The 57,671-nt window shown below is 44.4% G+C and carries 51 protein-coding genes (2 of these 51 only partly in view); 29 read left to right on the top strand and 22 right to left on the bottom strand.

The window, feature by feature from the left end:
• The 9 genes in view from IX95_RS08705 to IX95_RS25830 are tightly spaced (at most 20 nt apart) and all read left to right on the top strand, a layout consistent with a single transcriptional unit that may run on beyond the window.
• Positions 1-2,274 carry the 3' portion of an MFS transporter gene (locus IX95_RS08705; RefSeq protein WP_235202603.1) on the top strand. 261 nt of this gene lie to the left of the window's left edge, so only the last 2,274 of its 2,535 coding nucleotides appear in the window; its start codon lies off the left edge, out of view; its stop codon occupies positions 2,272-2,274.
• A complete protein-coding gene (locus IX95_RS08700; RefSeq protein ID WP_038158796.1) occupies positions 2,271-3,272 on the top strand; it encodes an ABC transporter substrate-binding protein in 1,002 nt (333 codons plus the stop codon). The genes IX95_RS08705 and IX95_RS08700 overlap by 4 nt, the downstream gene beginning before the upstream one ends.
• Positions 3,269-3,982 carry a substrate-binding periplasmic protein gene (locus IX95_RS08695; protein ID WP_038158866.1) on the top strand — a complete coding sequence of 238 codons (714 nt, stop codon included), beginning with the start codon at positions 3,269-3,271 and terminating at the stop codon, positions 3,980-3,982. The genes IX95_RS08700 and IX95_RS08695 overlap by 4 nt, the downstream gene beginning before the upstream one ends.
• A 3-nt stretch (positions 3,983-3,985) precedes the next feature.
• The gene (locus IX95_RS08690; protein ID WP_038158793.1) at positions 3,986-4,930 is read left to right on the top strand and encodes an FHA domain-containing protein; all 945 of its coding nucleotides are present in this window, start codon (positions 3,986-3,988) and stop codon (positions 4,928-4,930) included.
• A complete protein-coding gene (gene tssJ, locus IX95_RS08685) occupies positions 4,930-5,412 on the top strand; it encodes a type VI secretion system lipoprotein TssJ (RefSeq protein WP_006962078.1) in 483 nt (160 codons plus the stop codon). The genes IX95_RS08690 and tssJ overlap by 1 nt, the downstream gene beginning before the upstream one ends.
• Positions 5,413-5,432: 20 nt before the next feature.
• Entirely contained in the window at positions 5,433-6,764 is a 1,332-nt protein-coding gene (gene tssK / locus IX95_RS08680) for a type VI secretion system baseplate subunit TssK (RefSeq protein WP_006962077.1), read from the top strand.
• Between the two features lie 5 nt (positions 6,765-6,769).
• Positions 6,770-7,975 carry a type IVB secretion system protein IcmH/DotU gene (gene icmH / locus IX95_RS08675; RefSeq protein WP_006962076.1) on the top strand — a complete coding sequence of 402 codons (1,206 nt, stop codon included), beginning with the start codon at positions 6,770-6,772 and terminating at the stop codon, positions 7,973-7,975.
• A 2-nt stretch (positions 7,976-7,977) separates the two neighbouring features.
• Positions 7,978-11,361 (top strand): type VI secretion system membrane subunit TssM, encoded by a 3,384-nt coding sequence (gene tssM, locus IX95_RS08670; protein WP_038158790.1) that lies wholly within the window; start codon positions 7,978-7,980, stop codon positions 11,359-11,361.
• A gap of 2 nt (positions 11,362-11,363) precedes the next feature.
• Positions 11,364-12,110, top strand: coding sequence for a protein kinase domain-containing protein (locus IX95_RS25830; RefSeq protein WP_160174997.1), 747 nt, complete (start codon positions 11,364-11,366; stop codon positions 12,108-12,110).
• Here IX95_RS25830 and IX95_RS08655 read toward each other — a convergent pair.
• Complete coding sequence (locus IX95_RS08655; RefSeq protein ID WP_038158782.1) at positions 12,076-15,174, bottom strand: HD domain-containing phosphohydrolase; 3,099 nt, start codon at positions 15,172-15,174, stop codon at positions 12,076-12,078. The two genes, IX95_RS25830 and IX95_RS08655, sit on opposite strands and share 35 nt — an antisense overlap.
• 375 nt (positions 15,175-15,549) lie before the next feature.
• Here IX95_RS08655 and IX95_RS08650 point away from each other — a divergent pair, with 375 nt between their 5' ends.
• The 8 genes from IX95_RS08650 (at position 15,550) to IX95_RS08615 (ending at position 25,278) form a co-directional block, all read left to right on the top strand.
• Positions 15,550-16,521: a tripartite tricarboxylate transporter substrate binding protein gene (locus tag IX95_RS08650; RefSeq protein ID WP_038158779.1), complete on the top strand. Its 972-nt coding sequence runs from the start codon at positions 15,550-15,552 to the stop codon at positions 16,519-16,521.
• Between the two features lie 200 nt (positions 16,522-16,721).
• Positions 16,722-17,240: a tripartite tricarboxylate transporter TctB family protein gene (locus tag IX95_RS08645; RefSeq protein WP_038158777.1), complete on the top strand. Its 519-nt coding sequence runs from the start codon at positions 16,722-16,724 to the stop codon at positions 17,238-17,240.
• Between the two features lie 17 nt (positions 17,241-17,257).
• Positions 17,258-18,784, top strand: a complete 1,527-nt coding sequence (locus IX95_RS08640; RefSeq protein ID WP_019275836.1) for a tripartite tricarboxylate transporter permease — start codon at positions 17,258-17,260, stop codon at positions 18,782-18,784.
• Positions 18,785-18,886: 102 nt separating this feature from the next.
• The gene (locus IX95_RS08635; protein WP_038158774.1) at positions 18,887-20,314 is read left to right on the top strand and encodes a TolC family protein; all 1,428 of its coding nucleotides are present in this window, start codon (positions 18,887-18,889) and stop codon (positions 20,312-20,314) included.
• 9 nt (positions 20,315-20,323) lie between these two features.
• Entirely contained in the window at positions 20,324-21,298 is a 975-nt protein-coding gene (locus IX95_RS08630) for an HlyD family secretion protein (protein ID WP_038158771.1), read from the top strand.
• Between the two features lies 1 nt (position 21,299).
• Positions 21,300-22,460 (top strand): ABC transporter permease, encoded by a 1,161-nt coding sequence (locus tag IX95_RS08625; protein ID WP_038158769.1) that lies wholly within the window; start codon positions 21,300-21,302, stop codon positions 22,458-22,460.
• Positions 22,457-23,593: an ABC transporter permease gene (locus IX95_RS08620; protein WP_038158765.1), complete on the top strand. Its 1,137-nt coding sequence runs from the start codon at positions 22,457-22,459 to the stop codon at positions 23,591-23,593. Before IX95_RS08625 ends, IX95_RS08620 begins: the two co-directional genes overlap by 4 nt.
• Positions 23,594-23,790: 197 nt before the next feature.
• Positions 23,791-25,278, top strand: coding sequence for an EAL domain-containing protein (locus tag IX95_RS08615; protein ID WP_235202602.1), 1,488 nt, complete (start codon positions 23,791-23,793; stop codon positions 25,276-25,278).
• Between the two features lie 32 nt (positions 25,279-25,310).
• On the opposite strand, the gene IX95_RS08610 is transcribed toward IX95_RS08615, so the two are convergent.
• Together IX95_RS08610 and IX95_RS08605 are read right to left on the bottom strand one after the other, a co-directional pair.
• Complete coding sequence (locus tag IX95_RS08610; RefSeq protein ID WP_038158760.1) at positions 25,311-25,748, bottom strand: DUF3859 domain-containing protein; 438 nt, start codon at positions 25,746-25,748, stop codon at positions 25,311-25,313.
• The gene (locus tag IX95_RS08605) at positions 25,727-26,119 is read right to left on the bottom strand and encodes an ATP-binding protein (protein ID WP_029236110.1); all 393 of its coding nucleotides are present in this window, start codon (positions 26,117-26,119) and stop codon (positions 25,727-25,729) included. Before IX95_RS08605 ends, IX95_RS08610 begins: the two co-directional genes overlap by 22 nt.
• A gap of 132 nt (positions 26,120-26,251) precedes the next feature.
• Between IX95_RS08605 and metA the strand changes: the two genes are divergently transcribed.
• Positions 26,252-27,193: a homoserine O-acetyltransferase MetA gene (metA, locus tag IX95_RS08600; RefSeq protein WP_006962063.1), complete on the top strand. Its 942-nt coding sequence runs from the start codon at positions 26,252-26,254 to the stop codon at positions 27,191-27,193.
• Here the strand turns inward: metA and IX95_RS08595 are convergent.
• The gene (locus tag IX95_RS08595; protein ID WP_038158757.1) at positions 27,180-27,992 is read right to left on the bottom strand and encodes an alpha/beta fold hydrolase; all 813 of its coding nucleotides are present in this window, start codon (positions 27,990-27,992) and stop codon (positions 27,180-27,182) included. The two genes, metA and IX95_RS08595, sit on opposite strands and share 14 nt — an antisense overlap.
• A 316-nt stretch (positions 27,993-28,308) precedes the next feature.
• On the opposite strand from IX95_RS08595, the gene pilW reads away from it, so the two are divergent.
• Complete coding sequence (gene pilW / locus IX95_RS26815) at positions 28,309-28,773, top strand: type IV pilus biogenesis/stability protein PilW (protein WP_235202601.1); 465 nt, start codon at positions 28,309-28,311, stop codon at positions 28,771-28,773.
• Between the two features lie 13 nt (positions 28,774-28,786).
• Here the strand turns inward: pilW and IX95_RS08585 are convergent, their stop codons facing one another.
• Genes IX95_RS08585 through IX95_RS08575 form a run of 3 tightly spaced genes read right to left on the bottom strand, consistent with a single transcriptional unit; the run spans position 28,787 to position 30,554 of the window.
• A complete protein-coding gene (locus IX95_RS08585) occupies positions 28,787-28,981 on the bottom strand; it encodes a hypothetical protein (protein WP_038158755.1) in 195 nt (64 codons plus the stop codon).
• 16 nt (positions 28,982-28,997) lie between these two features.
• The gene (gene rlmF, locus IX95_RS08580) at positions 28,998-30,041 is read right to left on the bottom strand and encodes a 23S rRNA (adenine(1618)-N(6))-methyltransferase RlmF (protein WP_038158753.1); all 1,044 of its coding nucleotides are present in this window, start codon (positions 30,039-30,041) and stop codon (positions 28,998-29,000) included.
• A gap of 3 nt (positions 30,042-30,044) precedes the next feature.
• Positions 30,045-30,554 carry a M48 metallopeptidase family protein gene (locus tag IX95_RS08575; RefSeq protein ID WP_038158751.1) on the bottom strand — a complete coding sequence of 170 codons (510 nt, stop codon included), beginning with the start codon at positions 30,552-30,554 and terminating at the stop codon, positions 30,045-30,047.
• Positions 30,555-30,666: 112 nt separating this feature from the next.
• Between IX95_RS08575 and IX95_RS08570 the strand changes: the two genes are divergently transcribed.
• The gene (locus tag IX95_RS08570) at positions 30,667-30,897 is read left to right on the top strand and encodes a glutaredoxin family protein (RefSeq protein WP_006962058.1); all 231 of its coding nucleotides are present in this window, start codon (positions 30,667-30,669) and stop codon (positions 30,895-30,897) included.
• On the opposite strand, the gene IX95_RS08565 is transcribed toward IX95_RS08570, so the two are convergent.
• The 4 genes from IX95_RS08565 to IX95_RS08550 all read right to left on the bottom strand — a co-directional run bounded on the left by IX95_RS08565 (position 30,898) and on the right by IX95_RS08550 (position 37,137).
• Positions 30,898-33,336, bottom strand: a complete 2,439-nt coding sequence (locus tag IX95_RS08565) for a PAS domain-containing hybrid sensor histidine kinase/response regulator (protein WP_051912510.1) — start codon at positions 33,334-33,336, stop codon at positions 30,898-30,900.
• A 22-nt stretch (positions 33,337-33,358) separates the two neighbouring features.
• Positions 33,359-34,573: an ABC transporter substrate-binding protein gene (locus tag IX95_RS08560; RefSeq protein ID WP_038158748.1), complete on the bottom strand. Its 1,215-nt coding sequence runs from the start codon at positions 34,571-34,573 to the stop codon at positions 33,359-33,361.
• 152 nt (positions 34,574-34,725) lie between these two features.
• Positions 34,726-36,180 carry a molybdate ABC transporter ATP-binding protein ModF gene (modF, locus tag IX95_RS08555; RefSeq protein WP_038158745.1) on the bottom strand — a complete coding sequence of 485 codons (1,455 nt, stop codon included), beginning with the start codon at positions 36,178-36,180 and terminating at the stop codon, positions 34,726-34,728.
• An 87-nt stretch (positions 36,181-36,267) separates the two neighbouring features.
• Positions 36,268-37,137, bottom strand: coding sequence for a LysR family transcriptional regulator (locus IX95_RS08550; RefSeq protein ID WP_038158742.1), 870 nt, complete (start codon positions 37,135-37,137; stop codon positions 36,268-36,270).
• 116 nt (positions 37,138-37,253) lie between these two features.
• On the opposite strand from IX95_RS08550, the gene IX95_RS08545 reads away from it, so the two are divergent.
• Together IX95_RS08545 and IX95_RS08540 are read left to right on the top strand one after the other, a co-directional pair.
• Entirely contained in the window at positions 37,254-38,501 is a 1,248-nt protein-coding gene (locus tag IX95_RS08545; protein ID WP_038158738.1) for an MFS transporter, read from the top strand.
• A 71-nt stretch (positions 38,502-38,572) separates the two neighbouring features.
• Entirely contained in the window at positions 38,573-39,133 is a 561-nt protein-coding gene (locus IX95_RS08540; RefSeq protein WP_038158735.1) for a DUF1415 domain-containing protein, read from the top strand.
• Positions 39,134-39,154: 21 nt separating this feature from the next.
• Here IX95_RS08540 and IX95_RS08535 read toward each other — a convergent pair whose 3' ends face one another.
• Positions 39,155-40,240: a sensor domain-containing diguanylate cyclase gene (locus IX95_RS08535; RefSeq protein ID WP_038158732.1), complete on the bottom strand. Its 1,086-nt coding sequence runs from the start codon at positions 40,238-40,240 to the stop codon at positions 39,155-39,157.
• Positions 40,241-40,425: 185 nt separating this feature from the next.
• On the opposite strand from IX95_RS08535, the gene IX95_RS08530 reads away from it, so the two are divergent.
• Positions 40,426-41,001: a nucleoside triphosphate pyrophosphohydrolase family protein gene (locus tag IX95_RS08530; protein ID WP_006962050.1), complete on the top strand. Its 576-nt coding sequence runs from the start codon at positions 40,426-40,428 to the stop codon at positions 40,999-41,001.
• Positions 41,002-41,297: 296 nt separating this feature from the next.
• Here IX95_RS08530 and btuD read toward each other — a convergent pair whose 3' ends face one another.
• The 9 genes from btuD to IX95_RS08480 all read right to left on the bottom strand — a co-directional run bounded on the left by btuD (position 41,298) and on the right by IX95_RS08480 (position 49,777).
• Positions 41,298-42,053: a vitamin B12 ABC transporter ATP-binding protein BtuD gene (btuD, locus tag IX95_RS08520; RefSeq protein ID WP_038158730.1), complete on the bottom strand. Its 756-nt coding sequence runs from the start codon at positions 42,051-42,053 to the stop codon at positions 41,298-41,300.
• Positions 42,040-43,035 carry a vitamin B12 ABC transporter permease BtuC gene (gene btuC, locus IX95_RS08515; protein WP_038158726.1) on the bottom strand — a complete coding sequence of 332 codons (996 nt, stop codon included), beginning with the start codon at positions 43,033-43,035 and terminating at the stop codon, positions 42,040-42,042. The genes btuD and btuC overlap by 14 nt, the downstream gene beginning before the upstream one ends.
• 117 nt (positions 43,036-43,152) lie before the next feature.
• Positions 43,153-44,181 (bottom strand): succinylglutamate desuccinylase, encoded by a 1,029-nt coding sequence (locus IX95_RS08510; RefSeq protein ID WP_038158723.1) that lies wholly within the window; start codon positions 44,179-44,181, stop codon positions 43,153-43,155.
• A 225-nt stretch (positions 44,182-44,406) separates the two neighbouring features.
• Complete coding sequence (locus tag IX95_RS08505) at positions 44,407-46,197, bottom strand: M3 family oligoendopeptidase (protein ID WP_038158721.1); 1,791 nt, start codon at positions 46,195-46,197, stop codon at positions 44,407-44,409.
• Positions 46,198-46,200: 3 nt separating this feature from the next.
• Positions 46,201-46,821 (bottom strand): histidine phosphatase family protein, encoded by a 621-nt coding sequence (locus IX95_RS08500; RefSeq protein ID WP_038158719.1) that lies wholly within the window; start codon positions 46,819-46,821, stop codon positions 46,201-46,203.
• On the bottom strand, positions 46,808-47,356 hold the full coding sequence (cobU, locus tag IX95_RS08495; RefSeq protein WP_038158718.1) for a bifunctional adenosylcobinamide kinase/adenosylcobinamide-phosphate guanylyltransferase: 549 nt from the start codon (positions 47,354-47,356) through the stop codon (positions 46,808-46,810). The genes IX95_RS08500 and cobU overlap by 14 nt, the downstream gene beginning before the upstream one ends.
• A 4-nt stretch (positions 47,357-47,360) precedes the next feature.
• Positions 47,361-48,134 (bottom strand): adenosylcobinamide-GDP ribazoletransferase, encoded by a 774-nt coding sequence (locus IX95_RS08490; RefSeq protein WP_171354705.1) that lies wholly within the window; start codon positions 48,132-48,134, stop codon positions 47,361-47,363.
• Positions 48,131-49,159 carry a nicotinate-nucleotide--dimethylbenzimidazole phosphoribosyltransferase gene (gene cobT / locus IX95_RS08485; RefSeq protein ID WP_038158716.1) on the bottom strand — a complete coding sequence of 343 codons (1,029 nt, stop codon included), beginning with the start codon at positions 49,157-49,159 and terminating at the stop codon, positions 48,131-48,133. Before cobT ends, IX95_RS08490 begins: the two co-directional genes overlap by 4 nt.
• Positions 49,160-49,165: 6 nt before the next feature.
• Complete coding sequence (locus tag IX95_RS08480) at positions 49,166-49,777, bottom strand: flavin reductase family protein (RefSeq protein WP_038158714.1); 612 nt, start codon at positions 49,775-49,777, stop codon at positions 49,166-49,168.
• A 524-nt stretch (positions 49,778-50,301) separates the two neighbouring features.
• Here IX95_RS08480 and IX95_RS08475 point away from each other — a divergent pair.
• The 6 genes from IX95_RS08475 to cdd all read left to right on the top strand — a co-directional run bounded on the left by IX95_RS08475 (position 50,302) and on the right by cdd (position 56,446).
• The gene (locus IX95_RS08475) at positions 50,302-50,988 is read left to right on the top strand and encodes an NAD(P)H-binding protein (protein WP_081885418.1); all 687 of its coding nucleotides are present in this window, start codon (positions 50,302-50,304) and stop codon (positions 50,986-50,988) included.
• Positions 50,989-51,179: 191 nt separating this feature from the next.
• Positions 51,180-52,553, top strand: coding sequence for an L-cystine transporter (locus IX95_RS08470; RefSeq protein ID WP_038158712.1), 1,374 nt, complete (start codon positions 51,180-51,182; stop codon positions 52,551-52,553).
• Positions 52,554-52,692: 139 nt separating this feature from the next.
• Positions 52,693-54,117, top strand: coding sequence for an exodeoxyribonuclease I (gene sbcB, locus IX95_RS08465; protein ID WP_038158709.1), 1,425 nt, complete (start codon positions 52,693-52,695; stop codon positions 54,115-54,117).
• Between the two features lie 145 nt (positions 54,118-54,262).
• On the top strand, positions 54,263-54,628 hold the full coding sequence (locus tag IX95_RS08460; RefSeq protein WP_006962035.1) for a CidA/LrgA family protein: 366 nt from the start codon (positions 54,263-54,265) through the stop codon (positions 54,626-54,628).
• Positions 54,628-55,305 (top strand): CidB/LrgB family autolysis modulator, encoded by a 678-nt coding sequence (locus IX95_RS08455; RefSeq protein WP_038158706.1) that lies wholly within the window; start codon positions 54,628-54,630, stop codon positions 55,303-55,305. The genes IX95_RS08460 and IX95_RS08455 overlap by 1 nt, the downstream gene beginning before the upstream one ends.
• 253 nt (positions 55,306-55,558) lie before the next feature.
• Complete coding sequence (gene cdd / locus IX95_RS08450) at positions 55,559-56,446, top strand: cytidine deaminase (RefSeq protein ID WP_038158703.1); 888 nt, start codon at positions 55,559-55,561, stop codon at positions 56,444-56,446.
• A gap of 54 nt (positions 56,447-56,500) precedes the next feature.
• On the opposite strand, the gene IX95_RS08445 is transcribed toward cdd, so the two are convergent.
• On the bottom strand, positions 56,501-57,671 hold the 3' portion of the coding sequence (locus IX95_RS08445; RefSeq protein ID WP_038158701.1) for an HD-GYP domain-containing protein. The gene runs 32 nt beyond the window's last position; only the last 1,171 of its 1,203 coding nucleotides appear in the window; the start codon falls outside the window, past its right edge; its stop codon occupies positions 56,501-56,503.

Here is a 57,671-nt window from a genome sequence, read left to right as displayed (position 1 = left end):
GATGGCATCAGCAAAATTCAAGTTGTAAACAGCGCAGATGAAGTCCTGTTTACGACTGGGGTAGCTAAGTTTGACACCGATCGGCTGCTCACCACCGATATCGTCAATACTTTTGATGTAAAAGAGGGTGAGCTGAGGCTCTATTACTCCCCACTCTATCTAGACCAAATTAAACAAGACCTACTGTCGCAGCAAATAATGGACACCTTCCTATGGGTGATGATCGCTGCAGTCATTGGTTATTTGGCATTAAACTCTCTGATCGACTTTCTGCTTAAGAAAGTCAAATCCGCGACAAATGCAATCGATACTCAAGGGCTACCTGACAATCAACTTCTGGCCGCTGCAAAAACACACATTATTGCAGACCGAAGTGGATCAAAGTGGGATAAGATTCGAGCGCGATATTTCCCGCTTTTGATCATTCTATTAGCGATCGTTCTGACCGTAACATCAAATTTAGGTAGCTCTTATCAGTCGTTAAGCAAATTCTCTGTCGTTTATGAAAATCAACTTGAGCAAAAGTCGAATCTGATTGGCGATACTCTTTCGCACATGATTGGCCGCTTAATTGTCGAAGGAGTACCGCTAGATCGTCTCGCTGGCTTAGAAGAAGAGTTTTCAGCTTACATTGAGCATCATCCCGAATTATTGTCGATACGCCTCGAACGCGATACCGCTGCTATTTATCAACATCCCAAGTTTTTTCCGGATTATGTTGAAGCTAGTGAACTTTCTATCCCAATCGACGATACAGGTATTATCAAGCTACAGATGATGGCGGATACCAATATCATTCCGCAGATGATCAAAGACAGCATTATGGACATGATAACTGTCTTAGTCGCCTCTGGATTGTTTGTTATTGAGATAATTTTATTTATTTGCAACTTTATGATCATCAAACCATGGAAGCAAATAAAGCAACTGATCGCCATGGGCGACCACAAACAAGTGCCCTACTTAGTCAATGTTCAATCCAATGACGAGTTCGGTACATTAATTGGAAAACTCAATAAGTTGGTGAAAGGCTCATTTGCCCATAAGGGTTTGCCAACTCGAAATATTCAGGACTATCGCTTTGTTCGACTCCCTCTATTTATCCTGATCTTTTCAGAAGCAGCATCCCTTGCCTTTTTCCCGAATTTTGTGGCTAGCCTGCCAAGCACTCACAACTTAATTCCGGCAGACCTTGTCACCAGTTTGCCAATTTCTCTATTCATGCTGTGCTGGGCAATTTCTCTGCCGTTTGCTGGCTACTGGTCAGATAAAGTCGGACGTAGAAAATCTCTGATAGCTGGTGGGCTACTCACCTCTGTAGGTTTGGTCGCAACCGCATTAAGCCCTAGCCTGGAACTCCTGCTCTTTGCACGAGCTGTTACTGCCGTTGGTTACGGTATTGTGTTTATCTCAGCTCAGGGTTATGTCACAGACACTACGAACTCTCATAACAGAACCAAAGGTATGTCGACATTCTTGTCTGCATTTTTCTCTGGTTCCTTATGTGGTGCAGCAATCGGAGGTGTTTTAGCAGATAAGCTGGGCTATTCTGTGACATTCTTGCTAGCCGCCGCATTTGCCATTGTGGGGGTCATGCTCGTTATTAGTTTCTTTGACCGGGGCGAAGCCAACAGTGAAAGTAAGCCAGTAAGACTCTCAGACTTTAAGGTTCTACTGAGCAACAAATATTTCGCGCTCATCACTTTCTTCAGTGCCGTTCCCGCAAAAATCGTACTAACGGGCTTTCTGTACTACATCTGCCCCGTTTATTTGCAATCTCTTGGCGAAAGCAGTGCAGTTTCCGGTAGAGTAATGATGACCTATGGCCTAGCAATCATTGTCATTTCGCCGCTTGCAGCTATATTGGTTGATAAATGGAACAACAAGATCGCCTTTATATTTATCGGCGGTATCTTGTCTGCAGGTGCATTGATTAATATCATGATGCTTCCTGGCACATTTGGGTTGCTATTAATAGTAATACTTGTTGGTATTGCACACGGTATTTGCGTTTCACCTCAGGTCCCTCTTATTATCGATCTCTTGTCAGACTCTGGATTAGATAAAGGAAAAACTATAGGTATATTCAGATTGACTGAGAGAATTGGTAATATCGCCGGCCCTTTAGTCGCAGGTCTTGCTCTCAGTGTTTTAGGGTTCCAAGACACCATTATGTTATTCGGTGTGGCTCTTCTTATTAGTTCAATCATGTTACTAAGCTTCTATAGCTTATTTACTCGTCGTGATAAAAACCAAATGGAGGTGGTTAAATGAGAGTTCTACTTTTATGTCTCCTGACTATCCTGCCGTTTGTGTCTTTGGCTGATACATCGGAATCAGAGAAACATGTTGTCATGGTATTGTGGCGAGGTGTGACTGATGCAGAACGCGGATTTATGGATTACTTATCCAACAAAATGAAAGTGCGTTATACCGTACTTGATGCAAAGCGTGATAAAGAAGCCTTAAAACAACACTTAGCGAGTGTCGAGGAAAGAAATCCCGACTTGATCTACACATTTGGCACAACCATCACTTTGAACCTACTCGGTACAGAACGCAATCCAAGTCACTTTAGAGAAAACAGTAGTACACCCGTTGTGTTTAGTATTGTTACCGACCCTGTCGGTTCTAAAATCGTAGACTCTCTTGATGAAAAGGGGCGCAACTTCACAGGCGTAAGTCACATTGTTCCACACAATGTTCAGTTTAACGCTATTAGTCAATTGAGCGGAATAAAGACAATTGGGATCATTTTTAATCCACTAGAAAACAATGCGGTTGTAACAGCTCGCAGTATACAAACACTTTCGGCCAAGTATCAAAAGGATGTTTATCTTTATCCACTAAGAACATTGAATGACAAACCAGACTCTAGCTCTGTTGGAAAGGTTGTAGACCTAATGATTGAAGATGGAGTTCAGTTAGCTTATCTTCCACCGGATTCCTATATCATCAGTCAAGGGAAAGATATTGTTGATAACTTACACCAACAAGGCATCGCAACGTTTTCAGCAACTGAGTCGCCTATACGCAAACATGATGCTCTATTTGGTATTGTGAGCCGCTACTACAACGTGGGTCAATTTGCTGGTCATAAAGCAGAGCAAATATTAAGTGGTAAGTATCAGCCGAGTGACGTTCCAATCGAACCTTTAACCCAATATTCATATATAGTCAACGTCGGCGCTGCAAGAACACTAGACTATTATCCACCTGTTTCTATTTTAAAAATTTCCGAGCTTATTGGAGGAAATGAATGGTCAGAATGATGCCGTATTTTACTTTCTGCCTAACTATTTTGATTGGCTTATTCACCGTAGCCAACGCATCAGCACAATCAACATTTGGGCCTGCTCGTCTGCATTTGACGACTCAAGACTGGCCGCCCTATCAAGACTATAAGCATGGGCAGATGCAAGGTCTTGCTTTAGACAAAGTAAAATGCGCACTTAGCCATATGGGTCAACCCTACCAAATAACCATGACGGTCTGGTCAGATGCTCAGCTCAGAGTTCAAAGTGGTACTCAACACGGCTTCTTTGTAGCCACACAAACGGCAGAGCGAGACGAATACGCAACGCTGTCAGAACCTATCGCTCAGCAAGAGCTTCGTTGGTACTTTGGTCCGGGTGTAGAGCCTAAGATGGACGAGCTAACCAAAGTTAACCTCAAATTTTCTGCAAAATTTGGGTCCAACAAGTGGTTTTGGCTAAAGCGCAACGGATTCAACGTAGTCAAACAGCCGCGAGATGCTAAAGTATTACTAAAGCTTTTAAAACAAAGGGAAATTGACGTAGCACTGGAAGATGAAAAAGTGTTCAGCGGAGAGTTAAAAGAGGCATCTTTACCACATGACTTTTTCCAGTCTCAGTTAATGGACACCAAACCGATGGGCGTCTATTTCTCAAAACGTTTCCTTAAGAAGTACTCTGGTTTTTTATCTGCATTCAATGCAGCGATTTTAAAGTGTGAGGGATAACAAGTGACAATTAGTATTCATTTGATTTCTGTACCCTCTGATGAAGTCGTTACTTCTAGGGTTGTGTACTTACCTAAAACAGGTGGTGAATTTGGGCGGGCAACTTCTTGTGACATCTCTTTACCTGACCAAAGTAAACGTATCTCAAGAGTACACGGCAGTATCCGCCTTACTGATAGCGGATATTGTGTAAAGAGCACAGGCCAAAATAACGCAGTGCTTAACGATAAAACGATGGCAAAGGGGAAAGAATACCCACTCAATGACGGTGATATTCTCAAGGTCGAAAACTACACCATGTTGGTATCAACATTGGTCACATCAGAACAGGCATCTGCAGAGGAAAAAGACGACGATTTGTTTTCTGAACCTTTTTCACTCCAACTTGAGAATGACGAAATCGACTTTTTGGAGGAAGATAAAGCTCCCGTGGAAAGTAAAAAAAGTAACCATTTCTCTCAAGACAACATTCTAAGTGATGACCCGTTTGCAGCAGATCCATTCGAAGATTTAGATGCAGATACAATTGCGAAACACGTTGAAGTGGATGATATCAACGCAAATGCAAAAGTGGTCCAAGATCCGGAAGATTCGGAGTTTCTACCTGTGCAATCAAAAGCGGATACCCCGATTGAGTCATCTCTGGAAAAACTGCTTTCGATGACAGAGAAAAACCAAAAGTACTTGAGAAACCCAACGTTACATCACGAAGCATTGTTTGATGCCCTTGAGAAAACCGTTGATCAGTTTCTTAACGAGTTCGCACCCTCTCAGCTAGAGAGACAGTTTAGCGACTATATTTCCGGTGGCATGTTCAGTAGTAAAGAAAAGAAATACTGGAGAATCTACCGTAAGCACTTTCAGCACCGACAAGAAAATGGAGATTTCCGACGCCAGTTCAAAGCTCTCTTTATGGAAAACATGCAAAAGCAAAGAGAGGAAAATTGATGGCTAAGTGGTGTTTTGTTTTGGCTCTGTTTCTGGTGGGTTGTTCATCCGATCCAGCGCCTGTTGTTACACAATACTCATTAGCAATTAAGTCAGACAAATCGGCTAACCCTTCGGAGTCTAACGATTCCAACCCTGTGGTTGTACGCCTTTACCAGCTGACTGATGCACAAATGTTTAAACAGCAGCCTTTTATTGACCTGTACAGCAATGACGTACAGTTACTTAGCGCTAACTTGATTTCCAAGCAAATTTTGCCAGTGGTCATTCCTGGGAGCGAGGAGAAAATAACTTTAGATATCAATAACCAAACACAATACGTCGGTGTTTTGGTGGAGTTTATTGACTATCAACAAAGTGAGCCAAAGTCGGTGTCAATGTTACCTAAAAATTCAGACGAGTATTTGCAACTTAGCATTTCAGGTGACAAAGCCAAGCTCGAAGTTATTACGCCAGATTCTCCCTGGTGGAAATTATTTTAATCATAAAATAGGGAAAGTACGTGGACGCATTCAAAAAAGTAGTATGGCAAGAAGGTATGTTCATTGCCCCACAACATTTTCAGCAGCAGGATCGATATGTCCAAAATTACGTTCGTCAAAATATCGAGACCTTGGCAGGATTTGCTCCCTTTTATGGTGTGACTGAATTAACCATCAATCACGATCTACTTAAAATTGGTAAACTCTCGGTAGCTTCATCAGCGGGTGTCTTCCCTGATGGAACTCAATTTGAGCTGAAAGAAGAGGTCGCCAGAGATATTCCTCAAGGAACAATAGAAACCATTGCTTATCTCGCCCTACCAATATCTTTGCAAGGCAACAATGACTATGGCAGTGATGAGTCAGAGCAGAGTCGCTATGTCACACAGTCCATCAGTGTTTTCGACACATCAACGTCAGAAAATGCAAGTGTCGAAATAGATGTTGCCCAGCTGAACATTTCTATCAAGCTTGAGGGTGAAGATACGTCCGGTTTTACCTTGATTCCTATTTCTAAAATTCTGGAAAGCAGCGAATCAGGAGATGTGGTACTGGATCGAGCATTTATTCCTGCCTGTCTTCACTACGGCGCTTCGACATTATTGGTTGAGCGCATGAAAGAGATCCACGCTCTTTCTTCCAACAGAGCAACAAATCTGCTCAAGCGAATCCAAGCTGGACAGGGACAGAAGAGCCCTCAGTCTATGATGCAAGATTACCTTTGGTTGCAGACTTTAAATACATGGCTGCCGTGGTTTGATCTCACCATCAATAACCCTAAGTTCCAGACGCATGATTTGTACCTCGAACTGAGAAAGTTTGAAGCACAGGTAATGGCTCTGACGCCGGCAATCCCTGAGCCATGTAGCAATCTTCAGTACCACAGGCTGTATGATAGCTTTAATCCTCTGTTCTCTAGTTTGCGTAATATGCTTACTCTGGTCCAACAGGACTCTGTTATCGAGTTCAATTGGGACTCCTCTTTGTTCGAACGTCGTCGCTTGTTACGTACACTGATTAAGGATACGGCAAGCGTCTCTAATCGCCGATTCGTGCTTGCCGTTAAGTCAAATATAAGTAGTGCTGAACTTAATGAGCTGTTCCCCGTTTCTGCCAAGCTGGGTAACAACGCGCGCATTGTTGAGCTAGTGAGAAACAGTTTATCAGGTATAGCGCTCTCCCCGCTGCCTGTTGCGCCAAGTGAATTAAAGCCGATGCAAGGGGTTTCTTACTTCGAAGTGGATACCTCCGATAGGATGTGGCTTGAGATGCTTGAAAACCGTGATGCTATTGCAATGCATGTAGATACACGCATTAGTGAATTAGAAGTCATGTTGTACGCGTTGAGATAATGCCTATGGACTACTTAGACGAAGAAACACTGGTTTGGGACACAAACAAGTCTGACTTTACCGACAAGAACAACGATGAAAACACATCTCGCTGGGTGTCGGTTAATGCCAGTAAAAACCATCATGAGTTTCTGAATTACTTTGATAAAGCAGAAAACCAGTTAATCAATATCAGCAGTGAGTTACTGTCAACGACATTAAAAGTATCAACGCTGCCAGAACCAGAAGATGTCACAACACTTCGCCACCAGCTTGTAAGTAATATCAATGAAATCAAAGCCAAAGGTGCAGAGTTAACTTACCCTGTAGCGGTTATTGATAAACTCTGCTTCCTATATGCCGTTGTTTTAGATGAGCTAATTATCTACAGCGAATGGGGAGAAAAACGCGGCTGGGAAAATAAAACCCTGCTCAGCGAATTATTCGGTATGAGAAATGGCGGTGAATTGTTTTTCACCGTTGCGGAAAAAGCAACGAGACAGCCTCATAAATTGATCGATCTGCTTGAAGTCATATACATATTCCTCAACATCGGCTTCAAAGGTCAATATAGGGAATCGGGCAGTGAACAGTTAAAGAGCTTCATTCATCAGCTAGAGCAAGTCATCAGCCAATACCGCCAAAGCAACAGCATTCACTGCCGGACTCGAGTAAAGCAGCCTAAAGCACGTAAGCCAACACGCAGAAAACGCTATCTGCTAACGACACTATTTTTCAGTACTTTGATTGCGCTGAGTATAGGCTTAACTCACTTCTGGTATGAAAAAACAATGCCACAGCGCGCACGAGACTTTAACTTCTTACCGGACTTTAGCGAACGTTACGTCTTATCAGGTGAAGTTAACGATATCGTCTTCATCAGCAACGATGATGATTTGGTAAATACTCCGCAACGAGCTAGCAAAGTAGAGATGGTCGATGCAACTCCACCGCCTTCAATGCTGACCAGCAAGTCAGAATGGTTGGTGCAATTGGCAACGTTCTCGTCACAAAAAAATGCAGACGCATTTATAAGCACATTGTCCCCATCCGCTTACACGCCTATCGTAGAACAGTTTCACTCCTTTTATCGGGTCATTGTTCGCAGCGAATCCTCTCAACAAGCCAGAGAGATTAAAGCTTGGTATTTAGAAAAAGACGCAATCAAAGCCATCATTGTGCAAAACAAAAAAACAATAAAAGAAACTAAGAAAACTTCAGAGGCTCCTTAGGAATGGCAGAATCAACTTCATCTAAATCTACAAACAACAGACGAAGCAGCATACTTTGGACTCTTCTGTTTGTGGTCATTACCTTTGCTGTTGGAGGTGTTCTGACCTGGAAGTATGCTTACCCAACACACACTTTAGTTGGTGTACTATCGACACTACTGGTCGCCATCCTTTTAGGCTCGCTGTGTTATTGGTTACTTTCTCGTCGAAAGAACAAGCCACAAACATCTAATCAAGAAAAAGCGCTAATCAACAAGCGCTGTAAACTGCTTGCACAACACTTTAAGCTGATGCTTTACGTGCAAAAGAGAAAGAAACGCCTCAGTAGCCGTTACGATCAACCAACTTATATTCTACTCAGCGACGATCCTCGTAAAGATAAGAGCATCATTACTCAAATGGGTTATGAAGCTTACAAAGTGGATGATTTTGGCAACGATATCGAGTTCCCTATTTTATTTTGGCTAAGTGAACACTCAATACTTATTTCGGTGAGCTTGGGAGAGGACCAAAACCCTGCTTACATCAAAACGCTCTGCCAAAGTTTGAATAAATGGCGTCCGCGTCAGGCAATAAATGGTCTGTTATTGACGACAGATGTGAAAGAGCTACTCAATTCCACGGAGACCCTAACGCAAAAAGCAGATCAGATAAAATCTGAGATTCAGGGCTTCAACCGAGCATTTGGCCTTAATTTACCAGTTTACAATGTCATTACTCAGATGGGGCAAATTAACGATTTTTGTCAGTTCTTCTCTGCTTTTGATGAAACAAAACGGAACGAGGTATTTGGTGCTACATCCCCGATTCAAAAGCATGGCGGAATTGATGGGGACTGGTTCAATGAAGAGTATGACAGCCTCATTAGCCAGTTAATCGCTAATATGAGTACCGCTCTAGCATCGCAACTAAATCAAGATTACCGCAATGCAATCTGTGCAGCCCCATACCAATTCGGTTTACTAAAACAAAGTCTGTGGCAGTTCCTTCATCGCTTATATCGCGGCGATCAGCTACAAGATGGGCTTAACTTCCGAGGCTTTTATTTCACACATAGTGGCACGAACCAAGCGCAGCACGATGTCTTAGCTAACGTCGTAAACCAATCTCTTGGACACGAGCAGTTTCAGCAGCATCAACAAATCCCAGTGCAGCAAACCTTATTTGCTCAGCACCTGATGACTCACGCTGTACTTAACGAGCACGATCTTGTTGGAGTCAATCGTCGCAAAGAAAACTTACTGCTGACTATGCAAACAGCCTATACCCTATTCTGGCTAGGATTGTTTGCAAGTGTACTACTTGTCATAAAATTGGACTTCGACTATCAAAGCCAACGTGAAGCGCGTGCCGATAGCATGCTCGAACGCTACAAGGAGTCTATCGCAGCGCAGCCTTATGACATTGAAAACATGTCAGATAACATTCCGAATCTGTATTCTCTAAACCGGATTTATTCTCTGTATCTTGAGCCTAAGCCTTGGTACACGCTGTCAATCATGCCGAGCTCAAGTATCATGAAAGATGTTCAGGCAGCCTATTTCAGTGAACTACAGCGCGTATTGATTCCTTCTATGGAAAATACGTTAGAGAAAGATCTGTTTGTGTACGTTAACCTAGAAGACCAAGCAAAAACTTTGTCTTTGCTAAACAACTATCGCTTGCTGTTCAATCCTGAACGAACCAACATTACTGAACTCAAGAATTACTTTGTCACTACGCTAGAAGAGCAAGGCGAAGCAGACAGCGTCAACGTTGCACAACTTAGGGTCTTGCTTGACGACGTTTTTGCGCAGGATTTAGTTCCTATCAAGCCTAATTTTGACTTGGAGAGCTTAGCCAAAAAGGTCATTAACCAAACTGGTGTAGAGACTCTTTTGTATGAGCATATCCTGAACTCGCCAACCTATTCGAAGCGCATTGATGTTCGTCAGGAGCTTGGGACCAACTTTAATCAGTTGCTGTCTTTCTCTCCAGACTACGTGGGATACTTGGTTCCTTACCTATTTACACCATCAGGCTTCAACGAATTGGACTTATCCGTCGATTCTCCAGTACTCAAAGACGCTCTAAAAGCGTACGAGGGAGTTGCTGGCACTTCACCAAGTGCGCTAGAAATGTATCGTATCAGCCGAGACCTCAAGCAAATGTATCAGGGCGATTACATTAATTACTGGCGAGACTTTGCTACTCATATCCAAGTTAAAAGCATTTCAAATGCTGATGAGCTAAAACAGACGCTTGCTGTACTAACAACCGCATCTAACAACCCTTTGGCTCAGCTGTATACGACTATCAGCAAATACACGTCTGTTGAGTTAATTCAGCCGGAAACTAAGAAGGAAGGTGAACAACCACCCGAGCAGGATATCGATAAGAAAGAGTCTGCACGACAAATCTATATCGCGTTCAGCCAATACCACAAACAAGTTACCGCAGATGACCAAGGTAATAAGCCAATTGATGCGTTACTAGGGCAATTTACAAAAGCAGAAACCTGGCTAGGCAAATTCTACGAGGCGGAAGATCCGCAAAAAGTGGCCTATCAAGCACTGACAGCTGAAATAAAAACCAGTAACCCGATTTCACTTTTGGCACAGCAAGAGGCCTCTCAGCCTAGCATTTCAAAGCAGATACTCGCTCAGATTACTAAGCAAACTAACGATCTTGTTATGAGCTTGGCACATGCCTATCTGAACAGCACATGGAAAACAGAGGTTTATCAGCCTTACGAAACAACCATTGCTGCTTACTATCCGTTTAACAAGACTGCAAGCCTAGATGCAAGCACGGCTGACGTTGCAGCCTTCTTTAAAGTTAACGGAATCTTAGACCAGTTCTACCAAACAAAATTGAAGAGTTTCTCCACCGAAGAACGCTCTCCATACTTGTATGGTTTGTTACCGAATACAGGGTTAGCGTTAGATCCAGCAGTATGGCAAATGATAGACAAAGCTCGTGATATTCGAAATGCCCTATTCTTGGCGGATCCACAAAATATGTCATTGCAATTCCAGCTTAAAGCCAAAGAGATGAGTTCAGATGTCACCGAGTTTATTATCCGAGGTGAAAAACCATTGTTTACTTATCAACACGGCCCGCGCCTATGGAGTAAACAAAGTTGGAACGCAACTGCAATTGAGCAAGATGCGTTAGGCTTCCAGATAAAAGCACAAGCCAGCTCTATTGCTAACGAGAAATTCGAAGGTAACTGGGCTTGGTTTAAGCTGATTGAACCAAGAGTTGCATCTACGACGTCTCAACAAACCGAAGTAGCCATTAAGTATGGCGAAAGTCAGGTTGAGCTAAGTATCAAGACGCAGGGACAAAACAATCCATTTGTACCGAATTTCTTCTCTGCCTTCTCATTACCATCGAGTATCTAAATGTGAAGATAAACCGCGAAGCAGCTAGCAAAATAGAAACATGCTTTAGAGTACTGAAGGTTACGCAGTACTCGCTGCTTCGCAACGGTACTTATCTCGCGACTCACCCACATTTTGGACCCACGATTGTAAAGTTTGCTCATAGTGTAGCTGCAAAACAGCAACTCAAAACAGAAGCTGAATTCCTGCATCATCATTCCTCTCCTTACTGGCCCAAGTATCTGGACTATGGATCCGATATGGGGATGGATTGGCTGATGCTGGAGTTTTTTGAATCTCTGTCCATCGATTATTCTCAACTAGATCATTCTCTAAAAAAAGAAATTACCAGTAACGCTGAGCAGGCCCTCATTGCCTTACACGGCACTGGATACATTCATGGCGATATCAAGCCTTCCAACCTGATAGTAACGCCATGCTACCGAACCATATTGGTCGATATGGGAAGCATACTCCCCATAGGGTCCAGTTACGAACAACAAACAAGCCCTTCTCTCTCTCCTCTGTTTTCTGCTCTAAACCCGAACCTACGCACTGGTGAAATTTCCCCACAGAATGATTTCTTTTCACTCGCCATTTCGCTGCAGACTATGTGGGAACATCACCCTTTTTCAGAACAGTCGTTGATCGAGTTTATAAAGACAGAAAAGCTCCCAATATTAGGGAGCCTTTCAAGTTGTTATCAAATACTAGTAGCACAGCAAGTTAAACGTGCTAGGCAACTTGCTCTCTCGTCAGATACTGGGTGATATCAACTTTATCGTTCTGGCTTTCGGGCAAAAACTTATTGGCATACTCAAGATAGGCACCACTTTGTAAAAACAGTAAGAGCAGCTCCATATCGACATGCTTATCCAACGCCATTTTATGGAGGATATCTACCGCGACACTCACTGGCTTCGCTTTTTTATACGGCCTGTCTGCTGCAGTAAGCGCTTCAAAAATATCCGCTATGACCAAAATTCGTTCTGGTACCGATAAGTCTTCCGCCTTTAATTTACGTGGATAACCCGTACCTTTTAAGGTTTCATGGTGCGTTGAAGCATAGCGTGGCACGCGGCTAAGTTCGGGCGGAAACGGTAAAGCTTCCAACATTTTGATGCCACTAATCATATGTTCATTAATTTTGAATCTGTCCTCTGCCGTTAATGTACCTCTTGATATAGATAAGTTATACAATTCCCCTAGATTGTACTGGTATTTCGGCACATCCATTTTGATGCCAAACTTAGGATCAAACTCCAGCGGTCTAATCCGGTGCTGTATGTGTTCTGGTTTGTCATCAAGTAACTTCTCTGTTGCCGGCAAAGTGCGTTGAGTGGTTGGCTTATTCAATTCTTCAAAAGGCGATAAACCCAATCGATCATCAAAATTTCGCTGCCATGTAATTTGGCTTATGGAATTAATTCGCTCAACCTGCTCTTTCCCCATAAACTCACCGCCGACATTCGATGTCGCGACAAACTCGAAATCCTCTTGCAGCTGGGCTTTCTTTGCACGCAATATCTGTAAGGCTTGCTCTTTGTCTACGTCTTCCGCTAACTGAGATTGTAGAAACTCGATTTCAGCATCTCGCCACAGTACTTCAAATCGCATTCTTACTTCATGAATACGGTTATAAATAGCTTCGAGCTTAGTGCCTTTATCAACGATATGTTCAGGTGTGGTTATCTTACCGCAGTCGTGTAGCCAAGCTGCGATACGAAACTCCCTACGCTCCTGATTATTGGCAAACGAAAAATCTTTCAGTGAGCCCGAATCACATTTCTCAGCCGCTTCCGCAAGTAACATTCCAAGCTCAGGAACGCGATTACAGTGTCCAGCCGTATAAGGAGATTTGTCATCAATGGCTTGAGCAATCAACTTAATAAATGACTCAACAAACGCCTCTTGTTGCTTTTCATGTCGTTTTATTTCGCGTGCCATATCATGAATCGAATGTGATAACGCCCAGACTTCCTTAATATTAGAATTCACTATCTGTACATCATCAAACTTGCGACATTTGATTTTCTTCGTTTCTTCCTGAAGCTGACGAATGGGTTTCACTATCGGATTACCGAATACCCAAGCTACAGGTAACAACAAGCACAAGACCACCACAGTACCACCAATCGAGGTATACAACCTGTCATATACCTGCGCCATCACCACATCTTCCGGCACGATAACAGCAAGGAACTCTTCGTTGTCTTGAGCATTTTTTCCTAATGCCTCTACATAAAAGAATTTGCTGCTACCGTTCACCTCTCGTTTGTGGATAGTCCCTGAGCCCGCCAAAGAGTCTAATCCTTCATAAGGCACTCGATGCTCTTTAACCTGGCTAAACCAAGCATCACTCAGCGTTGTCAGTTCATCGGGTGTGATGCTGTCAATAGCGCGAGCTAATAGTGGCTCGAGCGCGTGATGCTTTTCACTTAGTGTCAGGTAAAAAGGTGCAGATGCCTGAATCGGCAAGAATTGGAATTTAACATTGTTGTTTTGACCCAAATGTTCCAAAGTCCTCCTCGTGTCGAGTAAAAGCTGGATATCACCTTTCAGTAACGCCTGATACGCATCTTCGCCGTCACTGAACACTGTCGGGCTAACTTCTCCCATAACAGAACTAGCGTTAAAGCGATGGCCATCAATAACTCCAACCTTACTTGAGTACCAATCAGATGCTGTCTCCCCTAAAAAAGCCATGGCTAAAGGTTCTTTAAACAGAAGTATCCGAGCGTGCTCAGCATCCACATCCATTTCTGGAAGCGAATGTGCAATATCCAGCTGGCTTTGGTTTAACTTACGAATTAACTCATCACTCGAAAACCCATTAATAAACTCAAAATGGAGCCCCGTTTTCTTTGCCAATAAATTTAGTAACGCGATAGAGTAACCCTGAGGTTCACCGGCACGGGCGTAGTCATATGGCCTCCAGTTGAGTTGATTCGATACCAACAAAGATGGCGTCCTATCCACTAGTTCTTGTTCACTCGGGCTTAATGTTAGCGGCTTGGTCACAGACTGAATCTCATCCGTTCCCTGTTGATTGGAAGCAATGATTTCACCAGTGCGATGAAAAACAAACGATTCTATGCCTGCGTCGGTTGGCAAGCCCATTGCGGCAGCGGTGATTCTTGAACTGATCGAAGACAGAACTATATCAATGCCCAATACCGCTTCCCGTGTCTTCAGAGAATAAGTCTGCCCAGTAATTTTCAAGTGCTTAAAGAGATATGGTTCTGTCTTGTACACATCATCTGCTGAAGCAGCTTGGTACCAAGGACGCTGTGTGGGGAAATAATTACTTTGTTTGGTACGAACACCAGTTTGTTCAAAATCGGAGGTGTAATAAATCGTCTGGCGTATTCGATTATGTTCCGGACCATTAATTTTGATCACTACCCAACGGTCACCCGCACGGGCTTCAATGCGCTGCCGAACAATTGGCGAAGACTCTAAATTGATGATCTGATAGAAGTCTTCTTGGCCATTACCAAAATAAATACTGTAAAACAATGGGTTATCTTTCAGTACTTGAATCAGTATGGTACGGATTTCTTCTTCACTGAAATCATGATCGATCGTTCTTGAAATGCTGCTCAGAATCCGCGCACTGCTTTTCGCGTTCAGATCAACCTCTTGAATATACTCACTGACGTCGGTTGTCGCCTTGGTCAACTTGCTTACTACGTGTTCTTCGGACATCTGACGAGTAAAAATGTACTGCAGGCTAATTGCGAACATCGATGTAACGATCGTTGCAATAATGAACATCGTTCCGACTGTAAAGCGTATCGAGTATGTGTGCTTATGCTTCTTCAATTCGTCCAACTACACGCCCTCCATGGCTATAACTTCTAGACTTTGAGATGAACTAAAGTACCAATTAAGTAGTGTAGTAATTGCACAGAAAGCAGAGACATATCTGGAAGGAAAATTTCGATTATTCGTAGCGCGTCAACAATTTAGCTATAGAGCAATGCCGATTAGGGTAATTGTTCAGCTCTAAAATTTTGCTGTGAACTTTATGAACAAAATCTTCACAATGCTCAATATTATTTTTATCAACGTATTAACGACAATTATTTAACACGCCATTAACCTTAAACGCATCTATTGACGAGCTTCCCTCCCTTGTTAATGGAAAACTGATAACGATAAGTGCAATCTCAATGAAGATGCACCTGAACATAAGGAACGTGAATCATGTTTAAGGTACTCAAGCCAACACTGGCAGCTTCAATCATCGCTGCGTCTTTTTCTTTCAACACTTTTGCAGCCGATCTTGAAAAAATACACTTCTTAATCCCTGGCGGTGCTGGTGGTGGCTGGGATATGACGGCTCGTGGAACGGGTGATGTCCTCGTTAAGTCAGATATCGTCGACAACGTCTCATTCCAAAATCTGTCCGGCGGAGGCGGTGGTAAAGCCATTGCTCACCTGATTGAAACCGCTCAGCGTCAAGAAGATACGCTGATGGTGAACTCTACTCCAATCGTTGTGCGCTCACTGACAGGCATTTTCCCTCAGTCATTCCGTGATCTGACACCGGTCGCAGCCACTATTGCAGACTATGGTGCAATCGTGACTTCTGTCGATTCCAAATACAACACATGGGAAGACGTAGTTAAAGACTTTGAATCTAACCCTCGTAAAGTCAAAATTGCTGGCGGCTCAGCTCGTGGCAGTATGGACCACCTAGTTGTAGCGGCAGCGTTCAAGGGCGAAGGTTTCGATGCACGTAAAGTGCGCTACATCGCTTACGATGCAGGCGGTAAAGCCATGGCTGCTCTACTCTCTGGCGAAACACAACTGCTTTCCACCGGCCTAGGTGAAGTACTAGAGATGTCAAAATCTGGGCAAGTTAAGATCCTAGCGGTCACAGCACCTAAACGCCTAGATGCTGCACCAGAAATTCCAACTCTAACGGAATACGGAAACGAAACTGTCTTTGCTAACTGGCGTGGATTCTTCGCCGCTCCAGGCACAAGCCAAGAAAAACTGGATGAGTGGAACACCGCACTTCAAAAAATGTATCACACCGACGAGTGGCAGGTCGTTCGAGATCGCAATGGGTGGATTGATAACTACAAGGCAGATAAAGATTTTTACGCTTTCCTTGAAGATCAAGAAAAGCAAATGGGCGACCTGATGCGCGAGCTGGGCTTCCTCAAGTAATCCTGTCGAGGGCAAACTTGCACTTGCCCTCTTTCCTTTTTGCCGTACCTGAGATAACGACACAATCTCCTCTGTTTAGAAATAAACAGCTAAGCCTCTTTGACTAGCAGCAAATGGCTTATTGGTTAGTGATACATGCTCATTAATCCCTCTTGTACGGCTTTTTTCTTCCCTCAATGTGAATGCAAATGGAGTTGGATATGTCGGACTTGCCAACGAATTCTTTAAACAAAGGTCAGTTTTTCTCAAAAGAGAATTTGCTTTGTCGCGATCGCGTCGGTGCCATGATCTTTCTTATCGTATGCCTTTGTTATGGCTATCAAACATCACAAATCCCTCTTTTTCCCGGTGACGAATATGAACCCTTCACGGCTCGCACCTTACCCACACTCCTGACCTTTATCGGTATCGGTCTTTCTCTGATGTTACTTGTGGCAGGCCAAGCGGATAAGCAAAGCGGCGCGGTAGTGGATTTTAACTGGAAACTGCTGATCGCTTTTCTAGCGTTAATGGCGTTTTACGGTTTAGGGCTGACTTACATTGGATTTGTGCTCGCAACGGGACTATTCCTGCTCGCAGGTTTCTACCTACTGGGTGAACGTCGGAAAAAGGTCCTGTTCGGAGCCTCTTTCCCTTTTGTCATCGCATTTTATCTGCTGCTCACTCAGGGACTGGATATTTATCTGGAACCGGGCGTCATCTTCACCATGTGGTCGTAAACAGTAAGGAATAACAAATGTTAGATGGAATCTTACAAGGTCTTTCGACCGCAGTTATGCCGATGAACATCATGATGGTGATCGTCGGATGTTTCGTTGGTACCTTCATCGGTATGCTTCCAGGCCTTGGCCCTATTTCAGCTATCGCTCTGATGATCCCCATTACGTATGGCTTAGATCCTTCATCGGGCCTAATCTTAATGGCGGGTGTGTATTACGGTGCGGTATTTGGTGGCTCAACCTCTTCAATTCTAATCAACGCTCCGGGCTGTTCTTCTACCGTTGTGACCGCTTTTGATGGCTACCCAATGGCGCAGAAAGGTCAAGCTGGTAAAGCACTAGCATTAGCTGCCTACTCGTCATTCACGGGTGGTACCCTATCTGCGATTATGCTGCTCGTAGCAGCTCCTGCTCTGGCAAGTGTGTCACTTAGCTTCCAGTCTTCTGACTACTTCGCACTGATGCTATTGGGCCTATCAGCCGTTGCTGCCTTCGCTGGTAAAGGTCAGGTGATCAAAGCTTGGATGATGACCATTCTAGGCCTGATGCTGTCCACGGTAGGTATCGACAAAGGCGTGGGTGTTGAGCGCTTCACATTTGGACTGACAGACTTAATGGATGGATTCAGCTTCCTGCTGTTAGCGATGGCGACTTTTGCATTAGGGGAGACCTTAATGGGCATCCTTAAGCCAGAAAAAGACACTCGCAACGAAGAACAAAGCAAAATGAGTGACATTGGCAGCATGAAAGTCACCAAAGAGGAAGTCAAAGAGGTCGCGCCTGTTTCGATCCGTTCTTCCATTTTGGGTTTCTTTACTGGCGTGTTGCCAGGCGCTGGTGCAACTATCGCAGCCTTCCTGAGCTATGGTATGGAACGTAACCTAGCACCTAAAGATAAAAAAGAAGAATTTGGTAAAGGCAGCATCCGCGGGTTAGTTGCTCCAGAGTCAGCAAACAACGCCGCATCAAGTGGCTCTTTTGTACCACTTTTAACTTTGGGTATTCCGGGTTCAGGCACAACAGCCATCATGTTAGGCGCACTGATTGCCTATGGCATCCAACCGGGTCCACGTCTGTTTGTCGAACATCCTGACGTCTTCTGGTCAGTCATCATCTCGATGTACTTCGGCAACATTGTTTTGGTTATCCTCAACTTGCCACTGATTCCTTACATTTCCAAGCTGCTAGCAGTTCCTAGAACAGTGCTGTTACCGATGATTCTGTTCTTCTCAATTACTGGTGTTTACCTAGTGTCATTCAACACTATGGATGTCTTCATCATGTTGTTGATTGCGATGGGTGCCATTGCGTTGAGGCTGGCTAATTTCCCTCTCGCACCATTACTGCTTGGCTTTATCCTTGGCGGATTGATGGAAGAGAACTTGCGTCGGGCGTTAATGATCAGTGATGGAGAACTCAGCTTCCTATGGGAAAGACCTATCACAATGACCTTTACCGTATTAGCCGTATTGGTGTTGTTTAGCCCTATTATCGTTAAGCTGTTTCAAAAACTAAAACCTAGTCCCGTTAAAGCGGAACAATAAACACCCATTTCAAGGAGGCGATTTAGCCTCCTTTGTTACCTCTATTTGCCAACAATATCAGTTAGAGTTTATACTCTAATTTTAACAAATAGAGTTCATTGTATGTCGCTGCGTCCTATTGCCTTGATAGTTGGCTGTCTTAGCTCATTCCCGTTTGCAGCCCATTCCGCGGCCATCAGTTTTAGTGAAGCTTGGCAGCTATTGCAAAACGAAAACAATTCACTGGCTGCGCAACGAGCGAATGTTGACCGATATCAACACTTGGAAAATGCAACTGATAACCTGAACCTGCCATCAGTGACCGTCGGGGCAAACTACACACGCTTAGATACCGATGTCACCTTATCAGGCAATCAGCTGATTGAAAGTACCAATGGCACGCTACCCAGCGTCGGCAGTATCTCTCTTCCTCCTTTATTACTCTCAGGGCTCGGTCAACTGTTTACCGATCTAGGTAATACAACCTCTACGATTACCGAGCGGGACATTTTCACGTCTTCCATCAGAGCCATTTGGCCTATTTTTACTGGCGGTCGAATTACTGCAGCACAATCAGCCGTACAAGGAAAATCAGAGGAAGCGCAAAGCCAACTCGCGATGGAGACTCAAGCGCGATACGAAGACTTAAGCAAATACTATTTTAGTGTCTTGCTAGCGAAAGAAGTGGTCGAGACGCGTCAGCTGGTAGAAAACGGCTTAAAAACGCACAGAGACAACGCACTTAAATTAGAGCAGCAGGGGCAAATTGCTCGAGTTGAACGTCTCCAAGCAGAATCCGCACTCGACCAAGCGACCATTGAGCGCAAGAAAGCACAAAAGAATCTTGATATCGCACAGACAGCGCTCACTCAAATGCTCAGCCAATCTTCGACGGTTGAGCCACGCGATCATCTATTTATCAACGACACACTTCCCCCAATGGACGCATTCATTAACCAAACTCTAATCACCTACCCGGGGTTGTCGTTGCTTGATGCAAAAGAGAAGCAGGCCCGAAGTCTGATCAAAGCAGAAAAAGGCAAATATTACCCTGAGGTCTACCTGTATGGTGATTACAGCTTACATGAAGATGATTCACTCGCCAGTCAGATGAAACCAGATTGGCTCGTTGGCGTTGGCGTTAGTATTCCGCTTATTGAATCAACAGGTCGCTCGGATCAAGTTAAAGCGGCTCATAGTGCGGTGTCTCAAGTGCAATACCTCAAAGCGCAAGCCAAGCAAGATTTAACAGTGCTTGTTCAAAAGACCTATTTAGAGGCGCAGCAAGCTCAGGAAGAAGTGCTCGGGCTTAACTCCAGCATTGAGCTGGCTGAAGAGAACATCAAACTGCGAGAGAAGGCCTTTTCTCAAGGCCTTTCTACTTCGACGGACGTCGTTGACGCTCAGCTTTACTTAGCCAGTGTCCAAACACAGAAATCAGCCGCCAGCTTTAACTACTTAATATCGCTATCAAAGCTTCTCGCTTTATCGAGTGAAATGAACACATTTCAGCAATATCAGCAAACCTCTATCAACACTTCAAACCTTTAGGATACCGAGATGAAAAAAGCCAAACCGATTGTACTGACTGCTGCCGCTTTAGCCATATCATCTTGGATTGGGTATAGCTTCTATCAAGCCTATCAACCAAAGCCAGTGCGTCTGCAGGGGCAAATTGAATCGCAACAATACAGCATTTCTTCCAAGGTACCGGGCCGTATCGATCAGGTGCTGGTTCGCAGAGGTGACAAAGTAGAAAAAGGCGAGTTGATTTTCACTCTTCATAGCCCAGAAATAGAGGCTAAACTGGAGCAGGCTATTGCAGGACAGAAGGCCGCTCGCGCGCTCGCACAGGAAGCAGAAAAAGGCGCAAGAATACAACAAATCCAAGCGGCAAAAGACCAATGGCAGAAAGCTAAAGCCGCCTCTCAATTAATGGAGAAAACCTACCTTCGGGTTAACAACCTCTACAAAGATGGCGTTGTCGCTGAACAAAAGCGCGATGAAGCCAAAACCCAATGGGACGCGGCAAAATACACAGAAAGTGCCGCTTATCAAATGTACCAGATGGCTCATGAAGGCGCCCGCGACGAGACCAAGGTTGCTGCTGCAGAGAAAGCTCGCATGGCAGCAGGCGCGGTTGCCGAAGTTGAGGCTTATGCAAAAGACACACAAATCGAAAGCTGGTTTGACGGCGAAGTGTCACAAGTGCTGCTGCAAAGCGGTGAGCTTGCCCCTCAAGGTTTTCCTGTGGTGACCGTCATTGATACAGATGATTCTTGGGCGGAACTAAATGTCCGCGAGGATCAACTTAGTCATTTCACCAAAGGCCAAAGATTCAGTGCTTATTTGCCTGCCCTTGGTCATTCACTTGAATTTGAGGTCACTCATATCGCAGTCATGGGTGATTTTGCCACTTGGCGTTCAACCGATGCGTCACAAGGCTTCGACTTACGCACCTTCGAGGTCGAAGCCCGCCCATTGGATCACAAAGATACCCTGCGCATGGGTATGAGCTTAGTTGTTGAGTTGTAAAATGTCCGATTTATTCGCCACGCAGTGGCGTATACTGCAACGAGACCGATGGCTGCTCTCGTGTCTGACATGGATACCGCTTATATTGGTTGTCTCCATCTGGGCGATATTTTCTCAGGGTATTGCAAGAGACCTCCCCATTGGCGTTGTCGATCTATCCCACAGTCAGCTTTCAAGGCAGCTTAGTCGCAACTACGATGCAACCGCCACATTGTCTGTCACGCATCACTTTTCTGACGTTGCGGAGGCAAAACAAGCGTTGGTTTCAAGCCAAGTGTATGCGTACGTTGTTATTCCGGATAATTTTGATAAAGACATTTATCGCGGTTTACCTCCCCAAGTAAGTGCGTTCTACAACAGCCAAACAATATTAATTGGAAAGCTTATCGGCTCAGCACTAGTACAAGCTCAAGCAACATTCAATGCGCGCATTGATGCCTCAAAAGCACTCGCAAAAGGGAACAGCACCGTTGGCTCTGCCGTAGGTACTGCTCTTCCAGTGCAAACACAGATTACGCCTCTGTTTAACAAGAACGCTAACTATGCTCAATTTCTGGTCTCTGCCATTGTTCCAGCTTTATGGCAAATCATCATTGTGGTTTCAACCATATTGGTGTTGGCGGCTAACCACAGAGACAGAGGTTTGACTCAATGGCTCCAAAGCGATCCAACCACACAGTGGTTCCATACATTGCTGCCTTATTTCCCTGTATTCATGGTCCAAGGTTTCACGTTTCTATGTTGGTTTTACTTGGGGTTTGACTGGCCGATGAATGGTAGTTTACTGGTGCTGATGTTTGCTCAGGGGCTGACAGTTATGGCCTGTATGATCATGGGCAGTTTTTTCTTCTTTTTGACACTCGACCCTGCTCGCGCCATGAGTTTTGCAGGAGCATTTACTGCGCCCAGTTTTGCTTTTATGGGCATCACTTTTCCAGTCACTGACATGAACTCACTCGCACAATTCTGGCGAAGTTTACTGCCTATCAGTCACTATATTGAAGCTCAGGTAAGCCAAGTCAGCTACGGACAGTTTTGGGTGAACACAGCGCTAGGTCTGTTGCCGATGTCAGGGTACTTACTGCCCGCGTTAATATCGGTACTTTTGATCAAAAAGCATCTATCTCGCCATAACAGCCTATATTCACAGGAGGCCAAATGACATTCAGACAAGTATTCTATGCTGAACTCAAAGCGCTTCTAACAAACCCTGTGGTGATGCTGACTGTTTTTGGAGGCGTTGTATTCTATTCGTTCCTCTACCCGCTTCCCTACAGCCACCAAACGCCGAGAGAGCAAAAGATCAGTATCGTTAACCTTGATCAAAGCCAGATAAGCTTCAAACTGGAACGAATGGTAGATGCAACACCACAAGCCAAGGTTGTTCAGCGAGATTACACCATTGAGTCAGCTCACCAAGCCTTTCTCAACGGTGAGGTGAGCGGCTTTCTAGTCATTCCAGAGCATTTCTATAAAGACTTATTGCTCGGTAAAAGCCCAACGCTCTCCTTTGCCGGCGATGCTTCCTATTTTCTGGTTTACGGCACTATAGTAGAAGGGTTGGCACAAGCAGGAGGCACATTAGCTGCGCAAACTAAAGTATCCAGATTAATATTGGATGGCGTTCCTCTCTCTTTAGCCAGCGAGCTGTTCGCCTCAACCAAACTCAATTTAAAACCAACCTTTAACCCACGTATGGGCTATATAGATTACGTCGTGCCTGCCGTATTCGTTTTAATACTCCAGCAAACACTTGTGATGGCAGCAGGCCTAATGACCGGGAGTCAGAAGAATGGCTCGGGATATTGGAGCAAAACCTCACCGACAACGCTTTTGTTGGTAAGGCTTTGTGTACTCACCACTGTTTATTATCTTTTGAGTATGTATTACTTCGGGCACAGTTTTACAACGCATGGGGTGAGCCAGCTTGCCAGTAGCACTCAGCTTCTTAGCCTACTGTTACCTTTCTTACTGGCGTCCTGCGCGATTGGAATCTGGCTTGGCACTATCGTTCCTAGACGTGAGTTAGTGACTTTGGTGGTGCTGATAAGCTCAATGCCGCTGGTATTCAGTGCTGGATTTATCTGGCCATTGGAAAGCATCCCGGCACCAATAACCTGGTTATCGCAGCTATTTCCTAGCACACCTGCTATTCAGGGTTTTCTTGCCTTGAATCAAATGGGCGCAGAGTGGAATCAAGTATCTTCCCGGTGGAGCCTATTGTGGTTACAAAGTCTGTTTTGGGGAATCATCGCAATATACAGCTATCGCCGATACTGTTATAAAAAAGGCTAATTTTGTGTCAGGTATTTTTAAATTCTTCAAAAAATTAAGTGGGAATTTGGGAGGAAAGTAGAACTCTAGGTCAAGATTCGGTCAACAGTTAATTTAGTTACTGCGATTATTTTGCGAACGATGTAACATTTTCGCTCATAATATATACTATTGTTCAATTAGTCATCGGATATTCCATAAGTCAAATGAACAGATCTTTGCCAACACCAACGTTGACGCTAGAAGTTAAATCACTGCTCGCTTACGCCTTAATTCCAATCCTCATTGTTTTTCCAGCTTCACTGTACGTCGCTTACCAAGGCATTAATGACAGCCTAAGAAACATCGCTGTTACATTTCAAGAAAGAATCGAAGATGTCATCACTGAACTAAAAGACGAGAACGCTCAAGCTATGAAATACCCAGAGCGCTGTGAAGCCATTCAAGAAGACCTCCTATTTGAGAGCTACTTGAGAGAATTAATCATTGTTCAGGATGGTGTCGCTATATGCTCCTCTAAACGTGGCGAGCTTCATTTAGATTTAACAGGTGTATTTAAGCGAAACGAAGCTAAATCCGGCGTTTTTCTATTCGATATTAAAGGTGACCCGCGCCAAAGAACAATGGTCGTTGTAACTGCACAAGAAGACAGAGCTAACAGTGGTGCTTTTGCTATTGTAGACAAGAACTATCTAGTCGAAAGACTAGGTAAGGTAGAGGATGATAAGCTCAGTTTTATTACTGCCCGATTTGGCCAAAAGGTTTACCCAGCGGATAGAACTTTTGTGTCAGACACACTTCACTACACATCAACTTCATCTCTATATGGCTTTTCTCTTTTGGTGGAAGCAAGTCCAGCATTCATCAAAAGGCGGGCGATTTTTTATGGACTGAGTAGTCTACCTCTTTCACTACTCATTTCAATCACTCTATTTGCGGTAATGTCTCATATAAGAAATAGAGACAGTCTGGTCGATGATTTAAAAAAAGGTTTAAAAAGAAAAGAGCTGTTTCTCGCATATCAGCCTATTGTAGACAGTCAAACAGAAACTCTGACTGGCCTTGAAGCACTGATTCGATGGCAGCATCCTACATTAGGATTAATCAGACCCGATGTTTTTATACCACTAGCCGAACGCCAACAGCTCATAAACACTATCACTGACTATGTACTGAAACGAACGTTAGCTGATCTTCAGAGCATAGCGAATTTCAACGGCATACATTTAGGAATTAATGTTCCACCTTCATATCTGCATGATGAGAGCCATCTCATCAATCTACATAGTTATGCTAGACAATTCAGACACATTGGAATTCAGTTAACAGTAGAAGTTACAGAACGTGAAATACTTGACGACAAAGGTCGAACAGCGCTCGCTGACCTTCGTAAGAGTGGTATTTTGGTTTCTATTGATGACTTTGGTACCGGACACACCGCTCTCTCTGTCATTCAGAAAACACAATTTGATTATCTGAAAATAGATAAGTGTTTTGTGGATACCATAGGTTTGGAAACCGTTAATTCTACCGTGCTCAATACTATCATTGACCTTGGCCATCGCTTGGGAGTAAAAATGATTGCGGAGGGAGTGGAAGAACAAAACCAAGTCGAATATCTGGCCAAAATGAATGTATCTTACCTGCAGGGCTACCATTTCTCCAAGCCCCTAGAATTAGACGATCTCAAAGAATCTTGGTTGTAAATAAAAGCCCGTGTCACTATAACGGGCTTTTATTAGAATCCTCTTCTTTTCCAGAATTCACCTTCATCTCGACTGTATATTTCGAAGGTTTTTTCGGCAATGACTTTCCCATTCATTTCGATAGTCATCCGCCACTTTCCAATATTGGAGTCGAATCCATTAATCGGGTCGAGCAACTGGATTGTATCACCTAGATAGAAATTCCAGTCGTTGTTTCCAATGTGAAGATCACCTGTAAAAGGGTCCAGCACTTGGCCTTTTTTACCTAATACGCCCGGATGTTCAATACAATATTCAATAACTTGCCCTTTGGCTTTTTTAATATTCACAATGAAACCAAATTCGATATCCTGATCGGCAGGCACTTTGGTTGTGAATTCTTGTATCTTCGGTAGATGTTTTGACTTGGAATCCCATTGACTATAGATGCCGTAAGACGTCATTTCTACTATGGCTGATCTTTTCGCCATTCTTGCCACCGTTTCTTCATTTGCTGGATGGTGCTCGTTGCTACACCGTGAATATTGCCAAAGTTCTCTTTACATTCAATAATTTCAAACTCAGCACCGTACCGCTTTGCCATCTGATAGTAAGGTGCTATTTCCCATCTCATCACAAACGTGTTCGAAACCACTACGCTTTGTCTTTTCACCAGGCTGTCCCGTGTCATGTTCTTACACCAATCATGGGCCTTTGCGATATGTTCTGGCCTGAAGTCATATTCACCTTTTGCATCAACGAAATACATGTCCGCTTCGTAATGGTTCACATCCAGTGTCTTAGCCAGCGTACTTTTCCCTGAACCAGGCAATCCGCGAATAATGGTCAGTTTTAACGTCATGAAAATGAATAATTCGAATAATGAAGCGGTGATATTACCGTAAATAAGCATAAAAATGCTATCGACATCTCATTCCGTTTGAGTTAACTTTGGATGTATAGACGTCTAAAAACAAAGCTTAGGGAGAAAGCTGTGCCGATTAAGATCCCCGACCAATTACCTGCTAGTGATGTATTACGTCAGGAAAACATATTCGTAATGCCTGAATCCCGAGCCTCTACCCAGGAGATTCGTCCACTTAAGGTATTGATCCTCAATCTTATGCCGAAAAAGATCGAGACTGAAACGCAGTTCCTTCGTTTGCTTTCCAACAGTCCACTTCAGGTTGATATTGAGCTGCTTCGTATCGATGACAGGCCAAGTAAAAACACGCCGACTGAGCATCTTGATAACTTCTATCGTCAATTTGAGATGGTGAAAGGGCGCAACTTCGATGGACTGATTATTACTGGCGCTCCGCTGGGCTTGGTTCAGTTTGAAGATGTGATCTACTGGGAACATCTAGAGGCGATCATGAATTGGGCGAAGCAACATGTCACCTCAACCCTGTATGTCTGTTGGGCGGCGCAGGCCGGTTTAAAACTGCTTTATGACTTGCCAAAACGCACACGTAAAGAAAAGCTGTCTGGTGTTTATCATCATCAAATTCATCAGCCATACCATCCAGTGTTGCGTGGCTTCGATGATACGTTTCTTGCTCCTCACTCGCGATACGCTGATTTCTCTCCAGAGTATCTAGCTGAACATACCGATTTGGATGTGCTGGCAACTTCAGATGTTGCTGGCGTTTATCTGGCTGCGACAAAAGACAAGCGAAACGTATTTGTCACAGGCCACCCAGAATATGATGCCTTCACACTTCACAACGAATACATTCGTGATCTGGGAGAAGGAATGGAGCCCGCAATTCCTGTGAACTATTACCCGAACAATAACCCTGACAACAAGCCTGTTGCGAGCTGGCGAAGCCATGGCCATTTATTGTTCTCAAACTGGCTCAATTACTGCGTTTACCAGCAAACACCTTACGATTTGGATCACTTCAGTGAAGCCAACTTTACTACGGACGATTGAGGTCAGCGATACTGATTAGTTGTTTGATCTCATTAATTACCTTCGGGGTATTTTGCCAAAGGATAAAATGCCCCTCTCCTTTCACTTCTACGAGTTTTTTCTCTTTCCCTGTTAAGCGCTGAATCGCAAATGCAGAGTTTTCTGGATCAGCAATATTGTCTTCATCACCATGAATCAAAGTCACAGGTACTGAGTCCAGTAAGCCCCAGTCTTTATTGCTCAACTTGGAAAGCTCATCAGCCAGCGGCATCATTTCTCCGTTCGACTTTTTCCAGTTGTCAGACAAAAACACACTGATCAACCAAGTGTCGGCCAGTTCGTTGTACCATTTTGGTTCCTCAAGCTTAGGGTCAAAAGCAGGCGCCACCAGCACCATTCCCTGTACGAGATTTGGAAACATTAGGGCAAGGTTGAGAGCGATTGGACCACCGAGTGAATGGCCAATGAGAATATTGACTTTGTCTTTGGAGAGTAGAGATTCTATCGACTTTGACTGTGAGTCCAAATCGGCAGCGAGTTCTTCTGGAGACTGACCATATCCAACGCGATCCACAGAGATAAGCTCAGCATTTTCAAGCAGCCAAGTATCTTTAAGATACGCTTCATAACCCTCTTTGTTGCCGGGCGAGCCATGTATAAAAATTAGCCGATAATTGCTGGCTTGGTTGCCCTGCTCTACATAAGCGACGCCACTGTCAGCAAAACGAGTGGTGGCATCCAGCTCTGAAGCAATGGACGACTTTATCGATAATCCAGCGAGGAAGCTTAGAACCGTTGCACCAACGACTTGTTTTCTCACACTTCGTCTCCTTTATTTTCTAGTATTGTTGCCAAATCAGCCGCATGATTGGGCTCATTTCTACCAGACCGGACAGACCACGTTATACATTCAAGATACTTAAAATTTTCTTCATCTATCTTATGCGCTTTGTTTGCTTCATCGCCACTATACTTTTATCCGCCTGTGTCACAATTGACACTCAAACTGTCACTTCGGGCACACTAGACAAGGCCGACGCGCGAATAGCATTGGGCTTGAGTTATTTGCAACGTAATAACAGGGTGAAAGCAAGAGAGAATATCCAAAAGGCACTGATTATCGCTCTCAATTAGCGATGGCACACTATCTTGAACAGGTTTCTGAGTTTACCCGCGCGGAATACTGGTTTCAAAAGGCGATTTCCCAACACCCTGATAACGGGCAGTTGCTCAACGATTATGGCAGCTTTCTGTGTAAGCAATCCCGATATCAGGAAGCAAACGCACTATTCGAAAGAGCGGTAGTTCAACCCAATTACTACTATGTTGCCGACAGTTATGAGAATGCGGCATTTTGCGCTTTAAAGGCAGACCAGCAAGCTAGCGCTGCCCGTTACTTTGAACGGGCGATTGCTCATGATCCAAACCGACCTCAGGCTATTTTAAATCTGGCGAAATTGGAAATGAATCAAGGAAGGTACGAAGCGGCGCAAAATCGTATAACGCAGTTTCATCAACAGTTTGGCGTGCAGGCACTATCACTGAAACTCATGGTCGAGCTGGAAACCCGAAAGCTTCGGCGTTCTTCTCCAAAGCATTAAATAGCTTGAAAGGTTATCGTTTTTTGCGTTGGGAATGCAGGAGCTTACGGCGCTCGCGGACTCGCGAAGCGCGCTGAATTTTTACGTACTCTCGATAGACAATATAGATAAACCCGATCAGACCAGAAACAAACAAAAGCGCAAAAAGTATCAGTAAACTGTCGCACACCCATTCGGGCTCACAGGGCATATAAATTTCAATTTCCATATGCCCTCCTTCATGCTTATGCTTTTGCGTCGTACCACGCCTGTCTTTCAGTCGCAGTTTTAAATGTCCAAGCGATAAAGCGGCTCACCTTCTGTCCCTGGCTCATTTCAACGATCTGAACTTCTCTTGCACCGGCTTTTTCTAGGTTCTTGCGCATCCAACGGACATTCTCTTTCTTTGAGACAAGCGTAGAAAACCACAATACCTGATGAGCAAAGTCACGGCTTTCAAACGCCAGATTCTTAATGAACGCTGCCTCACCACCTGGGCACCATAGCTCTGCATTTTGGCCACCAAAGTTAAGTATAGGCGAAGCTTTGACCTTACCTTTCTCACTCGCTTGACCACGTTGTTGCTTACTTCGGCTGAGGTTTTTGAGCTTACGCTCAGTACCTTGCTGAGCTTCCTGCATGGATTTATGAAATGGCGGGTTACAGGTCGTTACGTCAAAGTACTCATTTTCCTTAATCACGCCCTTGAAGAAATAACGACTCTGGGTTTGTAAGCGGCACTCCACACGATCTTTAAGCGCAGGGTTTTCTGAAGCAATTTGGTTAGAGTTCTTAACCGAAGCTGGATCAATGTCTGACCCAACATAATGCCAACCATATTGGGTCGCACCAACAATGGGGTAGATACAGTTGGCGCCGACACCAACATCAAGCGCGTTTACCGATTCATGTTTCACTTGCTTACCATCTTTTGACAGTAATTCTGCTAAACGGTGAATGTAATCGGCTCGGCCTGGAATCGGCGGACACAAGTACCCCTTAGGAATATCCCAAGATGTGACATCGTAATGATGCGCAAGCAACGCTTTATTGAGCAACTTTACCGCCAGTGGATCGGAAAAATTAATAGAGGCCTCGCCTTTAGGATTTTTCACGACATACTTTTTAAGCTCAGGTGTCGCTTTTACCAAGTGAGCGAAATCATAACGGCCATGGTGAAGGTTTCGTTTATGAAGGCCTGCTTTGCCTTTTATCACGGTCACTTTCATTTCCGAGCGAATGGTGTCGCTCGCATTTTTTGAATGGGCTGCTTTTTTCTGCTTAGTCATAAGTTACTTATTTGCTTTCTCAACCATCTCGGTATAAATCATGAACAGGCGAGCATCCAGCTCTAATTGATGATAGTCAGGTTCCATATGACAACAGAGTTGATAAAACGCTTTATTGTGTTCTTTCTCTTTCAAGTGAGCTAGTTCGTGCACCACAAGCATACGGAGTAAAGGCTCTGGAGCATTTTTAAATACGCTCGCAATACGAATTTCATTCTTCGCTTTAATTTTACCGCCATGCACTTTCGCAACGTAGGTATGCAAGCCTAGCGCGTTATTGATCAAGTGAATTTTATTGTCGTAAATGACTTTGCTGATCGGCGCCGTTTTCTTCATATAGCGATTTTTGATCGCAATGGTGTATTCAAACAGCGCTTTTTCACTCTTAATTGTATAATTATCAGGGTAACGCTGTTTAAACCAGTTTTGTAAGCGACCAGACTCCACCATCTGAGTCACAGGCGTCACAATATGTTCAGGGTAACCTTGGATGTAACGAAGAACTGGGTTCATAGGATAAGTTTCGGTCCGCCAAATTGAAGACGCGTAAGTCTACCTGAATCACACTTGCCATTCACTGTCTTTTCATTACACTCTGCTGCATAGCAAGATGTAGGAAATTACGATGAAAAGACTTGTTCTGTATGTGAAGGATAAATGCCCTCACTGTAAAGATGCTCAGCGATACTTAGATGAAAAGGGCTATGCGTACAGATTAACCAACGCAAAAATGCAGCGTGGCAGAAAAGAACTGGATGCTATTGGAGCACGCTCTTTACCCGTGCTCAAAATTGGTGATCGCTACATGATTGGCTGGAACCCAAAAAACTTCGAGAAAATGTACAACTCGAAATGATCAAGCCTCACGCATCGCATTAGCTTCTAGAGGTTTTAGCGTTGCGTGAAATACTTCATCCAGCTTATCGGAGCTGATAGGCTTTGTGATCACATCCGTACACCCTTCCGAAATCATTCTTTCTCTCGTCTGTTCAAACGCGTCAGCCGTACAGCCAATAATCACAGGAGGATTAGGTAAATCGAGCTTCATAATCGCCCTTGTTGCCTTCATGCCATCCATCACTGGCATGTGGTTATCCATTAAGACACAATCAAAGTGTTGATGCTGTACTCTTTCAACTGCCAGTTCGCCATTCTCAACCACTTCATATTCGAAGCCTTTGTTTTTAAGAAACTTACCTAAGACCAGTGCATTCACGCGAGTATCTTCAGCAATTAACACGCTCAGTCCGGTGCCGTCAAATGCAGATAGTCGTTCTTGTTTATCACTGCCCTGACGAACCTTTTTCAACCCGACAGGAACCACAATTGTAAACTGGCTGCCTTTACCAACTTCACTGCTAAGGTCGACAGTCCCGTTCATGGCTTTAACCAGATCCCGAGTAATCGATAACCCTAAGCCGGTACCACCGAACCTTCTCGTTGTGTCGCTTTCAGCTTGTGAGAATGGGTCAAAAATTGCGGACTGTTTCTCTGGGCTGATACCAATTCCGGTATCGGAAACGTCAATATGAAGCTCAATACGATGGCTTTGTTCTACCACATCCAGCGACAACGTAATACCGCCCTCCGACGTAAACTTGAGAGCATTGCTTAATAGGTTTTGTAGAATCTGAAGAATGCGTGTCTCATCGGCCACTAACGCACGGTCACACGATTGAGAGTACTCACACTTAAACTCTAGGTGTTTATCCGCACACAGTGGCTCATAAAGTCGGGTAAGCCTTGCCACCACGTCTTTCAGTAAGAACTCAACTTTTTCAAGTTCCAACTTGCCCGCTTCAATTTTAGAGAAATCAAGTATGTCATTAAGCACATTTAACATGTGTTTTCCCGACCCAAGAAATGTATCAACATACTCCTGTTGCTCTTCGTTGAGCGTCGTATTTTTGAGAAGGTCCCCGACACCCAGAATACCATTCATTGGCGTTCGTAATTCATGGCTCATTGCTGCCAAAAACTGGGATTTTGCGATGTTTGCCGCTTCTGCTTCAACCGCCTTTATCTTCAGCGATTCTTCCAACTCTACTCGCTGAGTGATGTCCCTTTCTACAGCCATAAAACCTTCTATCTGTCCGTGGGTTGAATACAACGGCGTCAAGGCAATTTCAATCCAGTATGACTCTCCTTCCTTGTTGTAATTGAGTAACTCAAAGAACCCTGGCTCTCGACGATCTATCAGTTCTCGAATCTTTCGTGTCGTTCGCTTATCGGTGTCCGCTCCCTGAAGCACATCACCCGGCTTTTTGCCGATCATTTCTGATAGCGAATACCCTGTCAGCCGCTCAAATGCTCCATTAACCCAAGTCACTTTGGAATCTAAATCCGTAAACACCACCGCATCACGCATATGCTTAACCACTCGAGCTAAGCGGCCAGACTCCGCCTCCCTTATCTTTAGCGATTCAGATTGCTCATAAAGCTGCTGCTCAGACTCAGCTAACTTACGAAATGGGGATACCAAAATTCTTCGTCCAAAAATGAACATGACAACCAACGTCATACTGGTCGCAATTAACATCCCGACGAGCAGGCTTCCCGTCAAATTAGCTTCCGCATCAATGACCAATTGGGGGGAGACCGAATACAACAAGGAAAGATCAGTGCCCTCAATTGGAAACATGTCCATCTTCCAATTATTAGGAGCTTGCATATTCCAGTTAAGTCTATTTTGGGCGATACCAAACCAGTGCATACTGTCGGTGCCTAGGCTTTCGAAAAACTCACTTTCATCAAGTGGCGTTACATATACTCCTAGCCCTTCAGCATAACCGTTGTACAAGATTGGAGAGCTAAGAAGGAGGTAGTCCCTACCGTCATTTTTGTAGAGCGAGTACGAAGGCTTTTCCATTAGGGACTCGTTTTCTATACCAGTCGTAATAAAGGTATAAACAACATCGGGCAATGTAATTTCTTGATAAACGTTACCGCCAGAAAAATCATATATGTTGACGTCAGCCGTCGCTCCAGAAGATTTGAGAAGCTCAAGCTGATCTTTAAACGCACTCTGATCATCCACTCCTTCTAAGACTGCACCTTTCATGACAGGGTGAGAAGTCACGCGCTCAAGCCTCTGTTCATGCAATTTTAGAAACTCAAATACGTATCTCTCAATAGCGACGAACTTTCCTTTCAAGCTTTCACTTATCAAGACCTGAGCGGTTTCTCTAGCTTGATGTTGAACAAAGGCAAAGCTCGCAAGCATAAAAACGCAGGCCCCAACGATGAGAAACAACGAAAACAGATGCATTCCATTTTTCTTATCAAACTTCAACATAGACCTGCGTTACCTCTGTGCTCTAGATGGATTTAGGAATTAGTTTCACGGCATCTTTATCGTCATAAATAGCCATACAGAAATCGTCTGCACCTAACGCCTCATGCGCGTCAAAATCATCTTCAGTGAAAGGGGCGAATGGAGCACGATACTCTTTAATCAGCCCCTGTACTGGCTTATCCATCGACTCCAGTGCTTTCTTTAATGCAGTTCGGTTCGACTCCGCATCATCCGTTAGCTCTACCGTACTCGCTGCCTCAATGAATACCTTTGCCAAATCGTAACCATGGACAAAACCAGCTGGTGCCTCAATATTGCTGTCTTCAAAGTAAGCTGGGAACATGGTCTTTGCGTCCTTGAACACATTCTGATTAAAGCTGTTCTGCTCCGAGCTGTAGAAATTGAAACAAGACTGAATGAAATGAAGGTTGGCTTTTTCACGAATAGGGAAAGGCACGTTCTGAGCAAACTTACCGCCAGTAATGCCCCAGTGGCTGTATATAGGCATTTTAATGCCAACGTCTGCAACACTTTCAACGATGAGTTTACCTTCACGACTATTAGCCACCAGCAGAACACAATCTCCTCCGCTGGATTGGGCTTCACGAATCAAGATTCGCGCATCAACATCTTTTATGCCCCAATCAAACCAGCTGGTTTTTACGCGCTCGGCCAGGTCTTCAGGTAAAGCAGACATCATTGCTTTGTAATTTGATTTGCCCCACCCCGTATTTTCTAACATCAAGTGAGGTTGATTGCACTGTTGCTCTAACGCGTAGTTAACCAGTATCTTTCCTACCTTAGAATCATCAACCGAAAGACGAAATACGTAGTTATCCTCAGTAGAAGGATATCGAGTTATAGGCGTACCCGCAGCCCAAGGAACCAAAGTCAACATCTTGGATTTGTTAATGTATTCTCGGTACTTGATCAATGGAGGAGAATGCAAGCCACCAATGTAAACCAATCCATTGCTGTCCTTAAGAAAACGCTCCATGTTTTTCTTACTACGTAGGACGTTCCCTCTATGGTCAGTGGTAACAAACTCTACTGGTATGCCTGATATTTGGTTACCTTTCTGGGAGAAGGCAACCTTAATTCCATGCTCAATGGAGAGTGCCGATTCCAGATGCCCCGTTCTATCAGCATCAAGATAGATCTTAAGTACATCAGGTTTTTCAGCCTGCACGACGCTGGCAAACAGCGCCAACACTAAAATTAGAAATTTCCTAGCCATACTTGTCACCAACGTAGTCGTTATTATTTATTTCTATAGTTAGCCTAGGAAAGCATGAAGTTTTTTCCAGTAATTTGTTGACTTTACAAAACAAAAAACAGGTTGCGTCTATTCTTCAAGACACCAACCCGCTTTATTTATGTTCAAGATTGCTACAACTGACGAATGGTCGATTTGTAGCACGTCTCCACTTCATCGAAACAAAATTCCAGCTCATTCTTAATACTCTCTAATTTGTCGTCATGATAGTGAGAGACATAAAGCAACTGGCTCAAATTCTCTTTAGCAATAAGCTCCAATGTGTTCTTGACTAGTCTTCTGCCTAAATAGTCGAGGCCCTGATAAGGTTCATCCAGAATCAAAATTGCTGGCTGCTTTACAATTGCTCTGGCGATAAGAAGTAAACGTTGCTGGCCGTATTCCAACTGTTTGAATGATGTCTTTGCGTACTCCGTCATATGCAGAATTTCTAACCACTCTTGAGCAATTTGAATTTCTTTCTTTGCCGGTTGCTGATATAACCCAATGGAGTCATAGAAGCCAGATAAAATGACTTCCAAAGCACTGCAACTCACGCGATATTGAAGGTGCAGAGAAGAGGAAACCATCCCAATGTGCTTTTTAATATCCCAGATAGACTCACCCGAGCCTCGCTGGTTACCCAAGATATGAATATCGTTAGAGTAACATTGGGGGTGATCACCGAAGATTAACCCAAGGAGCGTACTTTTCCCGCACCCATTCGGTCCTTTCACCTGCCAATGCTGGCCTTTATCGATTCTCCAGTTAACCTCAGAGAAAATGGTTTTCTCTGTATATTCTACTTTGCCATTTTTAAGTTCAAAAATCGGATTGCTGAACTCTGTTTTGTGTTGATGGCTCCGAATGAGATCTATCATCTGCTCGCTCTGCTGCTTGGACTGAGCTTTGATTTGGTTAATAACCGGATGCTGGTGCCATGATTGGATATCCATCACACTGTCTAACTTGCCGTGGTTAAACAAAGCTACCTTTTCAATCCATGATGGGACATCTTCTTCACGATTGAATGTCACGACCATCTGCAACGACTGCGACAACTCAGTCAGGTAACGAGTCAATGAAGCGCGATGAGCCACATCCAAACCTGTGTAAGGGTTATCGAGAACAATCAGATCCGGCTTAGTTGCCAAGGCGCGGGCTAACATTACCCGTCTGGTTTCTCCGGTCGACAGAACTCGAAATCCACTATCACTCAAATGTTCCAGATCCAAATCATCAAGCAATTGGGCAGTCAATTGCGCATCTTCGCACTGTTCATAAATCAGAGAGTAAACTGAGCTGCCTTTATCTATTCGGTCTAAAAAATCAGTGTCATCTTTCGCCAGTTCTTCTTCAAGCAACCTTTGCTGTTCAACCAATGAAACTTGTGAAACCTTGCCATCGGAGAGTTCCATATGGCCTTGCTTAATTTCTGACTCGCCACAAAGCAAGCAGCCAAGAGCAGGCCCAATATCACCTTCGGTACTGAAAACGCCCCAAGATTGGCCTTTCTCGATAGCCCAGTCTCTTATCTCTAACGGATTCGAACCTGTTTCAACCACCAGATCTGTCATCTTCAACTGCATTTAACCAAATCTCTCTTTTTCAAATTGTATGCAATTAAATTACGTTATTTAGAACAATGTTGCGATCACCTTGAAAAGAAATGTGAACTACACATATTGCTTAACAAATTCGATGAATGTTCTATCCGCAATTGATAAATAGGCGTTCTTTCGCCACGCAAGAGATAAAGTCAGATTGACCGGTTCATCAAAGGGAATGGCAACCACATCCTCTTCATGCTCGGTTACCAGCTTCAAAAGCGCGGTGATCGCAAACTCATGTTTCACAATACTGAGTATCATTGGCAATAGATTCGTTTCAAATGAAAACTTCATTTCTTTGTCGTATAAGCGCGCCTTTTTCTCGACAAAGTCACGGTGAAAATAACCGGGCTTAAACATGACTAATTCATGTTTGAAAAACTCTTCAAAACTAATGCTTTTGTTCTGTGCCAAAGCATGTTCCGGCCCAACAACAGCAACCATTTCTACATTCAATAAATGGTCTGTTTCAAGATCTTCCGGGACGTTTTCATCATCAATCACGCCAATGTCGAGTTCTCCATCCAAAAGCATCTTTCGAATAGACCGGGTACCTGCGTCAATTAGCGTGAGCTTGAGATTAGGATAATGCGATTTGAACGCCATCAGGACTTGGGGGAAAAAGTAAGACCCCATCATGCTTGGCGCACCAAGTCTAACTTCTCCCTTTTCAAGGCCTCTCAGTTCATCTATTGCTAACTTGGCATCATCGATTTGCTGCAAAACCCGCTTGGCGTGTTCATATAGCACTTTGCCTTCATCGGTAAGCGTTATGCGTCGTTCTTCTCGTCGAAATAACTCAACACCCAACTGCTGTTCAAACTTCTTGATTGAAATACTCAACGCAGGCTGAGCAATATGTAGTGCTTTCGCCGCCATGGTGAAGTGGCCATGGTCAGCTACGGCCACAAAGTGTTTTAAGTGTCGGGAGTCCATCAGATGCCCATATTAAAAATATATCAACTCTATATTTTTAATATATTTTATTAATCTAGTTATCACTGATATTTTGATCACAATAACTGACTGAATAACTAGAGTAGCCAACACCAATGATCGAACTTGGAAGCCAAGATTACCGACGAGTAACACTGAGTCTCGCTCTCGGCTCATTCATCGTGTTCTGTAACCTGTACTTGTTTCAACCGATGCTGCCGTACATGGCTCAGCACTTCTCCGTATCCGAGACTCAAATTAACTGGCTGTTTGCAGCAACGACGCTGGCGCTGTCATTTAGCTTAGTGCCATGGGCAGTTGCATCTGAGTCCGTAGGGAGAAAACGGGTGATGCTGTCTGGCCTTTTGGCTATGCCTGTAATCGGTATCGGGATGCTTCTATCACCCTCACTTCTTAGCTTAGTTGTCTTGCGTGCGCTAATGGGAATCGCATTAGCCGCTTTTGCTTCTGTGGCAGTCGCTTACATGGTTGAAGAGCTGTCCCCTAAAGCCTTTGGTCAAGCAATTGGAGGTTATATAGCGGCTAACTCACTCGGCGGCATCACCGGGCGAATCGTCGGTGGTACACTCACTGATGCTTTCGGCTGGCAACAAGCAGTGATTACCATGGCAGTGTTTACCTTGATTGGAGCTATAGCGGTATGCGCGATGTTACCAAAGCAGAAATACTTCTCTCCCCAAAGAGGCATGCTTAGATACCACAACCGAGCGTTGGTTAAACACCTAAAAAACAAAGCTATTTGGTTAGCTATGCTGATTGGTGGGGTGAATTTTGCTCTGTTTGTTAACTTGTATTCGGTTATGGGCTTTCGTCTTGTTGAGGCTCCACATTCACTACCTATTGGCCTAGCCTCGTTGATTTTCCTCTGCTACTTACCCGGCACATTAAGCTCTAAGCTTACTTCAGTGTGGAACCGAAACCGTCAGCCCATTTCAGGTATGGTCTGCGGGACTATAATAAGCCTACTCGGTATGTTGGTCGCATATCTGGATCGTATTCCATTCATGATACTCGGATTAGCGCTTATTAGTTTTGGAGCCTTCTTTACACACACGCTCGCCTACGCCTGGGTTAGCCAAAAAGCCACCCAAGCTAAAGCGACTGCCACAGCTCTTTATCTTGTGCACTATTATGTTGGTGGCAGCTTAGGAGGCTTCTTCTTAATTTATTGCTGGCAACATGGCGGTTGGGGTTATGTCATTGCTGGTGGTATGTTGCTTTATCTGATGATTTTTGTGTTGTGCTATAAACTGAATGTAATTCATCAAAGTTCAGCAGAACTGGAGAACGAAGCTAACACCAGTCCAACTTCTGAGCTAAACGCAACGCCCTCATCTCACTAGACTCATCTCGACGCTTACGACCACAAAACGAATCTGTTATTCTTGCTTCCAAACTATAAATTGGAAGTAAGATGACAACCCCAAGCTCAAAAGAGACTATCGCAGAGCAAGTCAATCAATGGCTTAATGACGTGGTAATTGGCCTTAATTTATGTCCATTCGCTGCAAAGCCACAGCGCAATAAACAAATAAAAATATTTGTCAGTGAAGCACAGCAAGAAGAGGCATTGCTAGAGGACATACTCACCCAGCTAATGGAATTAGAATCAAAGACAGCTGAAGAGTTAGAAACTACATTGGTCGTTGTACCAAACATGCTGGAAGATTTTTATGACTACAACTTGTTTATAGACTGGGTCGAGGCATTAATCCGTCAGCAAGGCTGGGAAGGAACCTACCAGTTGGCGACGTTCCATCCTGAGTATTGCTTTGGTGGATCAGAACCAGAAGATGCGGAGAATCTAACTAACCGCTCTCCCTACCCTGTGTTCCATTTGATTCGTGAAGAGAGCATGGAGAAAGTACTCAAACATTATCCAGATCCTGAATCAATTCCTGAGACCAATATAGCTCGTGTGGAATCCCTGACTCAGCCTGAGCTAGTGAAGCTTTTCCCCTACTTGTTTAAATAATCATATTGATAAGAGTGGAGCTTAGCCTCCACTCATCATTTCGGTCGCTGGTTCTTTTGATAGTGAGCGAACAACTACTCTATTTCGCCCTTGATTCTTTGCCTGATACAAAGCTTCATCGGCCACTAAGATGATTTGGTCAAGTGCACCTTTCTTGTTATCTATTGCTGATTCGTTACCAAAATCAAATTCACACACACCGATGGACACGGTGACGGGTTCGCCATCTAGAAGAATCTCATCGGCAGATTGGTGAAGTTCTTCGATAAGTTGACGCCTTTCAAGTTCGGTTCTCTCGGGCAGCCAAACGACAAACTCCTCTCCCCCGAACCGTGCAATAAAGTCCCTTTCAGATAAACATGCCTGAAGTTGTTGCGCGGTTTTCTTTAAAACGTCATCACCGATTTGATGGCCGTAAACATCGTTGACCCTCTTGAAGTTATCAATATCAATCACAGCCAGTGAACCTTTGCCATTGGCGATCTTCATGCGTTCGATATCAAGATGGATGGTTTTGAACATACACCGGCGGTTGGCAACATTGGTCAACGCATCGTGATAGGCTTGATATTCCAGTTGACTATTCAACTTTCTAAGGCGCTCTTCCTGTTTCCGGCGGATTAATTCTACTTCAATCCAAGACGCCATCAGTTTGAGCGCATCAACATCTATATCTTTGAATTTTCGAGGGTAAGGTGACGCGGAAGAAAAATTAAGTGTACCAAAAACTTCATCATCAACAAAAATTGGAATGCCAATGTACGACTCTAAGCCAAACGCTTCATAGGCTGGATGTTTAGCATACTCATCGCTTTCTCCCATATGCTCAATGGACACTGGGCCAAATGAACTGCAGGTGATTTGGCAATAAGTTGACTCATACTTAAACGTATCGCCAGGCTTTAACTCTACACCTTCAGAAGTAACGCAATACAAGACTGTATATAGCTCGCCATCAATGCGGGATAAAATACCAATATCCAGATTGAAACGCTCCAAGCCCATCATGATGAGTTGGGTAATCTGAATATCAAACCCTTTCTGATAATCGTTTGTGATCTGATAGAGTCTCCGTATGACCTTTTCACTTTCACTTGCCACAACCATATACTGTCCTGATAGCTAAAATTTCTTATACGTAAGATAGACTTATCCCAATAATCACATCAATAGCCTTGCACATAAAACTCTGAATACTTTGCCCTTGTCCCCATTTATTTTCGTGCTGTAATGGCACGTTTCATAAGGCTTTGTTAGTATGACGCGATAATTACCAAATGCAGGTTAAGTGAATGCACCTTTCCAAACTTACTCAAGAAATCTTTGACCACCTTTACCGCGACATTACTGAGTTTCGTACTACTTTCGACTTACCTGTTGCCTCTCCTGAAAGCTTAGACGAGAAAGCAGATACGCTGCATACCTCTTTAGCGGTAGAAGAGCTCACTGAACTGGCAGAAGCTGATAACAAGACGGAACAAGCTGACGCTATCATCGACAGCGTTTACGTTTTGATGGGTCGTCTAGTTCATTTGGGTGATGACAAGGTTGAGTCGAACCTTGCTATCAGTTATCTGATTGACCTACTACTCAATGTTGCCGTTAATCGTGGCATCAACTTTATCCCTTGTTGGGACGAAGTCCACTCAAGCAACATGAGCAAGGTTTGCCGCAACGAGAAAGAATACGCTGAGACAGAAGCGCATTACGCTGAGCAGGGAATCAAACTAATGGCAGTACAAAAAGGTGATTACATCATCGCAAAATGTGCTGAAGATTTTGTTTCAGAAGCAAAAACGATTCGCCAAGGAAAAGTATTGAAGTCTGTTTACTACCGCCCTGCTGATCTTGCTCCGCTAACAGCATAAGCCTCCAGATAAAAAGCCGCCACCTTCGGAAAACCTTAGGTGGCGGAAGCTGCCATAGTCATAAAAATGGGCTTATATTTGTCAGCTTTCCAGTTTCCCTTCAAATTGACTAAGCCTAACAAGAACGAGAATGTATCGTTTTTATTAAAGCCAAACTTATGCCAAGTTTCTAGAAACAGTAACTTATTGATTTTTATAGGAATGGCATTTTCAGCGATTTCTGTGAGCATGAGGCGTGCTCAAATGTAGTGCATAGCGCACTAATTTGAGAATTGGGAAATGGGGCTATTGCCTGATTAATCAAAGATTAATACAGGTTCTCCGTTAAACTCCGTTCTTTGAACTCGAGTTTTGAATACTCTAGAAAGCTCACTCGGCTCGAATACCTGATCTACGGAGCCTACTTGCTGAATCACACCTTTATCCAATAATAAAGCCTTATCGGCATGTTTAAGTGTGCGATTGAGGTCATGATTAGACATCACCACAGTGATTCCCATATCAGCGACTTTACGAATCAGTTTATACAGTAGGGCTTCCTGACCAATATCCAGCGGCGCAGCAGGCTCATCCAATATAAGGAGCTTCGCATAAGGATTTAAAGACGGCCAGATTTGCAGGCATATCGCGCATAACCTCACTCGCTGCCACTCGCCGCCAGACAACTGGTGAATCGAACGATGAAGCTTATCCTCTAGCTCAAGTACATCCACCAGCTCTTTAACGGCTAGCTCCACAGCTTCATCCAAGCCTTGGACGGAGCTTGGGAGTGACAAGGAAAGATATTGCGAAACCTCAAGATTGAAAGCGGGACGATCACTCTGACTCAAAAACCCTCGATAGCTTGCAAGGCTCTCAACAGAGCTACTTTTGACGTCTAAGTCAAAAATCGCGGCGTCACCCTCAAAATCTAGCAAACCAGCTATCGCCGTCAGCAAGGTGCTTTTACCACTGCCATTTGGACCAACGACATGAAGTACTTCACCTTTCTCGACAGAGAACGAAAGCGGCAATAAACGTGAACCAACCGATAAGCTATTAACGTGAATCATGATGTTTCACCAGCATCCAGATAAAGACAGGGGCCCCGATTGTCGTAGTGACCACTCCAAGTGGTAGCTCAGCAGATTCTAGGGCGACTCGAGCAATGATATCGGCAAACACCAACAGCATCGCACCGGACAATGCGGAGATAGGCAGCAAATAACGATTCTCACTACCCAATGCAAGCCTGAGAAGATGAGGAACGATCAAGCCAATGAATCCAATCACACCACCAAGTGCAACTGCGCCGCCAACCAAAATCGAAACGGCTAAGATTAACTTCCAGCGGGCCGCTTCCACATCAACACCGAGTTGCTTAGCATGCAACTCCCCCATCATTAGCTTGTCTAGTGTCTTACCTTTCATACATAGCCAAGCAAGTACAGGGACAAGAGTCAGCGTCAATACGTGATGATACCAGCTTGCACCACCAATGCTGCCCATTAGCCAATACATTAACTGCCTTAAGCTAAGATCGTCGCTGAAATAGAATGCCCAGGTGACAATAGCGCCTGTCAAAATGCCTAACGCCACCCCGACTAACAAGAGTCTAGTAGTAGTTAAACGCATGATTTTCGCCATTGAAACAAGCAACAGAGTAAACACCAATGCGCCAATGACCGCGGCGATCATAAACCCGATGGGTGTTGCAAGCGCGGGAAGGAAAAACAACACAATAACCATCATGACACTGGCGCCACCAGAAATACCAAGCACACCGGGCTCTGCCAGAACATTGCCAAGCAAAACTTGCAGCACAGCACCTGAAACGGCCAATGAGGCACCTATAGCAATCGCGGCAAGCAACCTTGGTAAACGAAGTTGAGTAATCAGCTGCTGTTGAAGACTCGACAGCTCAGAAAAAGGAGAAATGAAGACTTCACCAACCATCAGATGCGTCGCTGAGAACAGAACAAGCGCAGATAGGATCACGATAAAGTAGCGCTTCCAGCGTTGATGCCTACGGCTTAATAATTCACTCAGTTCCATGCAGCTTAGATTGGCCTTAAACGGCTAAAGTTATAGGTACAATAAAATAATGGCTTAACGATACCGTTAAGCCATTAAAATAGAAAGCTTCTCAGATGAGTTTAGACCGTAAACGCTTTAATCGTAGACAAGTTGACCTTCTTCGTAACGCGTTTTCACCGGACACACCATGAGTGCTGCACGCTGACCAATAGCCACATGACGATTAGGGAACACAACCGCTTCTCCCTCATTTTTCGCCATGAGCGGTTTGTCACCATCATGACCAAACACTTCGCCGTGCTTAAACGAGGTAAAGTTTTCAACGTCGTCATCAAACATAAAATCAAAGTCCTCATGCAAACGCACGATAGTCCGACTGACACGATACATTACAGGGGCACGCGGCAAATGCTCAGCTTCGCTGGAAGCAATCAAATCTCGCATTGCCAGATCAAAGGCGACCAGTTTATCGAGATCATTTTCTCCAATACGAGCCACTCGCCCTAATTCAACTGTCAACGCCTGCGCTTCAAAGTTTTCGGCACTAAACCAACTGAACGTGCTGGAAGGCGCGTTAGAGAACATCACGGCATCGATATGACCACTCGCGACAAATTCCATCAACGCCTTACTGCGTACTGGGTGGCGCGTTTTCGGGCTCACGACAAAGGTGTAGTGTTTGGACAAACGGATCGCACAGTGCAGGTCTAGATGCCAGCGTTTATCAGATGGCGTGTCTTGATAAAAATCAGCGACAATACGTTTCAGGTTCTGCGCAATAGCCAGCTCTTTCGTTGGCTCATATTCTTTCTCATCAAACAAACGGTTAAGGTTCATTTCAAGAAAACGGGTATGAGCGTTCGTTGACTCAGGGTGAGCAATGATGAACAACAAACGTTCTGTAACAGGCTGGAATCCAGACTGGATATCGGAAATGATTTTATCCACTAACTCCATCGGTGCGGTTTCATTACCGTGAACACCACAGGAAAGAATGATGTGTTTGCTGTTTTCGTCCAACGTTGATGGGATGACTTCCAGAACTCCGCGTTCATGAAGCTTGAACACAGTGCCGTTCGCAACAGTAATTTCCCCTGCTGGCATCTCTTGTTCTAAGTTCAGGCTGTCAAAAAGAAAAGATTGGCGAAAGAGGTTTTTCGTCATGCGCTACTCCTTTATTGCACAGCGGGTATGTTAATGAATTGTTCAGGCAATTTATGTAGCCACGATCTCACTTATCAAGAGAAAACCCGTGCTTCATCGTAAAAAACTCAATTGCCACGCCCGATACCATTTTCCGTTCGGGATAGAATGCTTTCGCTGTACATAAAACAACCGGGCAGACTCCCTGCCCGGCTTGCTGATTATCATATCATATTTGTGGTGAATTTATTCTTGATCCAACAGAGATTCAAACTCATCAATCTTGGTTTTCACCATATCGACGCTTTGTTGCCAAAATGCTTCACTATCCAAAGCCATACCTAAGTGCTTCTGAACCACATCTTCAGCCATCATCGAACCAGTATCGCGCAGAAGGTTAACGTAATCTGAATAGAAACTCTCACCTTTCGCTTCACGTTGTGCATACACGCCTTTGCTAAACAGGTAACCAAACAAATACGGATAGTTGTAAAAACTGACTTCCGAGATAGAGAAATGCAGTTTACTCGCCCAGAAATAAGGATCCGCTTCCGTCATTGACTCGCCGTACCACTCTTTCCAAGTTTGGCTCATCAAGTCACACAATTGCTCAGCGCTGAGTTCACCTGACATCCGCTGCCGGTAAAACTCTTTTTCAAATTCGAAACGAACAGGAATATTAATCATCAAGGCATAACAACTAGAGAGTTCTTCCCACAGCATCTCGAGTTTTTCTTCACGACTCTCGACTTGTTCAAGAAGATAATCACGCACAATATTCTCAGCGAAAATAGACGCTGTTTCTGCCAGCGTCATTGGATAGCGTGTTTGGCACAGCGGCATATCCCGCATCACCCAGTTATGGAAAGCGTGCCCTAACTCGTGAGCGAGAGTCAGCAGGTCAGAACGACTTCCACCCCAAGTCATAAAGACCAATGGTGAACGTGTAGCTGCAAACTTAGTGCAATAAGCCCCGAGCCTTCTGCTGGCAGAAGGCGCGGCGTCAATCCATCCATTTTCCACCATCATGGCGACAAATTCCGCCATTTCACCATCCACCTGTGCAAAAGCCTTAGCAATGATGTCAATGCCCTCGTCAAAGCTGTAGACCTTAGGCTCGCCGTCAGTCAGGCTCGGCATACCGGCTAAGTGGTTCCAAGGTTTCATTTCATTCAGGCCATGAACCCGAGCCATGAGTAGGCCAGCTTTTTGCCCCACATGACGATTGTCTTTGGCGACTTGCATCATCGCGCTCAGCGTATCTGCTTGAATACGGCTGTCGTGGAGACTGGTATCAAGAAAGTGAACGTCTTTAAGGTGAGAGCGTTTTTGATTTTCTGTATGACGCCAACCAGCTAACGCATTTAGAATCCCAGCAAAGCTTTCTTGATGGGTCTGCATCGCTTCTTCAATGCCACGCCAAGCGGGCTCTTGATTGTCGAAATCTGTGCCATACAAAATACTGGCAGCCTGGGAGAAACCAATACGGTTCTCTTCCCCTTCTTTCAGATCCACCTGAAGTGCGCCTGTGATATTGTCGTACATTCGTCCCCAAGCATCACGGCCATCCACTTGCATGGCTGACAATAATTGCTCTTCTGCGACACTCAACTTAGTATCTGCCAGCTTTCGTGTACATTCGATCTGGAATGCCTGACCAGATACATCCCCATTTTCATGGTTCAAAACTTCAGAGATAAATTCTTGAGGCGCATTGGTTAGAGTGTCTTCATAAGGGGTAAATGCTTGCGACAACTCTGAGCTCAATTTGGCAATACGACCAATCATGGCTTTAGCATCACTGTTCATCGCATCAACCGAAGCGTGACAACTTGCAAAAGTGTTAATCGTCGCAAGCAGTTTACCTGCGGCTTCACTGGTCAGTATTGCATTTTGCATTACCGTGACCGAACTGCGCTGATCGACATTCAACCCCAGTACCTGAATACATTGCTGAACCAGCGCTACATCTTGCTCTATCTTACTGTCGTCCAATCCTTGGTAAGCAACAGACAAATTCCAGCTTGGTGCCGTCATGTTTTAATCCTTTATGTGAAGTGGTGTGCCAATAGAACACACTCGCTGATATAGACTGTCCGCTTTGGTAAGTTGAATATGAGTTAGGCTCTGATTGCCTATCTGTAAAACGGAGTAAAGTGCGGGGTTTCGCCAGTCTAAATTTAATAATGAAGCCAATATCATACGTATGGTACCACCATGGCTGATGATTAATGTGTCCTCTTCGACACTCTCTACCAGTGAGACCCATTGTCTGCTAACGCGCTGATGAAAAGCTTGCAGTGTTTCAGCTTGCGGTAACTCGACCGCCGCAGGGTCATTCCAAAATCGTTCGAGTAGTGGCCACTCTGTTTTAATAGAATCAAATGGCTTTCCATCAACCTCGCCAAAATCCATTTCTCTCAGCTCATCTTCAATCGATAAAGAAAGCTGGGAGTTCTTTGCAACCAATAAATCAGCTAAATCAGCACAACGACGAAGAGGTGAAGTGATAATATGTTCAAAACTGATTGAAGCGCCTAACAAACTTTGGCAAATCGCTTGCTGTGTGCTGTGAGCGACCAAAACATTGGTCGCTCCGTTGAGCGCCGGTTCGCCTAACGTTTTTCCATGTCGCAATAGGTAAATATTAACTGTCTTCACGCGACTTCTCTTTCAGCACCATAGGCAACCCCGCCGCAACAAACGTTACTTTATCTGCTACCTTCGCGATGGCTTGATTCATCCAACCCGTATAATCAACGAATAGGCGAGTGACTTCTCCCATTGGGATCACACCTAATCCTACTTCGTTAGAAACAACCACTAGATTAGCTTCACTTGCAGCCAGCGTTTTTACCAAACGCTCTACCCTCTCAGTTATCTGGTGTGGCTCAATAGGCTGGCCTTGATTGTAAATGACGTTATTTATCCAAAGAGTTAAACAATCAATCAACACGATATCTTGAGAAGTGAAGCGTTCGATCTGCTCTTCGAGAGCATTCGGGCACTCATGCTCTACCCACCCGCTGCCTCTGCTGATTTTATGATGAGCAATTCTTGCCGCCATTTCATCATCAAAAGCCGTTGCAGTCGCAACATAGTGACGTGTGTAAACAGAGTGGCTCTCAACGACCAGTGATTCTGCAAAACTGGATTTTCCTGATCGAGCTCCGCCCAATATCAGATGTACACTCATTCACTCACCTTAAAGACCAGCCAAGAACAATCATGTAAATCAGCAGTTCCATAATTTGCTGAGCGCCGCCTAAGCAATCCCCCGTAAAACCACCTATTCGTTTCATCAACCAGTGTTTAAACATAATACGGAAAATAACGGTTATACCGACGATCACAGCGACCAATTCAAAATCAAACCACAATAAAGGTACCAACGCCGATACTGCCAGTATGGCTAGCTCACTTTTAGATTGTTGATTCGCAAGTGGCTTACTTTTGCTGGCATCAGGGTCACTCACATAAGGCATGTCATAAATGAGCGATGCAGCCACGGCGCGGCTTAGCGTGTAAGCAGCAACGATAACCAATAAAACATTCGTCAATGATGCAAGCTCAGTTAGCAGGACATACTTACCCAGTAACGCCATCACCAGCGCGCTAGCACCATAAGTACCAATACGGCTGTCTTTCATAATGGTTAAACGCTTTTCCAGCGTCATCCCACCACCAATGCCATCTGCCATGTCCGTCAGACCATCTTCATGAAACGCGCCAGTAAGCAATAAACTGAACACCATCATGACAACAACCGCCACATTAGGGCCCAATACACTTTCAGCCAACCAATACACGGCCGCACATAATGCGCCTAAACACAGACCGACTAACGCGAAATAGCGGCCCGCTTGATTCATGCGTGATTCAGAATAAGGCGTAGACGGAGGTATTGGTAGGCGAGAAAAAAAGCCCAAAGCCAGCCAGAACAATTCAAGTTGATACTTGAGGGTACTGATCACACTGTCACTCCGGCATCTTCAAAACTTGCCATTGAGTTGTAAAACTCAGCTGCTGCACGAACCAAAGGGACAGCAAGCGCTGCGCCCGTGCCTTCACCAAGGCGCATTGACAAATCCAACAAAGGTTTGGCGCCTAATTCTTCAAGCAGAAGTTGGTGCGCCAACTCCTCTGACTTATGGGCAAAGATCATAAATTCGCGACATTCAGGTTGAATCAAACTCGCGGCATAAGCGGCCGTTGTTACAATAAAACCGTCAACAATAACCGGCGTCTTAGTTTCACAGGCAGCTAAGAAGGCCCCTACCATCTGAACGATTTCAAAACCGCCTACTTCGGATAGAACTTGGTAGACATCCAGACCTTGGCATCGTGAGACTCCTTTATCGACTAGAGCCACCTTTTTCGCTAACTGCTCAGGAGTAATTCCTGTGCCTAGACCAACACATGACTGGACATCCTGACCTGTCAAAGCTGCAACTATGGCAGCGGCACTTGAGGTATTCCCAATCCCCATTTCACCAAACATGACAAGGTTGCTGCCTTCATTGACCGTTCGCTTAACCAGCTCGCGACCAAACTCAATACCCTGTTTGACTTGCTCACTAGACATTGCTGCTTCATTGGCAAAGTTTGCAGTTCTGTCACCCAGCCTTTGCACCACAAAGTTAGGCGCTGTCGCCTCTACAGGAATCAATATTCCCGTATCAACCACCTTAAGCTCAATCTGGTTTACCCGACAAAAACAATTGATTGCCGCCCCACCAGCAAGAAAATTCAACACCATTTGTTGAGTCACCGCGCTTGGCGCGATGCTCACTCCTTCGTCCGCAATACCATGATCACCGGCAAAGACGATCGCGGTTGGCTTTACAATATCCACATTAGTGACGGCGTCACATTTTGAATTACTCTGAATCAGAGCAAGCTGATGGGCAAGTGACTCTAACTGCCCAAGAGCACCCAGTGGTTTAGTTTTTTGATTGATTCGATGCCAAATAGCATCTGAATAAGATTGATCTAACATACGACTTTATTTCGGTCTAGCGACAGTAAAGGTTTGGTCTAGGTTGGCGTATTGACTGCCACCTAAACGAGAAAGAGGATTCACTTTTAACGCTTCAACAACTAAGCGTTCTTGGTTATCTCCAATCACTTCTGGAGCAATGTATATGTCTTCAATTTGACCAAAGATTAGGCTTTGAGGTGTTTCACCAATCTCTTTAACTTCAAACAGCTTACATCCAAAAGCAATTGGGCAATCTTTGATTCGGGGTAATTCAAACCCTTCAAAATCGATGAGCTCTAGAGCAGCTAAAGCGACTTCAGATTCTCCGTGCGGCAATGTTGCCGAAGTCTGCGTCACTTGTTCCGCCAAGTCAGCATTAGCGATATGCACCACCATTCGACCTGTCTCAAGAACATTACGGGTTGTGTCTTTAATTTCTCCAGTCGGTTTTTTACCTACAGAGAACATCAACAGAGGCGGATTACTGGAGACAGGCGTGAAGTAGGAAAATGGAGCCAAGTTGTAATCAGCTTCACCAGACTCCGTCAAAACCCACGCTATTGGCCTTGGAATCACAGTTTGAGTCATTAAGTGGTATATCTGAGTGGGAGCGAGAGTGCTAGCGTCGATATTCATCTTGTTCATCCTTTTGGTATCGCGAGTCCCCTGTGAACCTCAGAGTGTAACGTGAAATCAGCCAGTTAACACCCCTATCAATCGGCGGAAAAAGACTATTCTCGTGTCATTTTTGCAATCAAATTGATACCAAAAATGAAACTTTTTCCATTTATCACCTATCTTATTAAATGGGTACAACCAAATCGAACGCTAACTTATTGAATTGTAACAACCTGAATATTAGACGGCACAAAGACTGCATTAGATACTGCCGTGATGAGGTTAACCCAACTTTGATAGTGCAAGGAGGTTTGTATGTTTGCCAATCAAAAATCAAAGAAACAGAAGCAACACAAGTCGAATCAAAAGACTCAAAAACGAGTCCCTCTCTCTCTTACTTGACCACTCCACCATCAGAATTGGCCTCGATAAACGGGGCCAAACGTAATCCAATTTTACTCGCAACCTAAAAGATTGATCACAGACTTTCTGTGTTTGTTGTTAGATGCTCTGATCGTCACGATTAGCTAAAGGTAAGAAATTTGTCTGAGTCTAGAGATCTGGTCGTTATGGTCGCCGGTGCAACAGGGTTAATAGGAACCGAGCTCATCAAACAAATGTTAGAAGAAGATCCTGTCACACGTATCTATGCGCTTAGCCGACGTGAACTCCCTTTTTTCCACCCTAAGTTGGAAGTCCTTCAAAATAAGCAGCTTCAAGTTCAAGAGTGGGACGCAGATAAGCCTTCGCCTAAATATGGATTCATCTGCCTAGGCACAACCATTAAGCAAGCAGGCTCTAAGCAAGAGCTAGAGCGTGTTGATTATGAACTGGTGTGTGATGTCGCCCAGACAATGAAAGTACTTGGTGTCACTCATCTGGCTGTCGTTTCAAGTTACGGTGCCTCCGTACGTTCTCTTTCCCACTACCTTCGCTGTAAAGGGAAGATGGAAATGGCGATTGAACGTTTGGGTTTTGAACATATCACCTTCGTTAGACCTGGACCTTTAGTGGGTTTAAGAGACACACCGCGCACTGACGAAGCCATCGTACAAGTCGTCCTAAAATCTTTGCGTCCTCTGATGTTTGGCAAACTCGCAAAACTCATACCGATCCAGGCAAGCGAAGTAGCGAAAGCAATGCAATATGGAATTCTTACAAAGACTGACCGAAAGCTTCAGACATTGGACAGTATTCAGATGCGAAACTTGATTAATAAATATCAATAATTCGATGGTTTCTGCTGACTTTTGAGCAAATTAGACTCAGCTCGCATCTTTTAATAACTTAAATACATATCAAATATCTTTTTTTCATTTCAATCATACATTTCAAATCATTATCGTTTGTTACAGAATTTAATCCTGTAATTAATTTACTCAATAAATACGTTACAAACACTCAATAAGGACTATCAATTATGTCAGTAGCGGCTATCGCTTCATTAGTGGCATTTGTCGGCATTCTTTTCTTCCTCTACGGACAGCAACGAAAAGAGAATACGCTATCCCGACTCGTACTATTGGGCTTGGTACTCGGCAGCTCATTTGGTCTAGTACTGCAGCTTGTTTTTGGCGAAGGTAACCCTGTCATCGCTCAAACCTTAGAATGGGTTAACGTCGTTGGCCGTGGCTATGTTGGCCTGCTTAAAATGGTCATCATGCCACTCGTTCTTGTTTCTATGATCGCAGCCGTCGTCAAGCTTGAGAAAGGCGGTTCACTGGGCAAGATTTCAGGCCTCACCATTTCTGTGCTACTCGCTACTACAGCGATTTCAGCAATTGTGGGCATTGTAATTACCCAAGCGTTTGGCCTATCAGCAGAAGGGCTGACAGAGGGCGCGCGTGAAACTGCTCGTATCGCAGTGCTAGAAGATCGCGTAGGTACTGTCGCTGATCTCACTATTCCACAGATGCTGGTAAGCTTTATCCCTACCAACCCATTCGCTGATCTGACAGGTTCTCGTTCTACTTCCATTATTGCTGTCGTGATCTTTGGTGTCCTGACTGGTATTGCTGCACGTAAGGTGATGGCGGAAAAGGAAGAGTTGGAAGCGCCAATTCGCACTTTTGTTGAAGCAACTCAATCTGTTGTGATGCGACTAGTGAAAATGATTATGGCGCTCACGCCATATGGTATTGCGGCGTTGATGGCGAAAGTTGTCGCGACATCCAGTGCAGGTGACATCCTGAATCTATTGGGCTTTATCGTTGCCTCTTATGTTGCAATCGCTCTAATGTTTGTGGTTCACGGTATTTTGGTGTCGTTCGTTGGTATGAGCCCGAAAGAGTACTTCCAGAAGATTTGGCCAGTACTGACATTCGCATTTACCTCACGCAGCTCAGCAGCAACTATCCCACTTAACGTGGAAGCGCAAATCAACAAGCTACGTGTGCCGCCTGCTATCGCAAACCTTTCTGCGTCATTTGGCGCAACCATAGGACAAAATGGCTGTGCGGGCATCTACCCTGCAATGTTAGCCGTAATGGTTGCCCCAACTGTGGGTATCGACCCAATGGATATCAACTTCATCCTATCCCTAGTCGCAATTATCGTAGTGAGCTCATTCGGTATCGCAGGCGTGGGTGGCGGTGCGACTTTCGCTGCGCTAATCGTGCTTCCAGCAATGGGGTTACCAGTAACCATCGCTGCGCTGCTTATTTCAATCGAACCTCTGATCGATATGGCGCGAACCGCGCTCAACGTCTCCGGCGCTATGACGGCGGGCACCATAACCAGCCGTATCCTTGGCGATAAAGTCTCAGACGAAGAGCTTGAAGCTCAACAAGCCTAAAATGACCAAGCCCTGAGTGAAAAACTCGGGGCTTTTTCTATCCGCACAATTTTCTAGCAATCAAGCGCTTCCCGTTTGCCTTGTCACGGTCTCAATGGTCTAATACCCGAGTGAATTTCAAAGACTTGGTAAAGAGATAATGCAACAAGCGCATCAACCTACGTTTTTCTTTTTTGATTATGAAACGTGGGGAACCAGCCCAGCAAAAGACAGACCGTCCCAGTTTGCGGGTGTACGCACCGACATGGATTTCAATATCATCGGTGAGCCTCTTGTTATCTACTGCCAACCGCCTTCAGATTATCTTCCATCACCCGAAGCCGCGCTTATCACTGGTATCACACCTCAGACGGCGGCAAGTAAAGGGTTACCTGAGCCGGAATTTATTGCCAAAATTCATGAGCAGTTGTCCACGCCAAACACCATCAACTTGGGTTACAACAGCATTCGATTTGATGACGAAGTGACGCGATATACCTGTTACCGAAATTTCATCGATCCGTATGCGTGGAGCTGGCAAAACGGTAACTCTCGCTGGGACTTACTTGATGTCATGCGCGCCTGTTACGCCCTTCGCCCAGAAGGTGTTAATTGGCCAGAGAATGAAGAAGGTTTTATCAGCTTTAAGCTAGAGCACTTATCCGTTGCCAATGGCATTGAGCACGAGAATGCACACGATGCGATGGCTGACGTAATAGCAACGATTGAAATGGCTAAAAAGGTGAAAGCCGCTCAGCCTAAACTCTTTGATTATTTCCTTAGCATGCGCCACAAGCGCAAACTGAACGAACTCGTCGATATCGTGAATATGACACCGCTTATGCACGTATCGGGTATGCTGGGGCGCGAATGCAATTACACTAGCTGGGTGGTTCCGGTCGCTTGGCATCCAACCAACCAGAATGCGGTGATTGTTGTCGATTTAGCGAAAGACCCTCAGCCGTTGTTGGATTTAGATGTAGAACAACTTAATGAGCGTCTCTACACCAAACATTCTGAACTTGGCCCAGACGAACTGCCTGTACCAATCAAACTTGTCCATCTCAACAAGTGCCCTATTTTGGCTCCAGCCAAAACATTAACTGCTGAGAATGCAGCTAACATAGGCATTGACAGAGAAAAATGCTTACAAAACCTTGAGCGACTAAGACAGCACCCTGAGATTAGAGAAAAACTCAATTCGCTATACAGTATCGAGAGAGAATACGAAAAGAACGATGATGTTGATACTATGCTTTACGATGGTTTCTTCTCTCCTGCGGCAAAGCAATCAATGGATATCATACGAGAAACTGAACCAAAGAATCTTTCCGCCCTTGATATCTCGTTCAGTGACGACAGAATTGCTCCGCTTCTATTCCGCTATCGCGCCAGACATTTTCCGTGGACATTGGACGAAAGTGAACAACAAAAATGGGCAGCACACAGCCGCGAATACTTCGAAAGTCGAATAGAAGACTACATGCTGAATTTGGAAAACTTAGTTCACGAGCATGAGAGTGACGAAAAAAAGATAGCTATCTTAAAATCTGTTTACCAATACGTTCAAAAGCTAGTATCTTAACAACTTATTGCCTGCACCCTATAAAACTCAGGCCTCATCAAACATTAAAAAAACACTACGTTGATCGAGGCCAGTGAGCAAACTGAACCCACGGTTCAGGGCTTACACATGCGCAAAAGTTGATAAAATTTGGACGACACTACCTATGGCGAAAACCTTGCTTAAATACGTCGTATCTATGGGGCTGATTTTCCTCTGCCTCATGGCAGGCATTAACATTCAAAACCTTCTAGATATATCTATTCCGGGTAGCATTATCGGCATGCTTATCCTATTCGCTCTGCTTGCAAGTGGCTTAGTACCTGTAGAATGGGTACGCCCAAGTGCCACTCTGTTTATTCGCTATATGGTGCTGCTCTTTGTTCCGATCAGCGTTGGGCTTATGGAACACTTCGATCTGCTGTATAACAATGCCCTACCAATCCTCGCTAGTGCCGTCGGTGGCACATTCATCGTACTAGTCTTGTTAGGGCTGATGTTGGATAGAATGTTGAAACGAGGTGAGCAATAATGTGGCTACTGGTAACGATTATCGTATTTCTCTCTGCACGCTGGCTTTGCCAGAAGATCAGCAGCCCTTTTATGAACCCTCTGTTAATCAGTTTAGCAGTGATGATTCCGCTACTTACGCACCTCAAGGTTCCGTTCGAAACTTATTACAATGATAATGAATGGATTAACTTTCTACTACAACCCGCCGTGGTTGCGCTCGCTTACCCTTTGTATGAGCAACTTCCACAAATAAGAGCTAACTGGCGAATCATTATGCTGGCGTGTGGTGTCGGTAGTGTCATGTCGATGCTGACAGCCACGGTTATCGCTTCATATATGCAAACAGATCTCTCCTTAATCGCTAGTCTACTAGGTAAATCTGTCACGACTCCGATTGCGATGGAAGTGTCCAGCCACCTGGGTGGAGAACCTGCCATTGCGGCTATCCTAGTTTTACTGGTTGGTCTGTTTGGCGCCATCTTGGCTTATCCAATTTACAACTTACTTAACATCACACATCCTATTGCAAAAGGGCTGACCATGGGCACAGTTTCTCATGCTCTAGGAACCGCGGCTTGCGCAGAAAAAGATGCTCAAGATGCCGCTTTCAGCTCTTTGGCACTTGTAGTCTGTGGGGTGATTACCTCAATCCTTGCCCCTTCATTCTTTGCACTGGCTGTCTGGCTTGCTACATAAGATCCTTTGCGTCGGGTTGCTTATCTCTGCATTCCGACGCACATCACTCTATTGAATTCTGCAATCGTTATCATGTGTGAGCTCACTCTAATTGTGAAACTACAAATCTCATTACATTAACTTATGTGATCGAAATCTCAGCAAAGTTCTCTGTGTTACATAAAATGAAATACCAGTATCAGGGTAAGCCACTCTAAACAGGTAACTCAGGCAGACCCGAAGATATCTACTATTGCTTAAACAAGGATTCAATATGAGAAGCCGCATTGAACAAGCGCTGTCTGAAGCGCCAGCTAAAGTCGCAGAGTTCCTTTCTCCTATTTTGTTAGCGGACGATTTTGACGCAACGCTCTCTCCAGCACAATTTGCAGAGCTATTAACCATTTCAGGATTGGAAGATGATGAGCTACGTGTAGCCCTGCTTCCTTTTGCAGCAGCTTACTCTTATGCGCCTATCTCGAAATTCTACGTTGGTGCCATTGTGCGCGGACTCACCGGGCGTCTTTACTTTGGAGCAAACGTAGAGATCTTAGGCGCTCAACTTGGCCAGACGGTACATGCAGAACAATCAGCAATCAGCCATGCTTGGATGAAGGGCGAGCAAGGCATCTCAGATATCACAATCAACTTCAGCCCTTGTGGTCACTGTCGTCAGTTTATGAACGAACTAACGACCGCAGACGAGTTGGTGGTACAACTACCTCAACGTGATGAGAAAACGCTGCAAGAATATCTACCAGAATCCTTTGGTCCATCAGATCTTGGTATCAAATCTGGCTTAATGGCATCCATCGATCATGGTAAAAAGTGTGAAGAGTCCGATGAGATGGTATTGAAAGCACTCAATGCGCTTAATAAGAGCCATGCTCCGTATACTCACAACTTGAGTGGTGTAAGCATTAAGCTAAAAAATGGCAAAGTATACCAAGGCGCTTATGCTGAAAACGCAGCATTCAACCCTAGCCTTCCACCTTTACAGGTTGCACTTATCCAGCTCTTGCTTGATGGTGAATCATTTGATGGCATTGAAACAACAGCACTTGTAGAAATGTCTGAAGGTACGATTAGTCACCTTGCAGATACGCAGTCTACTCTGGAAGCAATTAACCCAGATATTCCTGTTGCATATCTAGCCATCTAATCGGGTAAATGAAAAAGGCGCTGTAAATAGCGCCTTTTTTGTACATTAAAAAAATCAAACATCAAAGAAAGGGGTGGGATCGACCTCAAGGTTACATGGTGCAATCGCTTTTTCGATTTTATATTGGCTGTTTTTAATATCGACAAAGCTGACGTCGACAAAGCGCTTATATTTACGCGAATAAAAACACTTCACTTCAGGTTTTAAGGGCTCATCGGCATTCGATGTCCATACAATACCTACTCTTCCATCATTTAGCTCGACCAATGCCCCAACAGGATAAACACCAATACAGTTGATGAACTTATAAACCAAGTCTCGATCGAGGTGAAACGGCGTTAAGCTCAATATTATCTTGAACGCCTCTGCTGAACTCATACCTTTTTTATAACAACGGTCCGCCGTCAATGCATCGTAAATATCAACAATGCAACTCATTCGTCCATGGAGCGGAATTTCATCCCCTTTCAACCCTTTTGGATAACCATTCCCATCCAACTTTTCATGGTGCATCAGGCAGACATCTCGGCTAATGTCTCCCAATCCATCAACAGTAAAGATGATCTCTTCGGCAAACACCTGATGCAGCTTCATATGATCAAACTCTTCAGGAGTGAGTTTACCTGGCTTATGAAGGACTTTATCATCGACTTTTATTTTGCCGACATCATGAATGATGCCACCAATCGCTAACTGCTTAAGCGTATCTTTTGGCAACTCAAGATGTTTACCAAACGTAACTAGTAAAGTTGCAACATTGACTGAATGCTCAAGCAGATACTCGTCTTTACTGCGAAGTGCAGAAACACAATGTAACGCATCCGAATCAATTAAGACTGCTTCAATAAGATCATCCGCCCAACCTTCTAAGTCATCGACATGAATCGACTTGTCATCAAATGTTTGGTTAAGAATCTTTTGAGCAAGGCCTTTAGCTTCACGAATAATCTTCGACGCTTTCTTCTGCTTGGAAAAGCGGCTCATAGATTTGCGTTTTACTGGAGTGGCAGACACGTCTTCTTCAGGTGGTTCCTCTTCCACTACAGGTATGAAAACACTCCCTTTCGCGGAGAGGCTTTGGTCTACCCACGCAAATTTGATCCCATTTTTAACAAGTTGCTGAATAGCCTGCTGGGAGGAAACCCTACCTGCATTGGCTAAATTGACGCGTTTGTTATCTTCGATTGCGGTAACAAACATCCCAACCATTAACGTATCAATCGGA

Origin of the sequence: Vibrio sp. B183 (genome assembly GCF_000740665.1) — a bacterium.
Lineage (GTDB): Bacteria > Pseudomonadota > Gammaproteobacteria > Enterobacterales > Vibrionaceae > Vibrio > Vibrio coralliilyticus.
Note: the sequence above shows the minus strand (reverse complement) of the source record. Positions and strands in the feature narration are given on the sequence as shown.

Excerpts from the sequence above, each read along its gene's own strand:
- IX95_RS08510 (WP_038158723.1), bottom strand. The coding sequence starts at position 44,181 with ATGACGAAAAACCTCTTTCGCCAATCTTTTCTTTTTGACAGCCTGAAC.
- IX95_RS08575 (WP_038158751.1), bottom strand. The coding sequence starts at position 30,554 with ATGAACCCAGTTCTTCGTTACATCCAAGGTTACCCTGAACATATTGTG.
- IX95_RS08545 (WP_038158738.1), top strand. The coding sequence starts at position 37,254 with ATGATCGAACTTGGAAGCCAAGATTACCGACGAGTAACACTGAGTCTC.
- IX95_RS08695 (WP_038158866.1), top strand. The coding sequence starts at position 3,269 with ATGATGCCGTATTTTACTTTCTGCCTAACTATTTTGATTGGCTTATTC.
- IX95_RS08625 (WP_038158769.1), top strand. The coding sequence starts at position 21,300 with ATGTCCGATTTATTCGCCACGCAGTGGCGTATACTGCAACGAGACCGA.
- tssM (WP_038158790.1), top strand. The coding sequence starts at position 7,978 with ATGGCAGAATCAACTTCATCTAAATCTACAAACAACAGACGAAGCAGC.
- IX95_RS08650 (WP_038158779.1), top strand. The coding sequence starts at position 15,550 with ATGTTTAAGGTACTCAAGCCAACACTGGCAGCTTCAATCATCGCTGCG.
- IX95_RS08505 (WP_038158721.1), bottom strand. The coding sequence starts at position 46,197 with ATGACGGCACCAAGCTGGAATTTGTCTGTTGCTTACCAAGGATTGGAC.
- IX95_RS08570 (WP_006962058.1), top strand. The coding sequence starts at position 30,667 with ATGAAAAGACTTGTTCTGTATGTGAAGGATAAATGCCCTCACTGTAAA.
- btuD (WP_038158730.1), bottom strand. The coding sequence starts at position 42,053 with ATGATTCACGTTAATAGCTTATCGGTTGGTTCACGTTTATTGCCGCTT.
- IX95_RS08470 (WP_038158712.1), top strand. The coding sequence starts at position 51,180 with ATGTCAGTAGCGGCTATCGCTTCATTAGTGGCATTTGTCGGCATTCTT.
- IX95_RS08610 (WP_038158760.1), bottom strand. The coding sequence starts at position 25,748 with ATGGCGAAAAGATCAGCCATAGTAGAAATGACGTCTTACGGCATCTAT.
- IX95_RS08455 (WP_038158706.1), top strand. The coding sequence starts at position 54,628 with ATGTGGCTACTGGTAACGATTATCGTATTTCTCTCTGCACGCTGGCTT.
- tssJ (WP_006962078.1), top strand. The coding sequence starts at position 4,930 with ATGGCTAAGTGGTGTTTTGTTTTGGCTCTGTTTCTGGTGGGTTGTTCA.
- IX95_RS08635 (WP_038158774.1), top strand. The coding sequence starts at position 18,887 with ATGTCGCTGCGTCCTATTGCCTTGATAGTTGGCTGTCTTAGCTCATTC.
- IX95_RS08480 (WP_038158714.1), bottom strand. The coding sequence starts at position 49,777 with ATGAATATCGACGCTAGCACTCTCGCTCCCACTCAGATATACCACTTA.
- IX95_RS08540 (WP_038158735.1), top strand. The coding sequence starts at position 38,573 with ATGACAACCCCAAGCTCAAAAGAGACTATCGCAGAGCAAGTCAATCAA.
- cdd (WP_038158703.1), top strand. The coding sequence starts at position 55,559 with ATGAGAAGCCGCATTGAACAAGCGCTGTCTGAAGCGCCAGCTAAAGTC.
- IX95_RS08550 (WP_038158742.1), bottom strand. The coding sequence starts at position 37,137 with ATGGACTCCCGACACTTAAAACACTTTGTGGCCGTAGCTGACCATGGC.
- IX95_RS08565 (WP_051912510.1), bottom strand. The coding sequence starts at position 33,336 with ATGTTGAAGTTTGATAAGAAAAATGGAATGCATCTGTTTTCGTTGTTT.
- pilW (WP_235202601.1), top strand. The coding sequence starts at position 28,309 with ATGGCACACTATCTTGAACAGGTTTCTGAGTTTACCCGCGCGGAATAC.
- icmH (WP_006962076.1), top strand. The coding sequence starts at position 6,770 with ATGGACTACTTAGACGAAGAAACACTGGTTTGGGACACAAACAAGTCT.
- IX95_RS08700 (WP_038158796.1), top strand. The coding sequence starts at position 2,271 with ATGAGAGTTCTACTTTTATGTCTCCTGACTATCCTGCCGTTTGTGTCT.
- modF (WP_038158745.1), bottom strand. The coding sequence starts at position 36,180 with ATGCAGTTGAAGATGACAGATCTGGTGGTTGAAACAGGTTCGAATCCG.
- IX95_RS08535 (WP_038158732.1), bottom strand. The coding sequence starts at position 40,240 with ATGGTTGTGGCAAGTGAAAGTGAAAAGGTCATACGGAGACTCTATCAG.
- IX95_RS08640 (WP_019275836.1), top strand. The coding sequence starts at position 17,258 with ATGTTAGATGGAATCTTACAAGGTCTTTCGACCGCAGTTATGCCGATG.
- IX95_RS08585 (WP_038158755.1), bottom strand. The coding sequence starts at position 28,981 with ATGGAAATTGAAATTTATATGCCCTGTGAGCCCGAATGGGTGTGCGAC.
- IX95_RS08560 (WP_038158748.1), bottom strand. The coding sequence starts at position 34,573 with ATGGCTAGGAAATTTCTAATTTTAGTGTTGGCGCTGTTTGCCAGCGTC.
- IX95_RS08620 (WP_038158765.1), top strand. The coding sequence starts at position 22,457 with ATGACATTCAGACAAGTATTCTATGCTGAACTCAAAGCGCTTCTAACA.
- IX95_RS08605 (WP_029236110.1), bottom strand. The coding sequence starts at position 26,119 with ATGACGTTAAAACTGACCATTATTCGCGGATTGCCTGGTTCAGGGAAA.
- cobU (WP_038158718.1), bottom strand. The coding sequence starts at position 47,356 with ATGAGTGTACATCTGATATTGGGCGGAGCTCGATCAGGAAAATCCAGT.
- IX95_RS08530 (WP_006962050.1), top strand. The coding sequence starts at position 40,426 with ATGCACCTTTCCAAACTTACTCAAGAAATCTTTGACCACCTTTACCGC.
- btuC (WP_038158726.1), bottom strand. The coding sequence starts at position 43,035 with ATGGAACTGAGTGAATTATTAAGCCGTAGGCATCAACGCTGGAAGCGC.
- sbcB (WP_038158709.1), top strand. The coding sequence starts at position 52,693 with ATGCAACAAGCGCATCAACCTACGTTTTTCTTTTTTGATTATGAAACG.
- IX95_RS08645 (WP_038158777.1), top strand. The coding sequence starts at position 16,722 with ATGTCGGACTTGCCAACGAATTCTTTAAACAAAGGTCAGTTTTTCTCA.
- cobT (WP_038158716.1), bottom strand. The coding sequence starts at position 49,159 with ATGTTAGATCAATCTTATTCAGATGCTATTTGGCATCGAATCAATCAA.
- IX95_RS08460 (WP_006962035.1), top strand. The coding sequence starts at position 54,263 with ATGGCGAAAACCTTGCTTAAATACGTCGTATCTATGGGGCTGATTTTC.
- rlmF (WP_038158753.1), bottom strand. The coding sequence starts at position 30,041 with ATGACTAAGCAGAAAAAAGCAGCCCATTCAAAAAATGCGAGCGACACC.
- IX95_RS08630 (WP_038158771.1), top strand. The coding sequence starts at position 20,324 with ATGAAAAAAGCCAAACCGATTGTACTGACTGCTGCCGCTTTAGCCATA.